This is a genomic window from Janthinobacterium sp. Bl 1 (genome assembly GCF_058215535.1).
Map to the genome: position 1 here is coordinate 3,420,127 of NZ_CM177086.1, position 55,778 is coordinate 3,475,904.

At 65.1% G+C, this 55,778-nt stretch carries 49 protein-coding genes (2 of these 49 only partly in view); 14 read left to right on the plus strand and 35 right to left on the minus strand.

The window, feature by feature from the left end:
- A protein-coding gene (locus AC4BCN_RS15185; RefSeq protein ID WP_490491103.1) for a 2-hydroxyacid dehydrogenase crosses the window boundary here: on the plus strand, positions 1 to 919 show its 3' portion. The gene continues 86 nt to the left of window position 1, outside the view; only the last 919 of its 1,005 coding nucleotides appear in the window; its start codon lies off the left edge, out of view; it ends in the stop codon at positions 917 to 919.
- Here AC4BCN_RS15185 and AC4BCN_RS15190 read toward each other — a convergent pair.
- Positions 908 to 1,270, minus strand: coding sequence for a TfoX/Sxy family protein (locus AC4BCN_RS15190; RefSeq protein WP_485882984.1), 363 nt, complete (start codon positions 1,268 to 1,270; stop codon positions 908 to 910). The genes AC4BCN_RS15185 and AC4BCN_RS15190 overlap by 12 nt on opposite strands.
- Positions 1,271 to 1,366: 96 nt before the next feature.
- Here AC4BCN_RS15190 and AC4BCN_RS15195 point away from each other — a divergent pair, with 96 nt between their 5' ends.
- From AC4BCN_RS15195 to AC4BCN_RS15205, 3 genes are all read left to right on the plus strand, one after another.
- Positions 1,367 to 1,600 carry a hypothetical protein gene (locus tag AC4BCN_RS15195; RefSeq protein WP_490491104.1) on the plus strand — a complete coding sequence of 78 codons (234 nt, stop codon included), beginning with the start codon at positions 1,367 to 1,369 and terminating at the stop codon, positions 1,598 to 1,600.
- On the plus strand, positions 1,597 to 2,082 hold the full coding sequence (locus AC4BCN_RS15200) for a MepB family protein (protein WP_490491105.1): 486 nt from the start codon (positions 1,597 to 1,599) through the stop codon (positions 2,080 to 2,082). The genes AC4BCN_RS15195 and AC4BCN_RS15200 overlap by 4 nt, the downstream gene beginning before the upstream one ends.
- Before the next feature lie 170 nt (positions 2,083 to 2,252).
- On the plus strand, positions 2,253 to 2,501 hold the full coding sequence (locus AC4BCN_RS15205) for a hypothetical protein (protein WP_139143300.1): 249 nt from the start codon (positions 2,253 to 2,255) through the stop codon (positions 2,499 to 2,501).
- 34 nt (positions 2,502 to 2,535) lie between these two features.
- On the opposite strand, the gene AC4BCN_RS15210 is transcribed toward AC4BCN_RS15205, so the two are convergent.
- The 14 genes from AC4BCN_RS15210 to AC4BCN_RS15275 all read right to left on the minus strand — a co-directional run bounded on the left by AC4BCN_RS15210 (position 2,536) and on the right by AC4BCN_RS15275 (position 20,641).
- Positions 2,536 to 3,150 carry an RES family NAD+ phosphorylase gene (locus AC4BCN_RS15210; protein WP_338678649.1) on the minus strand — a complete coding sequence of 205 codons (615 nt, stop codon included), beginning with the start codon at positions 3,148 to 3,150 and terminating at the stop codon, positions 2,536 to 2,538.
- Between the two features lies 1 nt (position 3,151).
- Positions 3,152 to 3,862, minus strand: coding sequence for an HTH domain-containing protein (locus AC4BCN_RS15215; RefSeq protein ID WP_331776673.1), 711 nt, complete (start codon positions 3,860 to 3,862; stop codon positions 3,152 to 3,154).
- A gap of 84 nt (positions 3,863 to 3,946) precedes the next feature.
- A complete protein-coding gene (locus AC4BCN_RS15220; protein WP_490491106.1) occupies positions 3,947 to 6,382 on the minus strand; it encodes a glycosyltransferase in 2,436 nt (811 codons plus the stop codon).
- On the minus strand, positions 6,379 to 7,596 hold the full coding sequence (locus AC4BCN_RS15225) for a TIGR04063 family PEP-CTERM/XrtA system glycosyltransferase (protein WP_490491107.1): 1,218 nt from the start codon (positions 7,594 to 7,596) through the stop codon (positions 6,379 to 6,381). Before AC4BCN_RS15225 ends, AC4BCN_RS15220 begins: the two co-directional genes overlap by 4 nt.
- 4 nt (positions 7,597 to 7,600) lie before the next feature.
- A complete protein-coding gene (locus tag AC4BCN_RS15230; protein WP_490491108.1) occupies positions 7,601 to 9,553 on the minus strand; it encodes an XrtA/PEP-CTERM system amidotransferase in 1,953 nt (650 codons plus the stop codon).
- 10 nt (positions 9,554 to 9,563) lie between these two features.
- The gene (locus tag AC4BCN_RS15235; RefSeq protein WP_490491109.1) at positions 9,564 to 10,766 is read right to left on the minus strand and encodes a TIGR03088 family PEP-CTERM/XrtA system glycosyltransferase; all 1,203 of its coding nucleotides are present in this window, start codon (positions 10,764 to 10,766) and stop codon (positions 9,564 to 9,566) included.
- On the minus strand, positions 10,756 to 12,336 hold the full coding sequence (xrtA, locus tag AC4BCN_RS15240) for an exosortase A (RefSeq protein WP_490491110.1): 1,581 nt from the start codon (positions 12,334 to 12,336) through the stop codon (positions 10,756 to 10,758). Before xrtA ends, AC4BCN_RS15235 begins: the two co-directional genes overlap by 11 nt.
- The gene (locus tag AC4BCN_RS15245; protein WP_490491111.1) at positions 12,333 to 13,628 is read right to left on the minus strand and encodes a TIGR03087 family PEP-CTERM/XrtA system glycosyltransferase; all 1,296 of its coding nucleotides are present in this window, start codon (positions 13,626 to 13,628) and stop codon (positions 12,333 to 12,335) included. The genes xrtA and AC4BCN_RS15245 overlap by 4 nt, the downstream gene beginning before the upstream one ends.
- Before the next feature lie 14 nt (positions 13,629 to 13,642).
- Positions 13,643 to 14,725 carry a FemAB family XrtA/PEP-CTERM system-associated protein gene (locus AC4BCN_RS15250; protein WP_490493604.1) on the minus strand — a complete coding sequence of 361 codons (1,083 nt, stop codon included), beginning with the start codon at positions 14,723 to 14,725 and terminating at the stop codon, positions 13,643 to 13,645.
- Positions 14,725 to 15,576 carry an XrtA system polysaccharide deacetylase gene (locus AC4BCN_RS15255; protein ID WP_490491112.1) on the minus strand — a complete coding sequence of 284 codons (852 nt, stop codon included), beginning with the start codon at positions 15,574 to 15,576 and terminating at the stop codon, positions 14,725 to 14,727. Before AC4BCN_RS15255 ends, AC4BCN_RS15250 begins: the two co-directional genes overlap by 1 nt.
- Complete coding sequence (gene wecB / locus AC4BCN_RS15260) at positions 15,573 to 16,733, minus strand: non-hydrolyzing UDP-N-acetylglucosamine 2-epimerase (RefSeq protein ID WP_490491113.1); 1,161 nt, start codon at positions 16,731 to 16,733, stop codon at positions 15,573 to 15,575. The genes AC4BCN_RS15255 and wecB overlap by 4 nt, the downstream gene beginning before the upstream one ends.
- A 9-nt stretch (positions 16,734 to 16,742) precedes the next feature.
- Complete coding sequence (locus AC4BCN_RS15265; protein ID WP_490491114.1) at positions 16,743 to 18,272, minus strand: TIGR03016 family PEP-CTERM system-associated outer membrane protein; 1,530 nt, start codon at positions 18,270 to 18,272, stop codon at positions 16,743 to 16,745.
- The gene (locus tag AC4BCN_RS15270; protein WP_490491115.1) at positions 18,256 to 19,095 is read right to left on the minus strand and encodes an XrtA-associated tyrosine autokinase; all 840 of its coding nucleotides are present in this window, start codon (positions 19,093 to 19,095) and stop codon (positions 18,256 to 18,258) included. The genes AC4BCN_RS15265 and AC4BCN_RS15270 overlap by 17 nt, the downstream gene beginning before the upstream one ends.
- Positions 19,096 to 19,111: 16 nt before the next feature.
- On the minus strand, positions 19,112 to 20,641 hold the full coding sequence (locus AC4BCN_RS15275) for an XrtA system polysaccharide chain length determinant (protein WP_490491116.1): 1,530 nt from the start codon (positions 20,639 to 20,641) through the stop codon (positions 19,112 to 19,114).
- Positions 20,642 to 20,895: 254 nt separating this feature from the next.
- Between AC4BCN_RS15275 and AC4BCN_RS15280 the strand changes: the two genes are divergently transcribed.
- Together AC4BCN_RS15280 and AC4BCN_RS15285 are read left to right on the plus strand one after the other, a co-directional pair.
- On the plus strand, positions 20,896 to 21,519 hold the full coding sequence (locus AC4BCN_RS15280) for an XrtA/PEP-CTERM system exopolysaccharide export protein (RefSeq protein WP_034748384.1): 624 nt from the start codon (positions 20,896 to 20,898) through the stop codon (positions 21,517 to 21,519).
- Between the two features lie 200 nt (positions 21,520 to 21,719).
- On the plus strand, positions 21,720 to 22,466 hold the full coding sequence (locus AC4BCN_RS15285; protein WP_219329118.1) for an N-acyl amino acid synthase FeeM domain-containing protein: 747 nt from the start codon (positions 21,720 to 21,722) through the stop codon (positions 22,464 to 22,466).
- A 4-nt stretch (positions 22,467 to 22,470) separates the two neighbouring features.
- Here AC4BCN_RS15285 and AC4BCN_RS15290 read toward each other — a convergent pair whose 3' ends face one another.
- Genes AC4BCN_RS15290 through prsT form a run of 3 tightly spaced genes read right to left on the minus strand, consistent with a single transcriptional unit; the run spans position 22,471 to position 28,502 of the window.
- Positions 22,471 to 23,247 (minus strand): S1 family peptidase, encoded by a 777-nt coding sequence (locus tag AC4BCN_RS15290; RefSeq protein WP_490491117.1) that lies wholly within the window; start codon positions 23,245 to 23,247, stop codon positions 22,471 to 22,473.
- Positions 23,244 to 25,715, minus strand: a complete 2,472-nt coding sequence (locus AC4BCN_RS15295; protein WP_490491118.1) for a hypothetical protein — start codon at positions 25,713 to 25,715, stop codon at positions 23,244 to 23,246. Before AC4BCN_RS15295 ends, AC4BCN_RS15290 begins: the two co-directional genes overlap by 4 nt.
- A 3-nt stretch (positions 25,716 to 25,718) precedes the next feature.
- The gene (gene prsT, locus AC4BCN_RS15300; RefSeq protein ID WP_490491119.1) at positions 25,719 to 28,502 is read right to left on the minus strand and encodes an XrtA/PEP-CTERM system TPR-repeat protein PrsT; all 2,784 of its coding nucleotides are present in this window, start codon (positions 28,500 to 28,502) and stop codon (positions 25,719 to 25,721) included.
- A gap of 241 nt (positions 28,503 to 28,743) precedes the next feature.
- Between prsT and AC4BCN_RS15305 the strand changes: the two genes are divergently transcribed.
- Positions 28,744 to 30,072, plus strand: coding sequence for a nucleotide sugar dehydrogenase (locus tag AC4BCN_RS15305; protein ID WP_490493605.1), 1,329 nt, complete (start codon positions 28,744 to 28,746; stop codon positions 30,070 to 30,072).
- Complete coding sequence (locus AC4BCN_RS15310; protein WP_490491120.1) at positions 30,072 to 31,307, plus strand: SDR family oxidoreductase; 1,236 nt, start codon at positions 30,072 to 30,074, stop codon at positions 31,305 to 31,307. The genes AC4BCN_RS15305 and AC4BCN_RS15310 overlap by 1 nt, the downstream gene beginning before the upstream one ends.
- A gap of 100 nt (positions 31,308 to 31,407) precedes the next feature.
- Here AC4BCN_RS15310 and AC4BCN_RS15315 read toward each other — a convergent pair whose 3' ends face one another.
- From AC4BCN_RS15315 to AC4BCN_RS15325, 3 genes are read right to left on the minus strand one after another with little or no spacing between them, the layout of a single operon-like run.
- Positions 31,408 to 32,898, minus strand: a complete 1,491-nt coding sequence (locus AC4BCN_RS15315; RefSeq protein ID WP_490491121.1) for a SpoVR family protein — start codon at positions 32,896 to 32,898, stop codon at positions 31,408 to 31,410.
- Positions 32,895 to 34,112, minus strand: a complete 1,218-nt coding sequence (locus AC4BCN_RS15320) for a DUF444 family protein (RefSeq protein ID WP_490491122.1) — start codon at positions 34,110 to 34,112, stop codon at positions 32,895 to 32,897. The genes AC4BCN_RS15315 and AC4BCN_RS15320 overlap by 4 nt, the downstream gene beginning before the upstream one ends.
- 2 nt (positions 34,113 to 34,114) lie before the next feature.
- On the minus strand, positions 34,115 to 36,070 hold the full coding sequence (locus AC4BCN_RS15325) for a serine protein kinase (protein WP_490491123.1): 1,956 nt from the start codon (positions 36,068 to 36,070) through the stop codon (positions 34,115 to 34,117).
- Positions 36,071 to 36,326: 256 nt separating this feature from the next.
- On the opposite strand from AC4BCN_RS15325, the gene AC4BCN_RS15330 reads away from it, so the two are divergent.
- The gene (locus tag AC4BCN_RS15330; RefSeq protein ID WP_252867223.1) at positions 36,327 to 37,508 is read left to right on the plus strand and encodes a chymotrypsin family serine protease; all 1,182 of its coding nucleotides are present in this window, start codon (positions 36,327 to 36,329) and stop codon (positions 37,506 to 37,508) included.
- A gap of 167 nt (positions 37,509 to 37,675) precedes the next feature.
- A complete protein-coding gene (locus tag AC4BCN_RS15335; RefSeq protein ID WP_139088933.1) occupies positions 37,676 to 38,008 on the plus strand; it encodes a hypothetical protein in 333 nt (110 codons plus the stop codon).
- A gap of 89 nt (positions 38,009 to 38,097) precedes the next feature.
- Here the strand turns inward: AC4BCN_RS15335 and AC4BCN_RS15340 are convergent, their stop codons facing one another.
- From AC4BCN_RS15340 to AC4BCN_RS15370, 7 genes are all read right to left on the minus strand, one after another.
- Entirely contained in the window at positions 38,098 to 39,534 is a 1,437-nt protein-coding gene (locus tag AC4BCN_RS15340) for a catalase (RefSeq protein WP_128141539.1), read from the minus strand.
- A gap of 282 nt (positions 39,535 to 39,816) precedes the next feature.
- A complete protein-coding gene (locus AC4BCN_RS15345) occupies positions 39,817 to 40,509 on the minus strand; it encodes a tetratricopeptide repeat protein (protein WP_490491124.1) in 693 nt (230 codons plus the stop codon).
- A gap of 55 nt (positions 40,510 to 40,564) precedes the next feature.
- Positions 40,565 to 42,661, minus strand: coding sequence for a bifunctional 2',3'-cyclic-nucleotide 2'-phosphodiesterase/3'-nucleotidase (locus tag AC4BCN_RS15350; protein WP_490491125.1), 2,097 nt, complete (start codon positions 42,659 to 42,661; stop codon positions 40,565 to 40,567).
- 89 nt (positions 42,662 to 42,750) lie between these two features.
- Positions 42,751 to 43,200 (minus strand): TlpA family protein disulfide reductase, encoded by a 450-nt coding sequence (locus AC4BCN_RS15355; protein WP_490491126.1) that lies wholly within the window; start codon positions 43,198 to 43,200, stop codon positions 42,751 to 42,753.
- Positions 43,197 to 43,664: a DUF3299 domain-containing protein gene (locus AC4BCN_RS15360; protein WP_139088938.1), complete on the minus strand. Its 468-nt coding sequence runs from the start codon at positions 43,662 to 43,664 to the stop codon at positions 43,197 to 43,199. The genes AC4BCN_RS15355 and AC4BCN_RS15360 overlap by 4 nt, the downstream gene beginning before the upstream one ends.
- A gap of 10 nt (positions 43,665 to 43,674) precedes the next feature.
- Entirely contained in the window at positions 43,675 to 44,853 is a 1,179-nt protein-coding gene (locus tag AC4BCN_RS15365; RefSeq protein WP_490491127.1) for an ABC transporter permease, read from the minus strand.
- Positions 44,850 to 45,512, minus strand: coding sequence for an ABC transporter ATP-binding protein (locus AC4BCN_RS15370; RefSeq protein ID WP_490491128.1), 663 nt, complete (start codon positions 45,510 to 45,512; stop codon positions 44,850 to 44,852). The genes AC4BCN_RS15365 and AC4BCN_RS15370 overlap by 4 nt, the downstream gene beginning before the upstream one ends.
- Positions 45,513 to 45,649: 137 nt before the next feature.
- Here AC4BCN_RS15370 and zigA point away from each other — a divergent pair, with 137 nt between their 5' ends.
- From zigA to AC4BCN_RS15390, 4 genes are read left to right on the plus strand one after another with little or no spacing between them, the layout of a single operon-like run.
- Positions 45,650 to 46,876, plus strand: a complete 1,227-nt coding sequence (gene zigA / locus AC4BCN_RS15375; protein ID WP_490491129.1) for a zinc metallochaperone GTPase ZigA — start codon at positions 45,650 to 45,652, stop codon at positions 46,874 to 46,876.
- A 19-nt stretch (positions 46,877 to 46,895) separates the two neighbouring features.
- Positions 46,896 to 47,894, plus strand: a complete 999-nt coding sequence (locus tag AC4BCN_RS15380; RefSeq protein WP_490491130.1) for a CobW family GTP-binding protein — start codon at positions 46,896 to 46,898, stop codon at positions 47,892 to 47,894.
- A complete protein-coding gene (locus tag AC4BCN_RS15385) occupies positions 47,891 to 48,679 on the plus strand; it encodes a HoxN/HupN/NixA family nickel/cobalt transporter (protein ID WP_490491131.1) in 789 nt (262 codons plus the stop codon). Before AC4BCN_RS15380 ends, AC4BCN_RS15385 begins: the two co-directional genes overlap by 4 nt.
- Positions 48,680 to 48,723: 44 nt before the next feature.
- Positions 48,724 to 49,242, plus strand: coding sequence for a GNAT family N-acetyltransferase (locus tag AC4BCN_RS15390; RefSeq protein WP_485882916.1), 519 nt, complete (start codon positions 48,724 to 48,726; stop codon positions 49,240 to 49,242).
- A gap of 5 nt (positions 49,243 to 49,247) precedes the next feature.
- Here AC4BCN_RS15390 and AC4BCN_RS15395 read toward each other — a convergent pair whose 3' ends face one another.
- The 7 genes from AC4BCN_RS15395 to AC4BCN_RS15425 form a co-directional block, all read right to left on the minus strand.
- On the minus strand, positions 49,248 to 49,673 hold the full coding sequence (locus AC4BCN_RS15395; RefSeq protein ID WP_034787417.1) for a Fur family transcriptional regulator: 426 nt from the start codon (positions 49,671 to 49,673) through the stop codon (positions 49,248 to 49,250).
- A gap of 103 nt (positions 49,674 to 49,776) precedes the next feature.
- Positions 49,777 to 51,117 (minus strand): alpha/beta hydrolase, encoded by a 1,341-nt coding sequence (locus tag AC4BCN_RS15400; RefSeq protein ID WP_490491132.1) that lies wholly within the window; start codon positions 51,115 to 51,117, stop codon positions 49,777 to 49,779.
- Positions 51,118 to 51,225: 108 nt separating this feature from the next.
- On the minus strand, positions 51,226 to 52,104 hold the full coding sequence (locus AC4BCN_RS15405; RefSeq protein WP_034748331.1) for a proteasome-type protease: 879 nt from the start codon (positions 52,102 to 52,104) through the stop codon (positions 51,226 to 51,228).
- Between the two features lie 91 nt (positions 52,105 to 52,195).
- The gene (locus tag AC4BCN_RS15410) at positions 52,196 to 53,005 is read right to left on the minus strand and encodes a transglutaminase family protein (RefSeq protein ID WP_490491133.1); all 810 of its coding nucleotides are present in this window, start codon (positions 53,003 to 53,005) and stop codon (positions 52,196 to 52,198) included.
- Positions 53,005 to 53,949, minus strand: a complete 945-nt coding sequence (locus AC4BCN_RS15415) for an alpha-E domain-containing protein (protein WP_034748325.1) — start codon at positions 53,947 to 53,949, stop codon at positions 53,005 to 53,007. Before AC4BCN_RS15415 ends, AC4BCN_RS15410 begins: the two co-directional genes overlap by 1 nt.
- Positions 53,943 to 55,397 (minus strand): circularly permuted type 2 ATP-grasp protein, encoded by a 1,455-nt coding sequence (locus AC4BCN_RS15420; protein WP_490491134.1) that lies wholly within the window; start codon positions 55,395 to 55,397, stop codon positions 53,943 to 53,945. Before AC4BCN_RS15420 ends, AC4BCN_RS15415 begins: the two co-directional genes overlap by 7 nt.
- A gap of 173 nt (positions 55,398 to 55,570) precedes the next feature.
- Positions 55,571 to 55,778, minus strand: partial view of a sensor histidine kinase gene (locus tag AC4BCN_RS15425; protein ID WP_490491135.1) — the 3' portion only. 920 nt of this gene lie beyond the right edge of the window; 208 of the gene's 1,128 nt are visible here — the last part of the coding sequence; its start codon lies beyond the right edge, outside the window; the stop codon is at positions 55,571 to 55,573.

Consider the following 55,778-nt stretch of genomic DNA (forward strand, 5'->3'; position numbering starts at 1 on the left):
TGAACTGGTCTACCACAGCGCCTTGCTGAGCCAGGAAACCGTGGTCCTGGCGCAAGGCGCGGATGCCGTCTGCGTTTTCGTCAACGACGTGCTCGACGCGCCCGTGCTCGAAGCCCTGCACGGCTACGGCGTGCGCGCCATCCTGCTGCGTTGCGCCGGCTACAACAACCTCGACCTGGAAGCGGCCAAGCGCCTGGGCCTGTTCGTCGCCCGCGTGCCTGCCTACTCGCCGGAAGCCGTGGCCGAATACACGCTGGCCCTCGTGCAAACCCTGAACCGCCACACGCACCGCGCCTATGCCCGCGTGCGCGAAGGCAATTTCTCGCTCGACGGCTTGCTGGGCGCCACTTTGTTCGGCAAGACGGTGGGTATCGTCGGCACGGGCAAGATCGGGCTGGCCACGGCGCGCATTTTCAAGGGGTTCGGCTGCACGGTGCTGGGCCACGACCCATATCCGGCGCCCGCGTTTGCGCAGCTGGGCACGATGGTGGAACTGCCGCGGCTGCTGGCCGAGTCCGACATCGTCTCGCTGCATTGCCCATTGATGGAAAGCACGCGCCACATGATCAGCGAAGAAACGTTACTGCTGATGAAGAAGGGCGCCATGCTGGTGAACACCTCGCGCGGCGGCCTGATCGACACGGGCGCCGTCATCGAGGCGCTCAAATCGCGCCAGCTGGGCTCTCTGGCCATCGACGTGTATGAACAGGAAAGCAATCTGTTCTTCCAGGACCGCTCGTCCGACATCATCGACGACGACATCTTCCAGCGATTGATGACGTTCCCGAACGTGCTGGTGACGGGCCACCAGGGCTTTTTTACCAGCGAAGCGCTGCGCGAAATCGCCGCCATCACGTATCACAATCTGGCGTGCTTCCGTGAAGGCAAGCAATGCGAGAACAGCGTACTAGCTGGCTGACGCCTGTTTTTTGGGCTTGGGCGGCGGCTTGGGTTTCGGCATCGGCAAGGCGTCCGCCGTGCGCCGCGCCAGCTGGCTCAACCAGTCGCGCTCGTCCCACAGCCCGCCATCGATGAGGAAATACGGCTTGGCTTGCGGGTAGGGAGGCGCTTCCTGCAGCGTGCCTTGCGCGCTGATCCAGGCGCGGCCCGCGTCCGTCGGCTTGATGAAGAGCTGGTCGTCGGCGACGATGGCGAACATCTTGCCGTCGCAATACAGGCCATACTCGCCAAACATTTTTTTCGCGCTGATGCTGCCCGCGCCCGCCATCTGGTCGAGCAAAAAATCCACCGTGCCTTGCTGTGATGCCATGTCGTCCTCCGTGTGAACGATCAGTGTAACGCACTGGCCAGGATGGTCGGGCGAGGCTACACTATGGCCATTGATTTTCTTGCACGGCTTCATCCCATGACACCCCAGCATATCATTCACCGCGGCATCACCATCACCACCCTGATGGCCGGCCAGTCCATCGACACCCATTGCGCACCGGGCCACACGGCCATCCGCGAGCAGGCCGACGGCTGGTGGCTGTATTTTGTCGACGAGGATGGCTCGGTCGATGGCTACGACAGCCCGTTCGCCAGCCACGCCGAAGCGCTGTGGGCGGCCAAGGCCGCAGCCGAGTTCAGCGCGCAATGAAGACCAGCCCCTGGGCTTTCCTGGGCTTGCCGCAAGCGCCCGTGCCGGAAGCGGAAAGCGCGCAATATGGCGCCTGCCGCGCCGAACTGGACGGCAAGCGCCTGGTCTTGCGCGTGGCCAAAAACACGCCAACGAAACCCGGCCAGTTCGTCACCATCTGGAAGCGCCCCCATCCCGACGCCGAGATCGCCCCGCTCGATGAAGCGGACCCCGTTGACGTCGTCATCATCGCCGCGGCGGATGACGACGGCGCGCAGCATGGCTTTTTCATCTTTCCGCGCAAGGTGCTGCTGGAACGGGGCGTGATGTCGCGCGCCGGCCACGGCGGCAAGCGCGCGCTGCGCGTGTATCCGCCGTGGTGTGCGCCCGAGTCCGCCCAGGCGCTGCGCACGCAGCGCTGGCAGGCGGCGTGCTTTGTGGCGCCAGGGGATCAGCAAAGGCTGGGACAGCTGTTCGGGGAGTGTCTATTCTCTTTTCCTTGAATTTATCTGTGCCTTTAGTACTGAGTTAGAACGCATTATAAAATCTATTTATTTCCATAATGACAACTTCCACTTATACTGCGACGTTCCGACCATCGGCTATAAGCTGGCTGTTGTCAGTGACAAGATAAGGTATTATCATATTTGTAAATTTAAATAGGATTTAACCCATGGAAAATAGCGGCCCCAATATTCTTGTTTCATTTCTCCCATTGATATTGATGTCATTACTGATGGCAATAGCGGCACATCTTCTGGCGAAGGAAAAGGGGCGCAATGTAACAAAATGGACGATTCTTGCGTTGATTCCGATTGTAAACTTCGCATGTATCTGGTTCTTCATCGGTGCTTCAAATTTAAAGCTCGAGCGAAAAATTGACGATTTGGCTCTGCGCGTGCAAGCTCTGAGCGATAAGTAGGCAGGTTTTTCATTTTTCCTGACGGTTGGCGATATCAAGCAGGAACGATATTAAACAGCCGCATGGCATTCGGCATTTCCGTTGCCATGATAAGTTGGATAGGTTTGCCCATTGCTGTGAGATTGGCTTTGGCGCGGTCATATACCACGATGGCTTTTTCGTTGGTGAAATGACGAGACATATACAGGAAGCCATCGACCCGGAGCGGATTGCGATACACGGCCAGCGCCCATTGTTGAGGCAAGGTGTAACTTGATGTACCTGTCAATCCCGCATGACCGCCCATCTGCTTGAGCAAATGGCCGGTCAGGTCAAATAATCTCAAATTGCCACTGAATTGATGCACCCATCGGCGATCAATTTCGGACTTAGCGATAGGAAAGGCGCCCTTTATAGGCACTGCATCATGTAACAGGGACTCGGCAAGCGCGACATCAAAGCTCGGACCCAGATAGCAGGTACTGTATTCGGGATTGCCTGTCTTGCAGCCGGGTGCATCAAAGCGATTCCCGCCGCTGCAGCCGAAATAGGGTTCGCCAGCCGCATGGCCCGAGATGCGGTACAGACCGGGCATTGGCAGCCCGACGACGGGAAGCGTCGCGCTCGTTGCCAGCACTTTTGGAGGCGGCTTCAGCCGGGTCGCTGCCACATCACGTCTCCCTGAACGCTGTCGCTGCGGCAATGACGTCGGCGAATTTTCCTTTCCGTAAGGCATTGATCGGGCTGATGCCGTTGAGCGACATGCGTGGATGGGTGAAGAACTGCCACTTGCTGGAACCGGCCAGGTGACCCAGTTCCTTGTTCACTTTGCCGAGCTGGCGACGGTTCAGGGTGGGATCGGCGAAGAAGGCAGGGTAAAGTTTCTTGCCGGCTGCGCTGTCCAAGGAAAACATCCGCTGCTCCGTCACCGCCTTGCTGATCGCCTGCCGCGTCACTCCCATTTGCTCGGCCAGCGTCTGTGAGGTGAGCAGTTCGCCTTTCTTTTCAAGGCTCGCGTATTTTTCCAGTTCCTGATGGGCAAACTGATCAAGGAATGCCTGGTTCGCTGGCGGAACCGTGCTTGCCGCACCTTGTATTGCTTGTATATGCTGGTATCGCTGGATCAACTCCTGGAGGTCGGCATTGGAAACGACAGGCACTCCCGGCAGCTGTTGCGGTACAAACGCCACTTCCTCCCCGCGCGCATGCTGGGCTGCCCGCTTGGTGCGTCGTATCTTGACCAATACGTAGCCATCGCCAAGGTCGATTCCTCTCGCCCCGATTTTCCGGATCGAATCACCCAAGGCCTTGCTCGGGTCAGGTACCGCCATTCGATGCGTGCTCTTCGCTTTCTCCGGCTTTGAAACTTCCAACTTTGCCATGACACCCTCCAGTTGCGATACCAAATTCTACTCCAGAACCTGATATTGACAACCAAAACAACTTTTTGTCGTAACGTATCGGCGTCAAGCCACCTTGCTCACTACATAGCGGTACTTTCCCGACGCTTCCGCCGCGATCTCCTCGACTTCCTCGACGGCGATGTCGACCTGCGCGCCCAGCCTGGCCTGGAAGCCGGCCACGATGGCGCTACGCGTGCTGTCGTCCAGGCTTGGCAGGCAGACGAGCAGCACGCGCGTGCGCAGCAGGCTTTCCTGGATGATTTTAAAACTGCGCACTTGCGGCAGTTCGCGCACGATGTAGACGAGGGCCAGGCCGTGCATGACGGTGCCATCGGCCGCCGTGAGGAAATCCGTGCTGCGCCCTTCGATTTTCTGCAGCAGGGGCAGGCCGCGTCCGCAGGCGCACGGTTCGGTGTCCAGCGCGCCCACGTCGCCCGTGGCGTAGCGGATGAACGGGTAGTCTTGCGTGGCCAGGTGGGTGACGACGATTTCGCCCGTGGCCCCTGGGGGCAATGGCTGGCCTTGGCCATCGACGATTTCCACGATGATGTCTTCGGCCGTGATGTGCATGCCGCCTTCCGGGCATTCGTGGGCGATGAAGCCCGCGTCGCGCCCGCCGTAGCCGTTGGCCACGGGGCAGGCGAACGCGGTGGCGATCTGTGCGCGCTGCTCGTCGTACAGGCGCTCGGCCGTGACGAACGCCACTTTCACGCCCAGGCCGTCGAGCGGCACGTCGCGTGCCGCGGCATGGCTGGCGATGCGGCACAGGGCCGACGGGTAGCCGAACAGCATGCGCGGGCGCCAGCGGCGCAATTGCTGCACGTAGCCGTCCAGGCGCGCGGGCGACATGGCGAACGCGGGCAGCAGGGTGGTGCGCAGCAGCGCGTCGCGCAGGCGGCGCACGCGGTCTTGCGCATGCAACTCGATGGGCGAACCCCACAGCACGGCTTCGCGGTCGCCGATGTCGACGCCCCACCAGCGCGTGGCGCGCCACTTGGCGGCGATGTCGTGGCTGATCCTGCGCCTCCCGAGGAAAAACTGCAGCGGCTCGCCGCTGGAGCCGCCCGTGGCGAACGGGCGCAGGCCCACGGCGCGGGTCGACTTGAAGCTGTCGCGCGCAGCCGCGATATCGGGCTTCCTCAGCAGCGGCAGGCGCGACAAGTCGGCCAGTTGCCGCACCTGTTCCGGGTCGAAACCGCTGCGATCGAACAGGGCGCGGTAGTAGGGCACGTGATCGGCCGCATGGCGCAGCAGCGCGCGCAATCGCGCCAGCTGCCACTCTTGCAGTTGCTGCGCACTCCACCATTGCGAGCGTTCCATCCGGCGCAGCAGGCGCGTGCTGTGGTGGCCCTTGCACCATTCATGCAGGGGAAACAGCCAGCGGGCGACGAGGCGCGTATAGGCGCCGGGGCGCGGCGCGGCGCGGATGCGGCGGTAATGGGCGGCCAGCCTGGGCGCGATGTCGGGCCAGCCGAAGGTGGCGGCGTGCGCCAGGCCCGCCTGCACTTGCTGCCGCGTGCGCGGCGGGTCGCGCAGCAGCGCCAGGATGGCGTGCGCCATGGCGGCAGGGTCGCCGGGCTGCACGAGCAGCGCCGTCACGCCGTCCTGCAGCAGGGCGGGGATGCCGCCCACGTTGGTACTGACGACCGGCACGCCGCAGGCCAGTGCTTCGAGCACGGAATTGGGCATGTTGTCGGCCAGGCTGGGATTGAGGACGATGTCGCTGGCCTGGTACAGGGCCGGCATGGCGGCGTTGTCGACGGGGCCGGTAAAACGCACGGCGTCGGTCACGCCAAGGGACCTGGCCAGGCGCGCCAGCGTCGCGCGCTCGGGTCCGCCGCCGGCCAGCACCAGGCGCGCTGCGGGAAACGCTTCGCGCACGATGGCGAAGGCGCGCACGGCGCTGGCGTTGTCGTACAGGCTTTCCAGGTGCCGCGCCACGAGGATGCACGGGGCATCTGCGGCTGCTGTGCGTGGCGCGGCCGGCCTGAATCGCTGCAAGTCGACCATGTTCGGCACGATGTGGGCCGTATGGCCGTACTGCTCGAAGACGCCGGCCAGATAGGCCGACGGCACGACGATGGCACTGGCGTGGCGCAGGCTGAACGCCACCAGGCGCGGCGAGCGGGCAAAAAAAACGGCCGCTTCGCCGCCCCGGTAGTTGAGCAAGGCAGGCTTGCCTTTCAGGCTGGCGATCCACAGCGCGGGCGCGGCCTGCAGATGCCAGGACCAGCCGGAATTGGCCATGATGTGGAAAAGGTCGACCGTGTTGGCCGTGCGCCACAAGCGCCACAGCAGCAGGGGTAGGCGCAGCACGGCGCGCAGGTAGCGGATGCGCGCCAGCCACGGCGGCAGATGCGGACCGTTGACGGCCAGCAGCTGCACTTGTGCGCCGTCCTCGCGCAGCTTGTGCGCCAGTTGCGCCGTTTGATTCGCCATGCCGCCGGCCGGCGGCGGCAGCGGGCCGACCAGCGCGATGCGCAGGCCCGTAAAGATCATGGCGCCGCTCCCGCCGCTCCCGCCGACACCCGCGCATACACGGGCGCATAGCGGCCCACGCTGGCGCCCCAGCTGCGCTCCGTCTCGACAAACGCGCGCGCCTGGCGCCGCAGTGCCGGCCAGCTGGCCGGCGCCTGCAGCAGAGCCAGTATGGCTTGCGCCAGCGCCTCGGCATCGCCGGCGCGAAACAGCATGCCCGTCTTGCCATGGTCGATCAGTTCGCGGTGGCCGCCCACGTCGGACGCCACCACGAGGCGGCCCTGCGCCATCGCCTCTAACGGTTTCAATGGCGTCACCAATTCCGTCAGGCGCATCGGCAGGCGCGGATACACGCAGATGTCGACCAGCTGATAATAGGCGGCCACCTGCGCGTGCGGCACTCTGCCCGCGAACACCACGGCGTCGGCTATGCCCAGCTGCGCCGCCAGCGCCCGCAGCGCCGCGTCCTGCGGACCGCCGCCGGCCAGCAGCAGCCGCAATGCCGGCTGCGCCGCCAGCAGACGCGGCATGGCGCGCAGCAGCTGGGCCAGTCCCTCGTAGGCGTAGAACGAGCCGATGAAGCCGATGACAGGATGACCATCCAAACCCAGCGTGTGGGCCAGTGCTGGATTATCAGAGACATTGAAATCGCCCGCATCGACGGCATTCGGAATCACGGTGATTTTATGCGCAGGCACGCCGCGCGCGCACAGCTCGCGCCGCAAGCCGTCGCAGATGGTGGTGACGGCGTCGGCGCGGCGCAGCGCATAGGTTTCCAGCGCGCGCGTGAGCCGGTAGCGCAGGCCGCCGGGCCGGCTGCTGCCATGGTCGGCGGCCGCGTCTTCCCAGAAGGCGCGCACTTCATACACGACGGGGATGCCCAGCGCGCGTCCCGCGTTGAGGGCGGCGATGGCGTTCAGCACGGGCGAATGCGCATGCAGGATGTCGGGTTTGAGGCGTTGCGCCAGCCGGCGCAAGCGCATGGCCAGGCCGATGATGACGGCAACTTGCCGCAGCACGGGCAGGCGCGCCCACCAGCGCGCATCGGGCGCCGTGCGGTAGAAATGCCAGCCGTCGACCAGCTGCTGCGCGCCATCGGACGGTCCCTGCTTGGCACTCGTGAGCTGCGACGTGTGCCAGCCCAGCGCGCGCTGCTGCCGCAGGATGGCCAGGGTGCGAAACGTGTAGCCGCTGTGCAGGGGCAGCGAGTGGTCGAGGATGTGCAGGATGCGCATGGATCTACTCCATGGCCATGGCCGGCGCCGGCACCGGCACGTGGCGGCCATCGACGGGCAGCACCTGGCGTAAAAACGCTTCAAACATCAGCAGCGACCATAACGGCGCGCTGTAGTCGCGCCGCCCGCTCGCGTGCTGATCGAGCAGCAGGCGCACGTAATCCATGTCGAACAGGCCGCACTGCGCCAGGGTGGGACCCAGCAGCCGCTGTTGCAGGCGCTGGCGCAACGGGCCGCGCAGCCAGTCGGCCAGCGGCACGGAAAAGCCCATCTTCTGGCGGTACAGCAGGGTATCGGGCAGCAGCGGGCGCAGGGCTCTTTTCAGCAGGTATTTGCCTTCGCCGCGCCGCAGCTTGAATTGCGGCGGCAGGCCCGACATCCACGCCACCAGTTCATGGTCGAGCAGTGGCGAACGCACTTCCAGCGCATGCGCCATGCTGGCCCGGTCGACTTTGGTGAGGATGTCGCCGGGCAGATAGGTTTTCAGGTCCAGGTACTGCACCTGCGACAGGGGATCTTGCGCGGGACTGGCCAGCGCGTGGCGGCGCAGCACTTCCACGGCGCGGTAGCCTTGCAGGCTGCGCCGCAGTTCGGGGCTGAACAGGCGCGCGCGCATGGCGTCGCCCAGCAGGCTGACGCCGTGAAAATACGCGTCCGTCGTGTCGCGCGCCAGGCCTTCGAACGTCGTCTTGGCGCGCAGGAAGCGGGGCGCCCAGTCGGCCTTTGGATACAGCCGACCTAAGGTGCCGAACAGCGACTGGCGCAAGCCGGCCGGCAGCAGCGGGTCCATCGCCTTGCGCACTTTTTCCTCGCGCGTGTGCAGGCGGTAGCGCCGGTAGCCGGCCAGGCTTTCATCGCCGCCGTCGCCCGACAGGGCCACCGTGACCCGCTGGCGCGCCAGCTGGCAGACGCGGTAGGTGGGCATGGCGGAACTGTCGGCGAACGGTTCGTCGTACAGATTGGCCAGCAGGTCGATCAGCTCGAAGTCGTCCTGCTCGACCTGGCGCGCGTGGTGCGCCGTGCCGTAGCGGCGCGCCACGAGGTCGGCGTAGCGCGCCTCGTTATATGCGGGGTCGCCGAACGAGATGGAACAGGTGTTGACGGGCGTGCTGCTGACGCCGGCCATCAGCGCCACGACGGCGCTCGAATCGACGCCGCCGGACAGGAATGCCCCCAGCGGCACTTCGGCCACCATGCGTATGCGCACGGCTTCGCGCAGGCGCGCCAGCAGTTCGTCGGCCGCCTGCGCCTCGCTGGCGGGGGGATTCGGCGCGAAGGGAATGTCCCAGTACGATTGCGGCGCGGGCAGCGGCTGGCCCGCGCGGATGGACAGGGTATGCCCGGGCGGCAGCTTGCGCGCGTGCTGGAAGATGCTGCGCGGCTCGGGCACGTAGCCGTAGGCGAAATACTCTTCCACGGCCAGCGGGTCGAGCGCGCGCGGCATGGCCGGATGCGCGAGCAGGGCTTTGAGTTCGGAGCCGAACAGCAGGGTGCCGTCCTGCGCCTCGCCGTAGTACAGCGGTTTGACGCCGAGGCGGTCGCGCGCCAGGAACAGCAGGTGGCGGCGGCGGTCCCACAGGGCGAAGGCGAACATGCCGCGCAGGCGCTGCACGCATTGTTCGCCCCATTGTTCCCAGGCGTGGACGATGACTTCCGTGTCGCTGCTGGTGCGGAACTGGTGGCCGAACTGGCGCAGTTCCGCCATCAGGTTGCGATAGTTATAGATTTCGCCATTGAAGACGATGGCGATGCTGCGGTCGGCGTTGAACAGCGGCTGCTGGCCGCTGGCCAGGTCGATCACGGACAGGCGCCGGTGCGCCAGGCCGAGGCCCGGCTCGCGGTGCAATCCCCCTTCATCCGGCCCCCGGTGGCGCAGGCTGTGGTTCATGCGCGCCAGCAGCAGCACGTCGATGTCGCGCTGGCCCTGCAAATCAAAGATGCCGCTGATGCCGCACATGGAAGGCCTTTCAGGGAGTGGTGGACAGGGGAGAAGGCTGGCGCGCGCCCGTCAGGCGGTCGTACACGGCAAGGTAGGCGCCGGCCATGGCGGGCAGGCTGTGCTCGGCCAGCACCTGGCGCCGCCCGCGTGCGCCGTGACGCGGACCCAGTTCGGGCATGCTGTAGTAATCGAGCATCGCGTCGGCCAGCATCTCGGGCGAACCGGGCGGCACCAGGGTGCCGCTCCAGCCCGACTGCACCAGTTCCGCGTTGCCGCCCACCTGCGTGGCGACGATGGGCAGCCCCGTCGCCATCGCTTCGAGGATGGTGTTCGAGCTGCCTTCGGCCAGCGAGGGCAGCACGAACAGGTCCATCGTGCGCAGCAGTTGCGCCACGTCGTCGCGCGCGCCGGGCAACCAGGCAAGGTGCGCCACGCCGGCTTGCTGCAGCAGCTCCAGGCAAGCCTGGCGGCACGGCCCGTCGCCGACGATGATCAGGCGCAGGCGCGCGCGGGCGCCCGGCTGCGCCAACAACAGCAAGAACGCGCGCACCAGCGAGGCATGGTCCTTGACGGCCGCCATGCGGCCCACGCTGCCGATGACGAAGGCGCCGTTGCACAGGAAGCCGGGCGGGCCCACGGCAGCCGGCGGCCCCAGGCGGGGGTGGAATTGCACGCTGTCGACGCCGTTGCCGATGTGCGACACCTGCGCGGGCGCCGCGCCGATGGCGTCCACCAGCCAGTGGCCCAGGTCGGCGCTGACGGCAATGAAGTGCTGCACCAGCGGCAGCATCAATTTGCGCAGCAGCCGGTATTTGCGGCGGGTGCCGTGCAAGTCGCTCATGTCGCGCCCGTGTTCGCCATGCACGCGCAGGCGCACGCCGGCCAGGCAGGCCAGCAGCTGCGCCTCGAGGCAGCCCAGGTTACGCGTGTGCACCACTGCCGGCCGCAGCTGTTTCAGCACGCGGTACAGGTGCACGTAGTGGCGCCAGTCCTTGCCTTCGCGCTTGTCCAGGCTGATCACATCGACACCGGGCGTGGTCAGGCGCAGGCGAAACGCGGTGGCGTTCTTCATGCAGACGATGGCGTGCCGGTAGCGTTCCGGCGGCAAATGGTTGATCAGGTTGACGAGGCCGTTTTCCAGCCCGCCCACGTCGAGCTGGTGGATCACGTGGACGATCAGGGGGGCGACGCTGGCCGCTTCCGTGGCGCCGGTATCGAAGTCAAGGGCCATGCGGCAGCTCCTGCAAGCGTTGTTCGATGACGGGCAGCGCCGCCTGCAGGAACGCTTGCAGGCGCGCGCGCGGCGGCGGCGCCAGCTCGTCGTAGGCGGCAAAGACGATGATGTCGGCGCCATCCTGGCGCCTGCCCAGCAGCTTGGCTTGCGCCAGCAGCAGTTTCACCAGCATGGGTCTGGCCGTGACGATGCCGCCCTGGCGGTAGACGCGCCACACGAGCAGCCGTTCGCCGCCATACGCCAGCACGCTTTCGCGCACGGCCAGCGCGCCGCTGGCCAGCTTGACGTGCCGCACGCGCTGCGCCAGTGGCATCCAGCGGGGGCCATACGGCAAGGCCTGGTGCGTCAGCAGCTCGGCGTCGCGCGCCTGGCGCGCATACCAGTGCAGTTGCAACCCCACGGGCGCGTCGTCGCCGTCCTGGCGCGCATACGTGGCGGCAAACCGAGCGGGCGCGCCCGCATACGGCGCCTGCCACGCGGCTACCGCGTCGTGCAAGCGGTGCCAGGCGGGCGGATCGGGCAATGTCAGTACCATGGCAGGCAGCGTGGCGCCATCATCGCGCTGGCTGGCCAGCGCCAGTGCCGGCCACAGGGCCGCCAGCAGCAGGCAGGCGACGCCGGCGCGCACGACGGCGCGCGGGCTGGCCGCGCCGGCGCTCAGGCGCACGGGGCGAGCTGACGGCACGCCCCGTGGTGGTGGCAATTCGCGCCAGCGCGCGGCCAGCCAGAACAGCAGCAGCGCCACCAGGCCGAAGAACAGCCAGCCATAGATCAGGTGGTCGACACCGACTGCCAGGCGCATGTCGCTCAGGTGGCCCAGCATCACGATCAGGTAGGCACGCACGCCATTGGCGAGGATGGGCACGAGCAGGGCGGCGGCCATGACGGCCACGCGCCGCCGCGTGCTGTGGCAGTTGACATGGGCGAACAGGGCGCCCAGGGCCAGCGCGGCGATCAGATAGCGCAAGCCGCTGCACGCCTCGACCACCGACCAGTTGCCGGTGGGCAGAGAAAAATTGCTGCCATCGCGAAACACGGGCACGCCTGACCATTGCAGCGCGGTGACGGTGAAGGCGGCCGTGAAGTCGATCAGCGGTTCGATGAATACTTCGCCAAACGGCACGGCGAGAAACAGATAGGCCAGCGGAAAGGCCAGCAGGCGCACGGCCGGCCAGCCGAGGATGGCCAGCACGCAGGCGGGCAGCATGGCCGTGGCCGCATATTGTTCCACCACGGGCACGTTGGCGGCGTCGGCCAGCAGCCAGGCCAGGCCCAGCGCACCGAGCAGCAGCAAGCCCTGGCGCGACGGCCGGGGCGCCAGCGCGGCCAGGCGGGCACGCTGGCGCCAGGCCAGCCAGCAACTGATGGGCACGATCAGGAAACCGTGCGCGAACGTCTGCGAGCGGGCCCACAGTTCCGCCATCGACCAGAAAGTGGCGTGGTACAGCAGCACGACGGCGGCCAGGGACAGCAGCAGCGCCGCCAGCGCGGCCTGGCGCCGCGGATGACCGTGCGGCAAGACGGCCGCATCCGGCAAGCGGGCCAGCTGGTCGAGCTGCAAGCTCATGTGGACGGCTCCCGCACGGGCTGCAAAGGCGGGGCGGCGCCGCTGGAGGCCGCCTCGGAATTGGCTTCGGCTGGCAGGCCCAGCATGGCGCCCAGGCCGCGCAGATTGCGTTCCCAGTCGTAATCCTGCAAGACCAGCTGGCGCGCCGCCGCGCCGATGGCCGCGCCGCTCCCCTCGGCCGCGCCACTTTGCGCATTGCGCAGCACGCGCGCCGCATGGTGGATGAATTCGGCGTCGTCGCGCGCCAGCAGCAATTCCAGGCCCGGCTGCGCGGCGATGCCTTCGAGCGCCTGCGGCGTGGCCAGCACGATCTTGCCCATCGCCATCGCTTCGAGCACCTTGTTTTGCACGCCGCGGGCGATGCGCAGGGGCGCCACGGCCAGCGCCGCGCCGGCCAGGTAGGGCCGGATATCGGGCACCTTGCCCGTCACCACCACGCCAGCCACCCTGGCCAGCGCCGTCACGGCGGGCACGGGCGCGCTGCCGACGATATAGAACTGCAGTTGGGGAAACTGGCGCCGCAGGGCGGGCCAGACGTGGCGCACGAACCATTGCACGGCGTCGACGTTCGGCCAGTAATCCATGGCGCCCGTAAACACCAGCGCCTGCACGCCCGGCGGATACACGCCAGGCTGGGCCGGCATGGGCGTGAAATACGCCGTGTCGACGCCGTTGTTGAAGTAGCCCGTCTTGCGCCGCGCCATCGGGGCGCACTGGCGGAACAGGGCCGCCTCGGCCGGCGAGACGAAGCTGGAGGCCGTGAACTGCTGGGCGATATGGCGCTCGTACTGCAGCAGCAGCTGCGCTTCGCGCCGGTACAGCTGTGACATGGGCCAGGGCTTGCTGTCGCCGTACTGGCGCCACTTGTCGGAATCGACGTCGACGAAATCGATCACGCGGTGCAGGTGCCGGCCCGCGCTGCCGTCGATGTATTGCGCCATGGGCCCGGAAAAGGCCAGCGCATGGCGCACCTTGCCGCCGGACAGCAAGCCGTCGACCCATTGCAGCAGGCGCGCATCGCGGTAGTACTGCACGCTCATGGCCTGGCGCGACAGCAGCGCCTGCATGGCGCGCCAGCGGGCCGGGCCGCGCCGCAAGTCGATGAAGCGCGTGCTGGCGCACAGGGCGGCCACGGTTTTCGCGTGCTGCCAGTCGTCGTCATCGTCGATGAAACAGCCCATGTGCACGCGGAAATGCCGGCTCAGGTATTGCAGCATGTGCCACGAGCGTATCTTGTCGCCCTTGTTGGGCGGATATGGCAGGCGGTGGGCGAGGAAGAGCAGTTCGCGCATGGAGGATCCTTTGCTTAGCCCAGTTGCCGCACGATGTGCGGCCCCAGCAGGTTGGCCAGCGGCAGCGGCAGGCGGCGCCAGGCGCGGATGAACAGCGCGTATTTCGGATTCAGGGGATTGACTTCCGGCAAGGCTCTGGCGCGCACGAGCTTGTAGGCATATGGCAGCGGCTGCGGCGCAAAGCCCCAGTTCTTCTTGAAGTCGTAGGCCCCGGTTCCCAGCTTGCTGCGGCCGAAATCGAACAGGCGGTAGCCGCGCGCGCAGGCGCGGCGCATCGCTTCCCAGTACATGAAATCGTTGGCGCCCGTGCTGCGCGCCAGCACGCTGCCGCCGCCGTAATACGGCAGCACTTCATCGCGGAAATAGAACAGCAGCACGCTCGCTTGCGCCTGCTGGCCGTGGTAGACGGTGAGGATGTCGCAGGCGTCACCAAACACCGTGCGCAGCAGGGAAAAATGGCGGCGCGCGAAGACGGGCGTGCCCAGCCGGTGCACGCTGGATGCGTAGATCGGGTAGAAACGGCTGATGTCATAGTCGATGGCGCTGTGCAGGCCGGCCGCCATGGCCTTGCGCACGACGGCGCGCTGCTTGCGGGGAATGGCCAGCAGATTCTGCTCCGCGTCGGGGAGCAAGGGGCGGCGGAAGGTCGCGTACAGGGGTTTCTGCAGCCAGGAGGCGTCCAAGGTTTCCTCCGGCACTTCGCGCCAGCGGTATTCCAGGTGGCCCACGCCGAGACGCCGGGCCAGTGCCAGCGCGGCGCTGTCGAGCGCCTGGCGCACGGCCGCGCTGCCGCCGGCGATGCCGCCGTACACGCAAAAGGGCAGCGAGACGAGGGCGGAGCCGAACACGCGGCTGCGCAGATGCGCCAGCGGCAGCACGCCGGCGATGCGGCCATCCTGTTCCGCGTACAGGAAATAGCTGTCGTGTTTGAAACCTTGCTCCATGATGGTTTGCCAGCCGGCCCGGTGAAAGAAGGTCGCTTCCGGACACGTGTCGACAAAGGCGTCCCAGCGCGCATGCTCGTGCGGCTGCAGAGGCAGCACGGCGATGGCGGCGGTGGACTGTGTCGGGTCGGGAGCAAGGCTGGCCTCGTGCATCATGTGCTTTCCAGAAAAATACGGTCCATGCGGTCCCAGGCGAAGTCGCCCGTCAAACGCGCCAGCCGTGCTTCCATGCGCCCCAGGTTCAGGTAGTGGCGAAAGCGCGTCCTGGCGTCGAGGCCCGGCGGGCGCGGCTGGCCGGGATCGAGTTCCCAGGGATGAAAATAGAATATGCCAGCTTGCCCGTCGCGCGAATTGATGCGTCGCAAAAGCCAGCGCGACAGTGCATACGGCATCAATCTGAAGTAGCCTCCGCCGCCGGCCGGCAAGTTGCGCCCGCGCAGGCGCACGGTGCTGACGGGCAATTCCAGCACGCCGTGCGGGCCCCGCGGTCGCCAGGCGAAGCGGGGAGCATCGGGCATGCCGTAGTGGTCGTGGCGGATCGGGTAGATGCTGGAACTGTAGCGGTAGCCCGCTTCCTGCAGCACGTCGAAAGCCCACAGGTTGGCCGCGCCGATGGAAAAGCTGGGCGCCCGGTAGCCGCGCACGGCCAGTCCCGTCAATTGCTCGAGGATGCTCTTGCTGCGGCGCACGTCGTCGGCGAACTGCGCGGCCGACTGGTCGCTGGCGCGCAGGTGCGCATAGCCGTGGCTGGCCACTTCGTGCCCGGCGTCGGCCACGCGGCGCAGCATGGCCGGATAGCGCTCGGCGATCCAGCCCAGGGTAAAGAAGGTGGCGTGGATGCGCCGGCTGTCGAGCAGCAGCAGGATGCGCTCGATATTCGCCTCGACCCGGCATTCCAGGCGGGGCCAGTCGGCGCGCGCGATGTGCGGCGCGAAGGCGGACACCTGAAAGTAATCTTCCACGTCGATGGTGAGCGCGTTGCGCAAAATCACCGGCGGTGTCATGGCGTGCCCCGGCGCGCCGCCAGCCAGGGCGCGATGACGGCGGCGATGCGCGTGGCCGCGTGGCCGTCCCACAGCGGCGGAATGCGGCCCTGCTTGCCGCCAGTCTCCAGGATGTCCCGCGCCAGCGCCAAAATGGCGGCCGGGTCCGTGCCCGCCAGCGTATTCGTGCCTTCGGTCACGGTGACGGGCCGCTCCGTATTGTCGCGCAGGGTCAAGCAGGGCACGCCCAGGGCCGTGCTTTCTTCCTGCACGCCGCCCGAATCCGTCAGCACCAGGCGCGCGTCCTGCATCAGGCCCAGCATTTCTAGGTAGCCCAGCGGCGGCAGGCGGACGATGGCATGGCGCGCCAGCAGCGGCTCCAGGCCCGCCAGGCGCAAGCCGGCCAGGGTGCGCGGGTGGATGGGAAACAGCAGCGGCAGTTGCTGCGACAATTGCCCCAGCGCCCCCAGCAGCGCTTCCAGTTGCGCCGGCGCATCCACGTTCGATGGCCGGTGCAGGGTCAGCAGGCCATACGCGGGCGGGCAGGCGTGGCCGTGGGCGCGCAGGGTGGCGGCGGGCGGCACGGCGCGCGGCCGTTGCCGCCGCAGGCTGTCGATCATGACGTTGCCCGTGAAATGGATGCGTTCGGGGGCGATGCCTTCACGCAGCAGGTTGGCGCGCGCGCTTTCCTCGCTGGTCAGCAGCAGGCTGGATAACTGATCCGTCAGCACGCGGTTGATTTCCTCGGGCATGCGCCGGTCGCCGCTGCGCAAGCCCGCCTCGACATGGATCACGGGCATGCCGCGCTTGGCCGCCACCAGCGCGCAAGCCAAGGTGGAATTGACGTCGCCCACCACCAGCACGCCATCGGGCGCCAGCGGCGGATGCGCGTCGAGCACGGCGTCGAAGCGGCGCATGATCTCGGCCGTCTGCTGCGCGTGGTTGCCCGAGCCCACGTCGAGGCAGATGTCGGGCGGGCGCAGGTCCAGGTCGGCAAACAGCTGGCCATTCATGGCCGTGTCGTAATGCTGTCCCGTATGCAGCAAGGTGACGCGCACGGCGGGCGCCTGGCGGGCCAGGGCGGCCAGGATGGGCGCCATCTTCATCAGGTTGGGGCGCGCGGCCACCACGCACAGCAGGTGCGCCGGCGCGGCGGACGCAAGAGAGGGGGCGGACATGCGGGCTCCTTAGAATTGCATGGTGAGCGTGGCGCTGACGCCGTTTTCGCGGTAGTCGCCGCCGCGGTTGCTGGCGTGCCGCGTATGGCGCACGTCGATGCTGGCCGTCATGTTCTGCTGCAGGATGCGCGTGTAGCCGGCCGTCATGGTGATGTTGTTGTCGCGCCGGGGCACGCTCAGCGAGCGCACGCTGGCGTAGCCGGCATTGACATTCACGCTGGTGCGCGAACTGGCTTGCCAGCTCCAGCCCACATTGCCGCCGATCTGGCGCGTGCGGTCTTCGCTGCCGAATTCCACGCCGGGCAGCAAGCCGCTGTCGATGCCGCTGGCCGTTTGCGCCGTGCGGTCGACGGCCGTGATGCCGGCGATCATCGTGCTTTTCGCCGTGGCGCGCGCCATCGTCAGCTTCAGCTGCTTTTGCAGGAAATAGCGGTGGCTGAAGTAATTGATGGCGCCCCGTTCCGGCCCCAGGCTGTTGGCGTAGCGCAGGAAGGCATCGATGCGCAGGCGCCGGTCGCGCGCATTGGGAAAGATGCCGCGCCACAATTGATCGAGCAACTGGCCCGCGTCGCGGTTGCCCAGGCGCGAAAACTGCGTGGGCATGGTGGTGATGTTTTCGCTGTAGTTCAGCTGCCAGTTGGTATGGCGCTGCAGGAAGGTGGCGTCCAGGCTGTAGGTGGTGCCAAAGAAGCGCTTGCCCGTGCTGAAGGCGACGCTGGTGCGCGGCGACGGCGTCCACACGCCGCCCAGCGACCAGAAGCGGCCCTCGGGCGCCTTGCCGCTGGCCGAGATATAACCTTCCTTTTCCATGCCGCCGCTGGCCGTGGCCGACCATTTGCTGCTGAACGGATAGCGCAGGCCCACGCTGCTGCGCTGCATGCGCACGGGCGCCAGCTTGCTGTCCTGCGTGCGGCGCACGTCGTGGCTGGCGTTCCAGGTCCAGCCGGAGCCGCGCGGCTCGCCGCTGAGCAGCAATTCCATTTCATCGCTGTGCACGGACAGCAAGTCGCCGCCGCTGTCGACCGTGTTGCGCGTGTAGCGCAGCTCGGCCGTGGCCAGGTCGCGGAAACGGTGGCGCAAATACGGGCTGATGCCCGTGGTGCGCACGGTGCTGGCATTTTCCGTGTCGGGCAGGTCGTCGATCAATTGGGGGCCGAACGGCGAGATGTTGCGCCGGCTTACGCTGGCGTTGGCATCGATAAAGAACCAGTCCTTGACCAGCTCGGCGTCGGCCGAGGCCTGCAGTTCGTGGTTATCGGTATCGGCCCGTTGTCCGGACAGGTATTTATGCCAGCTGTAATCGAGGTGCACGCGCAGGCGGGGGCCCGTGCCGATGAGGGCGATGGCGGGCGCGATTTCCGTGATGAAGTCCGATTGCGCCTTGCCGGGCGGCGCGCGCAAGGCATTGTCCGTATAGCTTTCGCGCAGGCGCAGCGACGGTTTTGCCAGCCAGTCGATGGCACTGGCCGGCACGGGCAGCAGAAGGGACAGCAAGGGCAGCAGCGGCAGCGAGCCCCGGCGGCTAATCGTAATGGCCATAGCCGTAGTAATCGTTGCCGGGGAACGATTTGGTCTTGTTGTAGATCAAATGAATGTGTTCGCACGACTCGATCTGGCGCAGCGCCTCCTTGACGGCGTGCTGGGTTGTCGTCTCCGCCTCGACCACCATCACCACTTGGCCCATTTGCCCCACCAGCGCGTGCGCTTCGCTGGTGATCAGCAGGGGCGGCGAATCGAAGACGACGATGCGGTCGCCATAGCGGCTGGCGATCTCGGCCAGCAAGCGGCTCATGGCGCGGCTGGCCAGCAATTCCGTCGCGTGCTTGTTGCTGCGCCCGGCGGGCAGGATGCTCAGGTTGGCCACGTTGGTTTTCAGGATCACGTCGGCCATGGCCAGTTGCGGGTCGAGCAGCACGTCCATCAGTCCCGGCTCCGGTGGCAGGCCCAGCACTTTCAGCACGGACGGGCGCGCCACGTCGGCATCGACCAGCAGCACCGTGATATCGAGTTCCATGGCGATGCTCATGGCCAGGTTGACGGCGCAGTAGGTCTTGCCTTCACCGGGCATGGCGCTGGTGACGACGATCAGGTTGCCGTGGCGGATGGTGTCGCTGCCGCTGCCGCTGGCGCGCGCCTGGCGCAGCAGCGGCCGCTTGATGATGCGGAAATCCTCGGCCACGGCGCTGCGCCCGCCATCGTGCGTGAGCATGCCTTGCTCGGCCAGGCGGGCCAGGTTCAGGGCGCGGTAGCGGGGCGACCGGCTTGCTTCCGCGCCATCCGTACCGTTCACTATATATGGTACGCTGGCCTCGGCCACGCCGAGGATCGTGGGTTCGTGCTTGCCGCTGTCCTTGCTGCTCATCGTCGCTCCCTTGGATCTAGAATTTCAGCAGCGCGGCCGTCATGACCCCGCCGTACAGGACGAACAGGCTGCCCAGGCAGGCGCTGAAGCCATAGCGGGCGCGGCGGCGGCGTACCTGCTGCAGCGGCGTCCAGTTCATCGATACCGTGCCCAGCACGTTCATGCCCGTGGCATCGCGCAGTTCGGAGGGGCTGAGGAAGGTGGGGCGCACCTGGCTGATGAGCAATGCCGTGGCGATGCCGGCCACCAGGGCCGCGCCCAGCGCCGCACTGAACAGCAGCGGGCGGTTCGGGCCGACGGGCGCATATTGCACCGTGGGCGGGTCGATGATCTTGAAGGCCATCATGTCGGTGGTGGAACTGAGTTCGCCCGACAGCTTGGCCGCTTCGCGCCGGCCGATCAGCTTTTCATAGTTTTCCTTGTTGATGATGTAGTCGCGGTTGAGCTGGGCCAGCTGCGATTCCACCTCGGGCACGGCATTGCTTTGCGCCAGCAGCCGCTCGTTGCGCGCGCTGTATTCCTGTACGCGGGCGCGGATGGCGGCCACCTTGGCGTCCGCATCCGTCAGCGCCACCTTCAGCTGCTGCAGCATGGGGCTGTAGTTCTTGCCCGGGTCGCCGGACGCCGCTTTCAGCTTGTTTTCCTCGATCTTGCGTTCTTCCAGCTGGGTCACGAGGCGTTTCGAGGCGATGATGTCGGGATGCAGTTCCGTAAATTGCATGCGCAGGCTGTCGAGGTTCTTGTTGATCGAGGCGATGCGCTCGTCGAGTTCGGGATTCGTGATGGCTGACGCGCTTGGCTCCAGGTCGAGCACGGGCTCGTCGCCCTCGATCTGGCTCTGGATGGCCTTGCGCGATTGTTCCGCCTCGATCAGTTCCAGCTTGGCATTGTTCAGGCTATCGGACGACATCAGCAGCTGGCTGCCATAGTCGATGCCCTGGCGCGGCAGCAGCAGGTTGTTGCGGATCTTGAATTCCTTCACCAGGTTTTCCGCCGCGCTCAGCTTGTCTTCGTAATTCTTGATCTGCTCGTCGATGAACTGCACCGCCTTCTGCGAATCGCCCTTTTTACCCTGGAAACTGCCTTCGACAAAGATGGTCAGCAGGCTTTGCACGACGTCGCGCACGAGCTTTGGGTCGCGCCCGCTGTAGCTGATGGTGTAGATGTCATACGCGCTGGTGCCCGTGATCTTGATGCGGCTCATCAAGTTATCCAGCTGGGCTTCGTGCTCGCGCACGGTCTTCGAGTCCAGGTCGAGGTCGACCATCCGCATGACGCGCTCCACGTTCGGGCGGCTGAGCAGGGTGCGGCTCATGATGGCCACCTGCTGTTCCGTGTTCGGCACGCTGGTCATGCCGGCCATCAGCGGCTTGAGGATGGTTTGCGTATCGACAAACACGCGCGCCGACGTCTGGTAGTCGTCGGGCAGGGTGATCACCTTGATGAAGCCGCCGATGGCCACCAGCCACGCCACCAGCACCGCATGCCAGCGGTACTTCCAGATGCCTTTCAAGCCGGAAAGCAGTTGCTGTATCAATTCTTCCATGTCGCTTCCTTCAGGTGACGATGCTGCTCGGTAGATGGGTTGGCGGCGCGGACAACGACGGCGTCTTGCAAGAAATACTTGCTTGTTGAGTAAGCAAAGTATAGGGCGGCTGTGGAGCAAGATTTCCCAAGATGATCGCTTCTTGATACGCCTCAAGGTTCACTTGCCGGGTTTTAATAATCATAGGAAGTTCGCGGCCCAGGCTGGTTCTGCGGGGCCGGCCATGGACGCGCATCGACTCGAAGAGGCTCCGCATGAATCCATTTCGCCGTGCATTTGTCTGCAACACGCTGGTCCTGGCGGGCGCCGCCAGCCTGCTGGGCGCCTGCCGCACGCGCCATCCGCTGGCGCCGTCCGACGACAGCGCCCCCATGCACGATTACCTGATCGGCCCGGGCGACTCCGTCAACATTATCGTCTGGCGCAATCCGGAAGTGTCGCTGACGGTGGCCGTGCGGCCGGACGGCAAGATCACCACGCCGCTGGTCGAGGATTTGCCCGCCAGCGGCAAGACGTCGACCCAGCTGGCGCGCGACATCGAGCAAGCCTTGAGCAAGTTCATCCAGCAGCCCGTGGTGACGGTGATCGTCACCAATTTCTCGGGGCCGTATGGCGAGCAGATCCGCGTCATCGGCGAGGCGGCCAAGCCGCAGGCGCTGCCGTACCGGCTGGGCATGTCGCTGATGGACGTGCTCATCGCCGTGGGCGGCATCACCGATTTCGCGGCCGGCAACAAGGCCAGCATCATTCGCGTGCGCGAAGGCAACCAGCAGCAGCTGAGGGTGCGGCTCGACGATTTGCTGAAGGAAGGCGATATTTCCGCCAACGTCATGATGCGGCCGGGCGATGTGTTATTGATACCGGAAAGCTTTTTTTAACAGCAAGCTCGGCAATATCAAAACAGCAATTATATTTGCCATTTTGTACTTATAGACAAATTTCATCGTGTTATTTTGCTATCCCAAGGTAAATTTCTTCTGTTTTTTTAGCTATTGCTGGGAACTTCTCCAGTTTTTCTCTTGTCACAAGGCATTGGCTTCAGTCCGTCTCGACGGCTGCCGATGAACGTGAGGACAAGATGAGCTTTGAAGATGAACCCATAATTTCCTTCGACACGCCAGGCAACTTCAGTGACCTGGTAGTGGGCGAGGGGCAGATCGACCCGGCCATGGAGCATGAGCTCGACCTGCAGCGCTTTCATATCCGCATGGCCAATTCGCGTGGCCGGCGCGAAGCGGCCAGTTTGCTGATCCGCAAGATGTACGGCTGGCGCGGCTATGCCGTCGATCCCTGCACGGCGCATGCGCTGAATAAAATCACGCTGTTTGCGGAAACGGCCGGCACCACCGTCGGCACCATGACCTTGTGCCTCGATAACGACGAGACGGGCTTGCCCGCCGATGAAAACTTCCGCGACAAGCTCGACGTCCTGCGCGCGCAGGGCCGGCGCCTGTGCGAACCGTCGCGCCTGGCCATCGACAAGGGCGTGAGCAAGCGCGTGTTTGCGGCGCTGATTCATATTTCTTATATCTATGCCCACAATATTCACGGCTTTACGGATTACGTGATTGAAGTCAACCCGCGCCATGTGGTGTTTTACAAGCGCATGCTGGGTTTCCAGGACTTCGGCGGCGAGCGCGAGTGCACGCGCGTGGGGGCGCCGGCCGTGCTGCTACGGCTGGACCTCGATTACATGGGGGCTCAGATCCGTAAATTCGGTGGCCTGATGGAACAGCATGGGGGTGAACGGTCGTTTTACCCCTTTTTTTTTCCGACATGGGATGAGCCCGGCATTACCGGCCGGCTGAGGCAGGGGCGCAACTGAGCAGTCATTTATTCTTCAGCAAGATCGCCTGCATGTGGCTGCCTGGAATCGCGTAAGTGATGCCGCTGGGCGCGCTGATGGCTGCCTCTTTGAGGCCCTTGACGTACACCATGTTGACGATGCCGTAGACGAGACCGGTCTCGGGATCGAACAAGGGACTGCCGCTGCTGCCCGGATACGCGGTCGCGTCCAGCTGGAACACGGTGTACGGCGCCTTTTGCAGCTGCGCCAGGCGCCGGACGTCGAGGCGCTGGGCGTTTTCGCTGGGCATGACCACGGGTGTCAGCGATGACACGGTGGCGCGGTGCGTCACGTGGCGCAGCCCGAGCAAGGTACCCAGCGGAAATCCCGTAAAGGCCATGGCCTGGCCTTCGCGCACCGTGGCCGCGTCACCCAGCGCCAGGGCGGGCAGGGGCGCACCCACCAGGCGCAGCAAGGCCAGGTCGTGTTCCGTGTCCAGCGCCTGGACCTTGGCGGGGCGAAATTGCGTTACGTCGCCCTGGCCCGTGAGTATGCCGATGACCTCGTTCGGATTGGCGTCGAGCAGTTTCTGGATCACATGGGCGCAAGTGAGCACGCTCAGGCCGTCACCGGTCACGAAACCCGTGCCGATGAAATTCATCGGCGGCGTGCGCGTTTTTTGCAGGTTGCCCACGCCGACGATCGATGGTTTGATGCGCGCGATGGTTTGCGCCAGCGGCGCATCGGCGCGGCACGGCGCGCTGGCCAAGGCCAGGCAAAACACGAGGGCGGACAAGCATGTAAACGGCAGGGCTTTCATGGCGGCGCACTTTCAACGTGAGGAGGTGGCACAGGCTGCAGCAGCGCGCACAGCAGCATCAGGTAGCACAGCATGGCGATGCGCGGCACGTCGAGCAGGCTGTCGAACAGGCCGACGACGAGAAAACCCAGCAGGGCGGCGGCGCACGTCAGCGCGCCTGCATCGCCGCGCGCGGCCTGGCGCAGCAGGCGCCGGCCGGCCAGAACCAGCAGGGCCAGCATGGACAGGGCGCCGCACCAGCCCGTTTCTATCAGTAAATGCAAGGCCATGCTCTTGATATGCCATGGCAAGTGGTGGTGGTCGCTGCTGAAAAACCAGTAATTGTTGGCTTGCGTAAAGCTCCCGTTGGCGATCAGTTCCTCGCCGCCCGGCGCGCGCAAGCTCAGATTGTCGACTTCGAGCACCGACGAGGTGGCCGTGCCGCTGGCCGCCAGTTCCAGCTGCACGGGCGGACGCAGCAGCCAGGCACCGGCGCCCAGCCAGGCGCTGTCGAACGGCACTTCATAGTGTTGCCAACCGCCGGGCTGCGTGCCAGGCGGCACAGGCCGCAGGCGCAGCGGAACGTTCACGCAGCCCTGGGCGTACAGCAATTGCCGCTGGCACAGGCGCACCAGCAGCACGGGCATGGGTCCCGTGCGCCGCACGTCGAGCGCCAAAGTGTAGTGCGTGGCGGGCTGCACGGGCAGCCGCTGCAGCAGCCGCAGCAATTCGCCATAGCCGGCGCTGTAGCCGGGACTGGCCAGGCGCACATACCGGTTTTCCCCGTCTTCCGCATACGCGATGCTGGCCGGCACCTCGCGCTGCGGATTGTGCCAGTAATACGTGGCGGGAAAGCTGCCGCTACCCATGCCGAACAGGCGGTCGCCCCAGTCGGACGGCTGCATGGCCAGCGCCTGCCGCCAATGGCGCAAGCGGCCTTGCATGTCGAAGGCCGTGGTGGCGAAACGTTCGGTGGCGTAGTAGCTGGCCGACACGGGTATGGCCAGCAGCAGCAGGATGCCGGCCGCGCCCACGATGCTGAGGCTGGCGCGGTCCAGCCGCCACAACGGCGGGCGCAGGCGTCCATTGCACAGCATCAGCATGGCCAGCAGCACGACCAGGCCGGCCGGCAGCAGGGCTGGCGGTCCCGCCCAGTGCCAGCCTATCCAGGCAAGATTGCATGCCAGCATGGTCCACGCCATCATCGCCAGCCCCAGCCTGGCGGGTCCCTTGCCAGCCGCGCCGCTGGCACTAGGGGGCCGCAGCGCGATCGCCAGCAGCACGGCCGCCAGCAGGAACAGGAAATACGGGCCTTTCAGCCAGCCGGCCGTTTGCTGGCCGGACGGTTCCGGCCACCAGGCGGCCAGCAAGCCTTGCAGGCACAGCGCGCACAGCACGCTGGCAGGCGCCAGGCGCCACGGCAAGGGCCGCGCCGCCAGCACGAAGCTGGCCGCGAACAGGACGACGGCGGCCAGCAAGCCCCGGTAGCCGGCCAGGCTGAACATGTACACGAGCAGGACGGTGCCCAGGCCCGCCAGCAGCAGCCTCAGCAGCACTCCGCGCAATGGCGAATGGGAAGGCGCGCGCCGCGCCGCGCCGGGCGCCGTCCGCAGGGTTTGCCAGAATCCCAGCAGCATGGCCGCGGCCAGGGCCGCGTACAAGCCCCGCGAAAAGGTCGTGAACGCCGCGTGCAGGGCCAGGGCCAGCAGCAGCATGGCCAGCACCGCCTGCCAGCGGCTGCTGGCGCGCGCCAGCCACAGTGCGGCAAACGGCAGGCTCAGGGCCAGGTAGCCGTCCAGTGCGGCGCCACCCGTGTGCATGGCGGAAAACGGCGCCGTGATGCGGTAGTCGCTGGACAAGTTCGACAGACCGGGAAACACGGCCCGTTCCCACAGGGCGAACAGCGACACCATGGCCAGCCCGGCGAGCATGCCCGGCAGCGCGTAGCGGCGCAAGGCGGCAGGGTCCGCGTCGCGCAGCAGCAGCGGCAACAGCAGCATGCTCCAGGCCCAGGCCTTGCCCAGCCGCAAGCTGTTGTAGGGGCTCAGGTAGTTATCCCAGGCATTCAGGTCGAGCGGCGCCAGCGGCAGGACGCCGCGCAGCAGCGCCGCCAGCCAGGCCAGGCTGCACAGCAGCAAACAGGCGCGGGCGGCGGGCGAGAGCCGCGCCGCTGCCGCTTGGGCCGGTCCGCCCAGGCGCCAATAGCCGCAGGCCACGGTCAGCAACAGCAGCACGTCGATTTCTTCGAGGAAGAACCAGCCCGTCCACGGTGCCAGGTCCAGCACGGGCAGCAGGGCGGGCACGCTGAACAGCCAGCAGGCGGGACGCCAGCACAGCAGCAGGAAATACGCGGGCAGCAGGGCGGCAAACAGCAGGCCGGGCCAGCCGTGGCCCAGCGGATAGTGGCGCAAGGCCAGCATGCAGGCCGCGCCCGCCAGCAGGGCCAGCGGCCGCGCTGCCAGGCCAGGCATGGCAGCGTGCACAGCCATGGCCTACAGCTGGGTCAGCAAGGCCTGCGCCTCGGCCCGCTGCGGAAAGTCCTTGTTGGCGGCCAGCAGTTGTTCCAGCTGCTTGCGCGCGCCGCCCTTGTCGCCCGATTTCGCCAAGGCCGCGCCCAGGTGGTACTGCACTTCGGGCGACTTCGGCGCCAGGTCCGCCGCCTTGCGCAGCAGGGCCGTGGCGCGCTTGACGTCGCCTTGCTGCAACACGATCCAGCCCAGGGTGTCGAGCACGGCGGGATTGCCGGGGGCCAGCTTCAGTGCCTGCTCGGCCGTGGCCTGCGCGCGCGGATCTTTTTCCTGCTGATACGCCCACGCCAGGTCGTTCAGCGCCACCACGTTATCCGTGTCCTTGGCAACGACATACTGGAAGTGCTCGATGGCGGCGCGGTATTGCTTGGCCGCCAGCCGGGTGCCCGCCAGGTAGGTGCGCGTCGGCAAGTCTTCCGGATGCTCCTTCAGCCAGGTGGCCATGCGCGCATCGGCTTCGCGCTCTTGCCCGGAAGCCTGCAAGGCGCGGTACAGTTGCACCTGCAACGGGCCGATGGGGCTGATGCCGAAGGCGTGCTGGTACAGCTTGACGGCTTGCTGCGGCAGCTTTTGCTCCATCAGCACGTCGCCCTCGAGCTTGTAGCCGGCCGCCAGCTTCGGCTGCTGTTCCTGCACTTGCCGCGCCACGGCCAGCGCCTCGCGCTGGCGGTTCAGGTTCAGCAGCAGTGCCACTTCGACGACGCGCGCTTCGAGCAGGGTCGGGTCAATCACTTGCGCCCGCTTGACGGCTTGCAGCGCATTCTGGTGGTCGCCCAGCGCCAGATGCAGGCTGGCGATGCGCATCTGCAAGGGCGCGGACGTGGTCTGTATGCTGGCCAGCTTGTTGTAGCTGTCGAGCGCTGCCGGCGCCAGGCCGGCGCTGTATTCCACCTGGGCGCGCAGGGCCAGCGCATCGGCGTCGCCCGGGTGGCCTGTTTGCAAGGTGCGCGCCAGTTCCAGCGCCTTGTCGGGCGCGCCCGTCTTCAGGTAAAAGTTACTGAGCAGCAGGGCTGGCGCGACGGCATCGGGATTGTCGCGGTGGCCCCGTTCGAGCCAGCGCCGCGCCTCTTCCGTCTTGCCCTGCGACGCGGCCAGCTTGGCCAGCGCGGCGCACAGGTCGGCATTTTTCGGCGCCTTCGCCAGCGCCTTCTCGAAGCGCTGTTTTGCCTGCTCCGGCTTTTTCTCGGCCAGGTCGATCTGCGCCAGGTTGTTCAAGGCGGGCAGGTAGACGGGGTCCATGCTCAGCGCTTGCTCGAAACTGGCGCGCGCGGCAGGCAAGTCGCGCAAGGCCAGGTAGACGCCGCCTTTCAGGTTCAGCAGCAAGGGATTCGTGCCCTTCTGCTGCTCTTCCATCATCTTGACGCTGGCCAGGGCCTTGTCGTTCTGCTTGTTGCGCAGCAAGGTCATCACCAGCATGGTGCCCGCTTGCGGCGTGCTCTTGTCGAGCATGCTGGCGCGTTCCAGTTCATTGATGGCGCGGCTGTTTTCGCCCATGCCCAGGCGGCTGATGCCCAGGGCCGCATGCAGCCTGGCCGTGTCCGGCGCCAAAGTACTCGCCTGTTCGAAATACGCGGTTGCCTTGTCGTACTGGCGTGCGCGCAAGTGGGCTTCGCCGGCCAGCGACAGCAATTCCACGTCTTCCGGGAAGGCGGCCAGCATCGGTTGCAGCAAGTCGATGGCGGCGTCGGTCTTGCCACGCATCAATTCGATCGACGCCATCATCTTGACGGCATACAAATGCCTGGGATACACGGCCAGGAAGCGCCGCAGATAGTTTTCCGCCTGCGGCGGCGAGCCGAGCGCCAGCTGCACGGCGCCGGCCAGCAGGATGGACGGCATGTGGTCGGGCGCCGCCTTGAGCACCAGCTGCAAGGCTTGCAAGGCCGTCTTGTTCTTGCCCTGGCGAAAATCGAGCAGGGCCTGGGCTTGCAGCAGGCCCAGGCTGTTGGGCGCCATCTTGCGCGCCGTGGCCAGCTGGGCCGACGCTTCCGCGTAGCGGTTTTCCACGATATCGAGGTTGGCCAGGTCGATGTGCGCCTGGGTATTGTCCGGTTTTATCTTGAGTATCTGCATGTAGGCGAGCCGCGCCGGGCCGTTCTTGCCTTGCAGGCGCAGCAGGTCGCCCTGCAGGCGCAAGGCGTCGAGGTTGGCGGGTGCGGTTTTCAAGGCTTGCGCCAGCAGCAGCTCGGCCGCCGGCACCTGGTGGTCGAGCGCCGACAGACGCGCCAGGCCCAGCAAGGCTTCGACCTGGTCGGGATGGGCTTCGAGCAGGCGCGAGTACAGGGCGTGCGCCTCGTCCTGGCGGCCCAGGGCCAGCAAGGCATCGCCGCGCAGGGCCAGCACGCTGGCGGGCTGCGCCGCATCGTCGGCGATCTCGGCCAGCACCTTGTCGAACTGGCCCAGCATCAGCCAGGCCTTGCCCAGCAGGGGCATCACTTGCTGCGGCGCCAGGCCCAGCGACTTTGCCTTGCGCAATTCCTTCTCGGCAGACAGCGCTTCGCCCGTGTCGATATAGATGCTGCCCAGCAGCAAGCGCGCGGCCGCGTTGTCCGGTTCCTTTTGCAGCAGGTTCTTCAACTGGATGATGGCGGCCCGTGCCTCGCCTTTCTGCCGGTACTGCTGCGCGTCGGCCAGCAGGGATGCACTGCTCTGCGTGCCGTGGCAAGCCGTCAGCAGGGGCAGCAGCAGGGTACAGCACAGTGCGGCGGCCGGCAGGCCAGGGAAAGGGCGGGGCAGGGAACGGGCCATGTAAGTCTCCGGTAGCGGCGTGCGTGGACGATTAGCCGATTCGCGATGGGCGATGGGCATGGCCTAGCTTAAAAAGATGGCCGCCGGACTCCTTGATTGCGCTCAACAAGCGGCTGATTGTCCGCGTGCATGCCGGCCGCCGGCCCGTGTTTCTTGTTCCCGCTCAAGAATGACCCGATTGGCAACCGTAGAATTTCCCGGACGGCGATGCTCGTGCCGCAACCATTCGGAGCACATGCATATGGATAGCAAGGTGGAGAGCAATGTGAATAGCAAGGCGATTGGCAAGGGCGGCGTGGTGGCCGTGGTGGGGCTCGGCTATGTGGGCTTGCAGCTGGCCGTGGCGTTTGGCATGCGCCAGCGCACGATCGGCTTTGACTTGTCGGCACGCAAGGTGGAAAGCTACCGCAGCCATGTCGATCCGACCGGTGAAGTGAGCACGGAACAGCTGCGCGCGGCGCAATGGCTGAGCGTCGGCTGCGATCCGGCCGAGCTGGAACTGGCCGATTTCATCGTCGTGGCCGTGCCCACGCCCGTCGACAGCGCGCACAATCCCGATTTCTCGGCCCTGGCCGGCGCCAGCGCGGCCGTCGGACGGCACATGCGGCGCGGCGCCATCGTCATCTACGAGTCCACCGTGTACCCGGGCGCGACCGAGGAAATCTGCATCCCCATCCTCGAACAGCATTCGGGCCTGCGCTGGAAGGAAGACTTTCATGTGGGTTTTTCGCCCGAACGCATCAATCCCGGCGACAAGGACCACACCCTGCACAGCATCCGCAAGGTGGTCTCGGGCGACGACGACGCCACGTTGGACAAGGTGGCCGCCCTGTATGAAGGCGTGGTCGAGGCGGGCGTGCACCGGGCGTCGAGCATCAAGGTGGCCGAGGCGGCCAAGGTGATCGAAAACACGCAGCGCGACCTGAACATCGCGCTGATGAACGAGCTGGCAATCATCTTCGACCGCATCGGCATCGACACCCTGGAAGTGCTGCAGGCGGCGGGCACGAAATGGAATTTCCTGCCGTTCCGGCCCGGCCTGGTGGGCGGCCACTGCATCGGCGTCGACCCATACTATTTGACGCACAAGGCGGAAATGCTCGGCTACCACCCGCACGTGATCCTGGCCGGGCGCCGCATCAACGACGGCATGGCCAAGTTCGTGGCGGAAAAAACCATCAAGGAAATGGTGCGTGCCGGCTTCAAATTGAAAGGCTCGCACGTGAACGTGCTGGGCCTGACCTTCAAGGAAAATTGCCCGGACCTGCGCAACTCGAAAGTGGTCGACATGATCCACGAACTGCAATCGTACGGCGTGCAGGTGCACGTGCACGACCCCGTCGCCGATGGCCGCGAAGCGCTGGAAGAATACGGTTTATTGCTGGAAAGCTGGGAACAGCTGCCGCAGGCCGAGGCCATCATCAGCGCCGTCTCGCACCAGGCCTTGCTGGCCCGTCCGCTGGCCGACTTCCAGGCCAAGGTGCTGGAAAACGGCTGTTTCATCGATATCAAATCGCATTTCGACCCCCGCCCGCTGGAAGACGGCGGCCTGCACGTGTGGCGGCTGTGATGGCGGCCGACACCTTTGATCGGGCCGCAAACGCGGCGCGAAACGCCACCGCTGGCGATCCGGCTGCCGGCGCCTATGCGCAAGCCTGCGCACAGCTGGCCAAGGAACCTCGGCGCTGGCTGGTGACGGGCGTGGCCGGCTTCATCGGTTCGCACCTGCTGGAAACCCTGCTGAAGCTGGGACAGGAAGTGCGCGGCCTCGACAATTTCATGACAGGCCACCGGCATAACCTGGAACAGGTGCGCGCCAGCGTGGGCGAGCAGGCGTGGCGCCGCTTCACCTTCATCGAAGGCGATATCCGCGATCCGCAAACGTGCGCGCGTGCGTGTGGCGCGCCCGCACCGCAGCAGGCCGCCAGCGCCGGCGAGGGCGATGCGGCCGATGGTGCAGCGACGAGCGACAGCGACAGCGGCAGCAACGGCAGCTTGGGCGAGCGCGGCCGTGCCGGTGCGGGCGGCCCCGTCGCCGCGGTCGATTTTGTGCTGCACCAGGCGGCGCTCGGTTCCGTCTCGCGTTCGCTGGAAGACCCGCTGCTGTGCCACGCCGTCAATGTCAGCGGCTTCCTGAACATGCTGGCTGCGGCCCGCAACGCGGGCGTGCGGCGCTTCGTATATGCGGCCTCGAGCGCCACGTATGGCGACCATCCGGCCTTGCCGAAAGTGGAACAGCACATCGGCGCGCCGCTGTCGCCATATGCCTTGAGCAAATATGTCAACGAACTGTATGCGCAAGTGTACGCGCGCTGCTACGCCATGCAGACGGTGGGGCTGCGCTATTTCAATGTCTTCGGTCCGCGCCAGGACCCGCTGGGCGCCTACGCGGCCGTCATTCCCCGCTGGATCGCCGCCATGCTGGACAAGCAGGCCGTGCACATCCATGGCGACGGCGCCACCAGCCGCGACTTCTGCTTCGTGCACAACGCCGTGCAAGCCAATATCCTCGCCGCCACGCGCGCCGACCCGGCAGCCGTCAACCAGGTCTACAACGTGGCCGTCAACGCCCGCACCAGCCTGACGCAGCTGCACGCCACCATGCAGCAGATGCTGCTGGCCGCCCGCCCGCAGCACGTGCCGCTGGCGCCGCACTATGGCGAATTTCGCGCCGGCGACGTGCGCCATTCGCAGGCGGACATCGCCAAGGCGGGACGCCTGCTCGGTTATGTCCCCACGCACAACCTGGCGCAAGGCTTGCGGCAGACCATCGCCTGGTATGTGGAGCAGGCTGAACGGGCTTGAATGGCAAGCTTGCCACGCGCGAGGCATATGCTGGCCAGGTACACCCCGATATCCGCCCGACCGCCCGATCGCCTGCCGTTCAGTGTTCAGCGTTCAGCGTTCAGTGTTGCGCAGGCGGCGCTGCCGGCATGGTTGACGCAGGCGACGCGGGCGGTTCCGGTACGCCATCGATCTTGCTGCGCAGAACCCGGGGCGTGCCGCGGAAATCGGCCGTATGCAGGGTGACGGGACGGCGCCAGACGCGGGCGATGTAGGCCAGCACCTGTTCCGCCCGCTCCAAGTCGAGGCCGCGCCCGTCGCGCTGGTGATCGTGGCGCAGTACCAGGCTGCCGTCGTCGTTGAGCAGGGTGGCGGCGATGCATGGCGCGCCATAGTTGTATTTGGGCGCCAGGATGGCTTCGCGGATGGCCAGCAAGTCGCGGCTGGCCAGGCGCGCTTCGCCGTCGCGGTGGCTTTCATGCACGAACAGGCCCAGGCGGTCAGCCAGTTCCCCATCCAGATAGTTGCGAATGAAGCTGCAGTCGTCATCGTCGCGGCAAATCTGGCGCGCCTGCGCCAGTCCTTGGTGCTCGATGATGTGTTCCCACATGCAAAAACCCAGGTGATAGGGGTTGACGGCCAGCGCCTGCTGGTGCTCGCCCGCGTAAGGGCGGACCACATCCGAGTGCGACTTGATGGCGGACAGGTACAGGGCCGGCGGCAGGAAGTCGGCTTCGCGCAGCAGCCGCGCATGCCAGTATGAGGCCCAGCCTTCGTTCATGATCTGGCAGGCGTACACGGGATAAAAGTAAAACGACTCTTCGCGCACGGCCAGGAAAATGTCGCGTTCCCAGTCGGCCAGTTCCGGCCCATATTGCGCAATGAACCACAGCAAATCGTATTCAGGCTGCGGCGGCACGAGGGGGCGCTGTGCCAGCCGTGCCCGCGCCGCCTCGTGCGCCGCCAGCGCTGCCGCTTCACCGGGCAAGCGCTGGTAACGCCGCGTAAAAGGATCCGCAAAAGGATCGTTTGCGCCAGCCCCGTCTTGCGTGCCGGCCACACCGGCGGGACCGGATGGCGCGGCATAGGGCGGGCGGTGCAGTTCGGCGTGGATGTCCACATGTTGCTCCAGCGCCAGTGCCGCGTCGAGCACGGCTTCCACCTGCTCCTGTCCATGCCGCTGCAGCGCCATTTCGAGACGCTGCGCCCGCGCCGCGCTTTGTTCCAGGATGTGCTGGCCCGCCATGGCGCCGAAACGCAGAAACAGGGCATTGCGGCTGGCGAAGTCGGCGTGGCCCAGCACGTGGGCCGTGACGAGGGTGTTTTCCGCCACGGAATTGTGCTCGGCCATGTATGCATGGCAAGGGTCGCCGGGAAACATGACTTCGAACATATGCGAGTTGCCCATCTTTTGATGCACGAGCTGGTGGATGTAGCGCACGCCGAACGACCAGTGGCGCATGCGCACGGGCAAGCCATAGATGGCGATCTCGGCCATGAAGCTGTCCGGTACCAGCTCGAACTCGACGGGCGCAAACTCCAGTCCCATTTCCCGCGCCAGCGCTTCGATGCGCGCCGCGTAGCCGTCCAGGTTGGCTGTATCAGGCGTCATGCCGCGTCCTCCGTATCGGCCGCCTCGTGCTGGAAAAAGGTGCGGATGGCCGCCCAGATATCGTCATTCCTGCTGAGGATGCTGCTGTGCAAGGGCAAGCCGCGCCGTTCCTGCTCGGCAAACAAGCTGTGCATTTCCGTTTCCAGGCTGCGCGGCATGCCGGGCACGGTTTCCACATAGCCCATATAGTTGAGCAAGGCGGCCAGTTCGCCCAGGGCCAGGCTGGTCGCCCCCCGGTCTTCGCTGAAATTCTCGCCATCGGATGCATAGAACAGATAGGCGTTGTAGCGGCCCGGCGCATAGTGTTCCTGCAGCAGCTCGCGGCTCAGACGAAAGGCGGTGGAAGCCATGGTACCGCCCATGCCATTGACTTGGAAGAACTCGGCCTCGGAAAATTCCCAGGCCCGCGTCGTATGGGCGATGAAGCGCGTTTCCACGCGCGCATACCTGCGGCGCAAGCCCTGCAAGGCAAAGAAAAAGAAGGATTTGGCCAGCTTGCGCTCGGTCTGCGCCATGCTGGCCGACACGTCGAGCACGAAAAACACGACGGCATTCGTGCTGGGCCGGGGCAGTGGCTGCACCTGGCGGTAGCGCAAGTCGTCATTGGTGAAAGGCACGGGTTGCGCTTGCAGGGCGCGCCGCTTGATCGCTTCCTTGACGGTGCGCCGCCGGTCCAGCCGCGAACGGGCGCCATGTCGGTCCAGGCCGCTACGCACGAGCCGTACGTCGTCGATAGCGCCCAGGTGGCGCGGTTTCAGGTGCGGCAGCTCGAAAGCGTCCCATAGCCAGTCGAGTATGTCGTCAATGGCAAACTCGAGCAGCAGGCGCACGGCTCCCTCGCCATCGCCGCCTTCGCCTTGCGTTCCGGCCTCGCCCGTGGTGGCGGGACGGGCCGCGCGCAGGATATCGCCGGGCTGGCCGCCACCCTGGCCCGCGCCCACGCTGTTGCGCGCTGGCGCCAGGCGGAAACGCGCATGTTCGAGCAGGTGCATGGGTACTTGCACCATGCGCTGCTGCGGGCCGCCGATCAGGTCAGGCGTGGCGATCAGCTCGGGCAAGTACGCCTGCACGGCGTCGCGCACTTTCTGGTTGTGGCGCAGCCAGTCGCGCGCGCCGCGCGAGAACAGCCCGTACCAGGGTTGGGCCAGGGCCGGCGCGGACGATCCCACTGGGTTATTGTGCTTGCCGCTGCCTGGCGAGGTCGTGGCGGCCATGGTTATTCCTGCGCCAGCAAGGTGGTCACGTAATTGAGCGCTTCGCGTGCGCTATGGGCGTCATAACCATATTCGTCGACCAGGCGCTGTTCGACGGCGGAGATCCTGGCCCGCACGTCGTCATCGGGCCGCTTGGCCGAGCCCACCAGGCGCAGCACGTCGCGCCGCTGTTCGAACAGATATTGCTGGACGGCGTCGTGCAATTGCGCATGGCTGCCCAGGCCAAACGCTTCGCCCCGCTTGAAGGCGCTCATGGCCTTGCGTACCACTTCTTGGCGGAACGATTGCTTGCCCGAGTCGCTGATGTGGATTTTCTCTTCCACGGCGCGCAGGAAGCGCTCGTCGGGACGGCGTTCTTCGCTGGTGATGGGGTCGCGGATCTGGCGATTGTCGAGCATGGCTTCGACTTCATCGAGATATTTGTTCAGCAAGTCTTGCGCTTCCTGCTCGAACGACACGAACAGGGCCTTGTGCACGTCGGCCTTGACCCAGCGGTTATAAAAATCCTTGCGCGTGAGCACCAGGTAATCGACCCACTTGCGCTTGCGCCGCGGTTCGATGCGCGCATCGCTTTCGATGCCATCTTTCAGGGCCAGCAGCACGTCCATGGTGGACAGGCTGTTGCGCTGGGCGGAAATGATGGCGTGCGACAGGGCATTGATGACGAAACGGGGCGACACGCCCGACAGGCCTTCGTCGGGCGCCTTGTCGCGCTCGCGCACGCGGCGGATATCGGCATGCTGCAAGTCGTCGACGTCTTCGTCGGCATACACGCGCAGTTTCTTGACCAGCTCGGCCTCCTTGTCTTCGCCCTCGGGCAAGCGGCTGAGGATGGCAAACACGGCCGCCGCATGCAGCACGTGCGGATCGAGGTGCACATCGCGGAAGGCGGGCGCGGCCGCCTGGATCAGCTTGCGGTAAATGCGCGCTTCTTCGCGGTAATTGAGCGTGTACGGCACTTGCACGATGACCATGCGGTCGAGCAAGGCCTCGTTTTCGCTTTCTTGCAGGAATTTGCGAAATTCGGCCAGGTTCGTGTGCGCGAGGATGGTCTCGTCGAGGTAAATCAGGGGAAAGCGCGACACCTTGACATTCTTTTCCTGCGTCAGGGTTAGTAGTAAATAGAGGAATTCCCGCTTGACCTTGAGGATCTCGATCATTTCCAGCATGCCGCGGCTGGCCGCATACACGGCGCCGGACCACGACCAGGCGCGCGGATCGCCTTCGTCGCCGTACTGCGCCACTTTCGACAGGTCGACGGAACCGACGAGGTCGGCCAAGTCGGCCGTGGTGGGATCGTGCGGCGCATACGTGCCGATGCCGCAGCGGCCCGCCTCGGACAGGTGGATGCGCTCGACGGGCATGCGCAGGAAATCGCCCGCGTACTGTTCTTCCAGGCGTGCGCGGCAATGGGGACACAGTTCGCCGTGCAGCTCGGCACCATAGCTGGCGCGAAAGTCGGCGCGCATGCTGTGCGGCACCAGATGCAGCGGCGATTCGTGCACGGGGCAGCCGGCGATGCCGTACAGCGCGCCTTCGCTGCTGTGGCTGTATTCTTCCAGCCCCCGCTTGAGCAGGATCACCATGGTCGACTTGCCGCCCGACGGCGGGCCCAGCAACAGCAGCATGCGCCGGCCCACTTCCGAGCCGGCGGCGGCCGCCTTGAAATAGGCGGCGACCCGGTCGATCGCCTCGTCGATGCCGAACAGCTCGTCGTCGAACAGGCGGCAGCGGAAACGTCCGGCATCGTCCGTCTGGCCGTTCCAGCGCATCATGTCCCACAGGTACTGGTGCGCGCTGCGTGTCAACAGGGCCGCGCGGCCGGGCAGGATCTGCTCGATGAAGTCGGCAAAACTGCCGCGCCAGGGACTGATGCGGTGTTTTTCCGCCCAGGCCGCCATGCCGTGCATAAAACCGGCATGTTGGTCCGCAGGCGCGTCGTCGGATTGGCGTGTCATACCAGGGCTCGTCATTGTTCCCCCATCCATACCGTTGCTGCCGTGGAGCAGGCCCAATTCCAGCCTGCCAGCCAAGTATACGGCGCCGCCTCTGCCCGCACGCCTGATCTCGCTCAACCTTGACGAGGGAACTATTTTTATCCTTGCTGCCCCCGTTGGGCCAAGGCAGCCGCGTGTCAGCGCGATTCAATCCAGATCAATACCGGCCTGCGCAGCCAGCCCACACTGGTGTTTCGGAACGACCCACGAGGAGAGCATGATGATCGGCAACGAGAATGGTTTCAGCGCCCCGCCTGGCGGCAGCGGCAGGGGACAAAGCGCGGACGATGAAGAGGCCGTCGGCCAATTTGCCGTCCCCGGCGAAGACGACAATACGATCGAGAGCGCGTCCGTCTCGGACATGCCCGACGCCTTGAGCGGCGTCAGCATGGAATTGCTGGAAATCAAGCGCAGCATCGAAGACGGCATGCGCCAGTCCATCTCCCAGGCGGCCGGCGTGCGCGCGGCCGATGCCTTCAGCGACGGCGGCAATATCCAGGGCGTGTCCATCGGCCTGGGCGAGGGCGCCAGCGACAGCTCGTCCGGCGAGCCGGGCTTGCCGGCCCTGACCCTGTACGTGGCCGAACCCACTTCCGTCGACCGCGCCAAGGCCGCCATCGTGGGCGCCATGGGCGTGCGCGCCGTGTCCAGCGACAGGGTGCCCGTCAATATCGTCGTCACGGGCGTGATCGACGCTCAGCCGCACCGTTTCCGCTTGCGCCCGGCGCCGGGCGGCGTGTCGGTCGGGCATTTCCGCATCACGGCCGGCACCATCGGCTGCCTGGCCGTCGGGCGCAGCGCGCCGCGCAACAGCCGCTTGATGATTCTTAGCAATAATCACGTGCTGGCCAATTCCAACGGCGGCGTGTTCAACGACTGCATCGTGCAGCCTGGCCCCATCGACGGCGGCCGCTGCCCGCAAGACCAGGTGGCCGTGCTCGAACGTTTCGTGCCCATCAATTTCAGCGGCGGCGTCAATTTCGTCGATTGCGCCACCGGCTGGGCCTGGCCAGACAGGGTGCGTCCCGAACTGGTCTATCTGAGCGGCGGCGTGCCTGCGTACTTCCGCATCAGCAATGCGCTGGTGGCGCCCGCGCTGGGCATGATGGTCGGCAAGTCGGGCCGCACGACGCAATTGACGCAAGGCCGCATCACGGGCCTGGGCGCCACCATCAACGTCAATTACGGCGGAGGCAGGATCGCGCTGTTCCAGGACCAGATCGCCATCACGGGCGTGAGCGGGGCGTTCAGCGCGGGCGGCGATTCCGGCTCGTCCATCTGGACCTGGAACCAGCAGCGCAATCCCGTCGGCCTGCTGTTTGCTGGCGGCAATAACATCACCTTTGCCAACCAGATGCGGCGGGTGGTGGTGGCGCTCGACATCAATTTGTACACTTGAACGCTCGAGGGGACGGCGCGGCGCTGGTGTTGCGCCGCCTCGTCCTTGTATAAGGCTGTTTTTTGCACGATGATGATGGTATGAGCGGCAGCCGCCATGTGCCCGGCGAACGGCGCTGCGGCGCCCGATGGCCGGGTGTATCATGGAAGGCATCAGGAGGGTGTGCCATGTCAAACAGTAAATTCGCACAATCGCCGTATGGCGTCTTCGAGGACGCCGCCATGCCGTATTTGCCGGATGAGACGCCTGGACAGGGCATGGGGCAATATGCTCCTGCCGCGCCCCAGGGCCGGCTGGAAGCGGCAAAGCGGCGCAACGAGCGGGCGCTGATGGCCATCGACGGCGTGGAAGGCGTCAGCGTGGGGCAGACAGCCGTGGGCAAGGATGCGCTCGTCGTGTATCTGCGCGACTCGTCCGTCAAGCGGCGCGTGCCGTCGCAGGTCGAGGGTTATCCGGTGGAAACGAGCATCACGGGCCAGATCGATATCCAGCGCTGGTAGACAGCAAGTGGGCCTCGGCACCTTGCCGTGGCGGATCGCTGCGGCGGAAGGCCTGTTGCCAGGTCTTCCATGCAGTCTTTCAGCTTGCCTTACTTGCTCAGGCGGCCGATCGCTTCGGCCACGCCCGCGCCATAGGCGGGGTCGCACAGGGTGCAGTTGCCGATGTGGCGTTGTTTGACTTGCTCCGACGCGCCCGAGATGGCGCGCGCCGTGTTGTCGAACAAGGCTTGCTGCTGCGCCGCGGTCATCAGGCGGAACAGGGCGCGCGGCTGCGAATAGTAATCCTCGTCAACGCGGTGGTTCCAATGGTCGGCCGCGCCTTCGATGCTCAATGGCGGCTCGCGGAAGTCGGGCTGCTCGGCCCATTCCTGCTCGCTGTTCGGTTCATAGCCCAGGGTGCCGCCCATGTTGCCGTCGACGCGCATCTGGCCGTCGCGATGGTAGCTGTGGAACGGGCATTTAGGCGCGTTGACAGGGATATGGCTGTGATTGACGCCAAGGCGGTAGCGTTGCGCGTCGCCATACGAGAACAAGCGGCCTTGCAGCATCTTGTCCGGCGAAAAGCTGATGCCAGGCACCACGTTGGCCGGGTTGAAGGCCGCCTGTTCCACTTCCGCAAAGTGGTTGTCGGCATTGCGGTTCAGTTCCAGCACGCCCACTTCGATCAGCGGATAGTCGCCATGCGGCCATACTTTCGACAGGTCGAACGGATTGAGGTGATACGTGCCTGCCTCTTTTTCCGGCATGATCTGCACGTACAGGGTCCAGCGGGGGAAATCCTTGTTTTCGATGCTTTCGTACAGGTCGCGGTGCGAGCTTTCGCGGTCCTTGCCGACCAGTTCTTCCGCTTCCGCATCCGTCAGGTTTTGAATCCCTTGTTGGGTTTTCAAGGTGAACTTGACCCAGAAACGCTCGTTTTGCGCATTCAGGAAGCTGAAAGTATGGCTGCCGAAGCCGTGCATGTGGCGGAAGCTGCGCGGCAAGCCACGGTCGCTCATCACGACCGTGACCTGATGCAGAGCTTCGGGCAGCGAAGTCCAGAAGTCCCAGTTGCTGTTGGCGCTGCGCAAGCCAGTGCGTGGGTCACGCTTGATGGCGTGATTCAGATCGGGAAATTTCAAGGGGTCGCGCATGAAGAAGACGGGCGTGTTGTTGCCGACCAGGTCCCAGTTGCCTTCTTCCGTGTAGAACTTCAGGGCGAATCCGCGGATATCGCGTTCCGCGTCCGCCGCGCCCCGTTCGCCGGCCACCGTGGAAAAGCGCGCGAACATCGGCGTTTTCTTGCCCACTTCGCCAAAGATTTTTGCCCGCGTGTAGCGCGTGATGTCGTGCGTGACGGTAAACGTGCCGTACGCGCCGGAACCCTTGGCATGCATGCGGCGCTCGGGGATGACTTCGCGGTCGAAGTGGGCCAGCTTTTCCAGGAACCACACATCTTGCAGCAGGGCGGGGCCGCGCGGACCGGCCGTCTGGATGTTCTGGTTGTCGACGACAGGCGCGCCAAAGGCGGTGGTCAGCTTTTTCATTGGACTCTTTCTTTCATGGCTAGGCAGAGCAATGGACGCACCGGCGCTACTCAAACACTGGCTGGGTTGAATGAACACTCACCGGGGCTGGTCCAGAGTAAAATTTCTAAAATGCAAACCAGTGTAAACTTTTTTATGCGGGATGGCTTGCCGCGCCGCCCGAGCAAGCTCAGGCGGGGTCCTTGCATCATAAGCGCTGAATAGCCGCCGCTCCCGCACGCTTGCAAGTTGCAAGTATATAAAGGCAGGTTACGATCACGCCACTGGCCTTTTGCCCAGTTTTTAAAACTTGTTCCAGTTGTTATGCCGGTGCTCCGTCGCTTCCTTCATCAGGTGGCCGGCGCGCAGCGCGTCGTCCGCCTGCACCGTCATGGCCAGTTCCTGGATGGCGGGCGGATATTCGTGGTGGGCCGCTTCTTCCAGCAGCGCATGGCCCTTGGCCAGGTCGCGCGGTACGCCGCGGCCTTCGCGGTAGGCGTTGTACAGCAAAAACATGGCGTGCGGATTGCCCAGCTCGCTTGACCTGGCCAGCCAGTGGGCGGCTTCACGAGGATCTTTGGGCACGCCTTCGCCATTCGCCGCCAGCAAGCCCAGCATCAGGGCCGCCTTCGCATGGCCTTGCTGGGCCGCTTGCCGGTACCACAGCCACGCCTGGCCGGGGGTAGCCGCGCGCAGCATCTGGCCCAGCTCGAAGGCCGCTTCCGTGTCGCCCGCGCGGGCCGCCTGTTCGAACAGGCTCAAGGCATCGGCGCGGCGCTCGGGCCGGGCCTGGTAAATCAGCGCCAGTTCGCGCTCGGCGACGGGCATGTCCTTGCTGGCCCAGCTGCGTACACGGCGTTCGGCCTGGTGGTCGCCCGCCTGGCGCGCATGCATGGCGACGGCTTCGATTTCGGCCGCCGTGGGCGGTGGCGACGACTGGCAGGCGGCCAAGAACGTGGCCAGCACGACGGCGGGCAGGGAGAGTGCGTGTTTCATCTGGATCAGCTTTCATCAAGACAGGCCGGAACCACCGCAGTCCCGGCCATGGACCTTATTTGCTCAGGTCGATACGGTACTTGGCGAAACCGCTGGCGTCGAGTCCGCCTTCGGCCGCCACGTTGGTGATGCCGCTGCCTTGCGCCAGCGCCAGATGGCCCGGCGCCGAGCGCAGGATCACGGGACCTGCCGTGGCCGTCTTGACGAAGCTCCAGCTACGCGCGCTGCCATTCGCCGCCAGGGTCACCTTGCCGCCCTTGGTGCTCAGCGACGCCAGGTAGTTGCTGACCACGGCCTGGTTCGCATCGGGCGACTTGATGATGGTCTTGCTGCCGTCGATGCCGGGCACGGCGCCGCCGCCACCGGCGCGGTAGTCGTTGGTGGCAACGATGAAGTCATCGCCGTCGGCCACGGGCGCACCCTTGTACGTGAGGTTGACGATGCGGCTGCCCGGCTTTTTCGTCACGTCGATCTGGTACGTCAGCGCATTGTTTTCCGCGTAGAACACGTCATAGTTATAGATCGTGCCATACGTCGGCACCAGGTCCTGCTCGGCCGTGGTGCTTGGGTCGATCTGGGCAAATTGCTTGGCCGACGTTTCCAGCCAGGCCTTCAAGTCCGATCCCTTGATTTTGACGGCTTGCAGATTGTTATTGCTATACAAATACAAGTCGCCCGGATTGCGCACCTGCAAGCCGACCGGTGCGGCCGGCGTCGCGCCCGCGGCCACGTCCGTGAAGTCGGACGGTCCGTTGCGGCCCGCCTTGAACGGCGCGCTGCACGAGATGACGGGAATATTCTTGTAGCTGGCCAAGGTGGCATCCGTGCTGGTGGCGATGAAGTTCTTCACGTAGTCGAGCTGCGCCTGGTTCACCAGCTGGATGGCGCTCACGTCGCCCACCAGCGCGAAGTAGGCGGACATCTCGAAATCCGTGCTGATACCCAGCGGCTGCTTGGCGTAGGCGATGGTGGCCGCGTGCTCGGTGGCCACGAGCGGCGCGATGGCCGGGTCGGCTTTCACGAGAGTCGTGCCATCCGTGTACTTGAAGCCGCGCGATTCCACCGTCGTCTTGGCGGGCTGCACTACCCACTTGCCGCTTTGATACACCATCGTCAGCTTGATGATGCCCAGGCGGCGGCCCCAGCTTTGCGCCATGACGGTCGGTACGCCGTTCACAAAGCCGTTGACGGCGTCGATCTTGGCGCTGGCCGGGAAGGCGGCAAACGAGGCGTCCAGCGCGGCCGCGCCCACTTCCTTGCCTTTCGGGAAGATCAGGTGCGAATGGCCAATCATCAGCGCATCGATGCCCGTGGTGGTCAAATGATAGCTGCCGTTTTCCATCTTCGGGCTGTAGGCGCTCGTGTCCAGGCCGCCATGCGACAGTGCCACGACGAGGTCGGCGCCCTTGCTGCGCAATTCCGGCACGTACTGTTTCGCCGCTTCCTGCACGCCCGTCACGCTGACCTTGCCAGCGAGCACTTTCTGATCCCATTCGAGGATTTGCGGCGGTACAAAGCTCAGTACGCCCACATTGATTTTCACGCTCAGCTTGCTGCCATCGGGCGCCGTGGCGGTGAAATCGCGCGGCAGCACTGTGTAGGGTTGGAAGATGGGCTTGCCGCTGGCCACGCCGACGACATTGCTCAGCACGGAAGGGAAGGCGGGCGCACCGCACGTGCCCGTCGGCTTGGCCACGCCGGGAATGCCGAAATCCGTGTTGGTGATCTGGCTCAGGTATGGCAAACCATAGTTGAACTCGTGGTTGCCCATGCCGCCCGCGTCGTATTTCAGCGCGTTCATGGCCTTGTGCACGGCCAGCGTGCCGGAGCAGGGCACGGGTGCGGCCACGGCCTGCAGGTCGGCCAGCAAGGTGCCCTGGATGACGTCGCCATCGTCGAGCAGCACATTGTTCGGATTTTCCGCGCGCGCCGCCTGGATCAGGGTCGACGTCCGTTCCAGGCCCAGGCTCGTGTCTTCGGCCAGCGCATAGTAGTTATAGCTCAACACGTTCGAGTGGATATCGGTGGTTTCCAGCAATGCCACGGTGACCGTCGTGCCTTCGGGAATGGCCGGCGCCGTGTTTGAACTGCCGTTGCAAGCAACGAGACCCGCACTTGCCAGCGCCGCCAGCATGACCCTATTTGTTTTCATTACCGCCCTCGCAGAGATTCAAAGGACGCGACTGTAACGCCACCATGTGACGCGGCGATGACAGTCGTGCAAGGCGCATGGATACAGGCTTACGCGCAGGCGGCCACGGCCTTGGCCAGCCAGGCCGCATCGACGGGCCCCAGGCGCCGCGTGCAGATCCGATGTTGAGAAGTTAGAATGACTGTGTACGGCAAGCCCTTGATTTTATTGCCAAAGATGGGCAGCAAGGCGGGTGAAGCCAGGGCTTGGGGATAGCTGGCCCGGTGCTGCCGCAGGAACACTTGCGCGGCCGCCCGCGTGTCGATGGCGATGCCGATGAAGGGAAGTTTCGGCTGCTTGGCGGCGTGGGCATGCAATATCGGCAGCTCCCGGATGCACGGCAGGCAGTTGCTGGCCCAGAAGTTCAGCACCACTGGCTGGTTCTGGAACTGGCCGAGCTCCAGCCGGCCTTCGCCATCGAGCCGGCTCAAGTCGAAGGATAGCGGCGCGGCAGCCGCATGGCCGGCAAGCAACAGCAATAGCGCCGGCCAGCGCGTCATTGCGGCACCACGGCCGCGTCCGTCATGCGGTAATACAAGCCCATGGGATCGCTGGCCAGCACTTTCAGCTTGCCCTGCACGATGAACGGCGCATAGCTGAATTTCACGGGCGTCCTGCTCTTGATCTCCACCACGCCTTCCGGACCGGCTGGCAGGCAGAAGGGACAACTGGCCGAGGTGACGGTCAGCAGGAAGTGTTTCTGCTTTTGCCCCGGTTCCAAGGGCATCATGAAGCCTTGCACTTTCACGTCCGTATTGTCGAGCGCACTGATTTCCGAGGTGTATTTCGGCACCATGCGGCCTTTTTTCGCCTTGACCGTGGTGGCCTTGCCCAGCAGTTTCCACGACACGACGCCGGGCAAGTCCGTCAAGGGCGCGAAGAACGACGGCGGTTCGTCGGCGGGGGCCGCACAGGCACTGCCGGCCAACAGCAGTCCAACGCTCAATAGCATGATTTTCAGCATGTTTTTCCTTTCAGGGACGCGCCAGGGTGGCGGCAATATCGGTGCGGTAGGCGCGAATGGCGGGCAGGGCGGCGGCCAGCAAGCCCACCGCCACGGCAATGACAGGCAGCCACGCCTCGCCGGGCGCGATGCGCCACGCTTGCAGATTCAGTTGCTGCATCGATTCCAGCACGCCAACACCGGCATGGCCCAGCAGCCAGCCCAGCGCCGCACCCGTCAATGACAACAGCAAGCCTTGCGCCAGCAGCAAACGCAGCAGTTTGCCGGGCGAGGCGCCCAGGGTGCGCAGGATGGCCAGGTCTGTCTTGCGCTCTTCCAGCGCGCCATACAGGGCCACGAACAGCGACAGCGCCGCCACCAGCAGCACGCCGGCGGCAATCGCCCGCAGCACGGCGATGCCCACGCCCAGCAAATTGAATAGCCGTGCCGATTCGAAAGCGGGCTGGGCCGCCTGCAGGCGCGGCTGGCTATTGACCCAGCGCGGCAGGCTGATGGCGGCCAGGGGCGATGCGTATTGCACCAGCACGGCCGTCAGTTCGCGCTGGGGCGCAGTTGCCGCTGGTTCGTCGGGGTCCGTTTCGTGCACTTGCCACACGGAAGCGACGGGCGTGATGATCAAGCGGTCGAGTACGGTGCCCGTGGGCGCCAGAATGCCCGCCACCGTGTAGGGCGCATGGTCGTGCACTTCGCCGCCGGCCGCCAGACCGTGCGAGCCGGCAAAGCGGGCGCCGAGGGTGGCGCCTGTTTCGCGCGCCGCCTGGGCGCCGAACACGGCTTGCATCGGCAGCGTGAACAGTTTTCCTTGCGCCAGGCGCGCGCCGTAATGGTCGAGCAGTGCCGCGGTGCTGCCGACGATGCGCACACCGTGGAAATTGTCGCCCAGCGCGAGCGGGATCGCCGATTGCACCAGCGGCTGCGCGGCCAGCGCCGACAGCGCGCTGTCGGGAATATTGCCGGTCGGAATATCGGCGTGATACACGGACGACAGGATCAGCTGCAGCGGTGAACCCTTGGCGCCCACCACCAGGTCGATGCCCTGGGCATCGCGTTCGGCGTGCTCTTCCAGCTGGCTTGAGACGCCGAGAATGAACGTCATCATGGCGATGCCGATGGCCACCAGCAGCAGATTCAGGCTGGACGCCAGCGGCTTGTGGCGCAGGGCGCGCCAGGCCAGGGTGGCCGCGTTCATGCCGCCACTCTGGAGCTGGAGCGTGGCAGGCGCAGCACGAGCGCATCGGGCAAGGCGGCCAGCACCCTCGCGTCGTGGCTGGCAATCACCAGCGAGGCGCCAACTTGCGCAGCCTGGCTGGCCATCAGGTGCACGACGGCGGCACAGGCGTCGTCGTCGAGGTTGTCCGTCGGCTCGTCGGCCAGGATCAGCCGCGGGCGCATGACGACGGCGCGCGCGATGGCGGCCCGTTGCCGTTCGCCGCCACTCAAGGCATGCGGGTAAGCGTCGAGCTTGTTGGCCAGGCCCAACTGGCCCAGCAAGCTGGCCGCGCGGACCGGATCGGCGCGCTGGCCACTGGCGTAGGCGGGCAGCAAGACATTGTCGAGTACGTTCAAGCTGGGCACCAGCGCCAGTTGCTGGGGCAGCAAGCCGATGGTGCGGCCGCGCCAACTGTCGCGCTGGCGCGGCGTGAGGCCGGGCAGGGACCGGCCCGCCACTTCAAGGCGGCCCGCCTGGGGCGCCAGGATGCCCGCCAGCAAATGCAACAAAGTCGATTTGCCGGAGCCGGACGGCCCCAGCAGCAGTGCGTGCTGCCCGGCGGGCAAGTCAAAGGCGTCGATATCGAGCACGGGGCTGGCATGGTCATAGCCATAAGTCAAAGAGGCGAGGTGGAGCATGGAATTCTTTCGGAAGTCAGGCCGGCAAAGATTGCCGCACAAATGCAACTGAGCTGCATTATAATTCAAACGCAATAGACTTGCATTTAAAATCCAAGGTCCATTGCCTCCCTTAATTGCCCATCTGAAAGATACCCATGACCCAGCGCAAACTCCCCGTCACCGTCCTTTCCGGCTTTCTCGGCGCCGGCAAGACCACCTTGCTCAACCACATACTGCGCAACCGCGAAGGCAAGCGCGTGGCTGTCATCGTCAACGACATGAGCGAAGTCAATATCGATGCCTCGCTCGTGAAAGACAGCGCCGAAGCGGCCGGCGCGGCCCTGTCGCGCACGGAAGAAAAACTCGTGGAAATGTCGAACGGCTGCATCTGCTGCACCCTGCGCGACGATCTGTTGCTGGAAGTGCGGCGCCTGGCCGCGGAAGACCGCTTCGATTACCTGTTGATCGAATCGACGGGCGTGGGCGAGCCGATGCCCGTCGCCGCCACCTTCGACTTCGAGGACGAGCACGGCGACAGCCTGAACGACGTGGCGCGCATCGACTGCATGGTCACCGTCGTCGACTGCGCCAACCTGCTCAACGATTTCCACAGTGAAGACAGCCTCGAGCAGCGCGGCGAGATCGCGGGCGAGGGCGACGACCGCCAGCTGGCCAACTTGCTGACGGAACAGATCGAATTTGCCAATGTCATCGTCCTCAACAAGGTCGACATGGTCGATGCGGCCGAGCGCCTGCGCGTGCTGGCTGTCATCAAGGCGTTGAATCCCGGCGCGCGCATCATCGAAACCAACCAGTCCGTCGTGCCGCTCGATGCCATCCTGGGCACGAATCTGTTCAACCTGAAGCAGGCGGCCAGCATGCCGGGCTGGGCGCAGGAGCTGGCCGGCATCCACACGCCGGAAACGGACACCTATGGCATCAGCAGTTTCGTCTACCGGGCGAAGGAACCGTTCCACGCGCAGCGCCTGCACGACTACATTGCCCAGCCGATCAAGGGCGTGGTGCGTAGCAAGGGATATTTCTGGCTGGCCAGCCGTCCCGAATGGGTGGCCAGCCTGTCCGGCGCGGGCAAGCTGATGAATATCGAACCCGTGGGCCTGTGGTGGGCCTCCGTGCCCAAGGAGCGCTGGCCAACGGATACGGCCTCGCTGGCGGAAGTTAAAGCGGGCTGGAGCGAAACGTATGGCGACCGCTACCAGGAGCTCGTCTTCATCGGCCAGGACATGGACCAGGCCGCCATCGAGGCGGACTTGAAGAAATGTCAACTCAACTACACGGAAACGCGCCAGGGCATGGCCGCCTGGCGCAAGCTGCCCGACCCGTTCCCGCAATGGCAGCGCATGGAAGAACTCGAAGATTAACCACCGACAGGAAAGCAATATGACAGAACTGATCCCCGTTACCATCATCACGGGTTTTCTCGGCAGCGGGAAAACCACCTTGCTCAAGCGCATATTGCAGGGCGATCACGGCGTGCGCATCGCCGTGATCGAAAACGAATTCGCCGCCGAAAGCATCGACCACGGCTTGCTCGTGCAAGATAGCGACGAGCAGATCGTGGAAATGAACAATGGCTGCATCTGCTGCAGCGTGCGCGGCGACTTGATCCGCATCCTCGGTGAACTGCAGGCCAGGCGCGCGGCGGGAACCATTGCCTTCGACCACGTGATCATCGAAACGACGGGCCTGGCCGCGCCCGGCCCCGTGGCGCAAACCTTCTTTGCGGAGCCCTCCGTCAGCGAGTACTACATGCTCGACGCCATCCTGACGGTGGTCGACGCGCGCCACGCGCAGCAGCAATTGACGGCGCACAAGGAAGCGCAGGAGCAGGTGGGCTTTGCCGACCGCATCCTGTTGTCGAAGACGGACCTGGTCAGCAAGGAAGAGCTGGCCGCGCTGCGCCAGCGCCTGGTCGCCATCAATGGCCGCGCCAGCATACAGAAAGTGCGCTTTGGCAATGTGCCGCTGCGCGACATCCTGAATATTCGCGGCTTCAACTTGAACGCCATCGTCGAGCTGGAGCCGGATTTCCTGGGAGAACTGGGACACCGCCATGGCGACGGCGTGCAATCGTTCGTCTATCACCAGTCCCAGCCCCTCGATCTGCTGCAGGTGGAAAATTTTCTCGATGCCGTGGTGCAGCTGTTCGGTACCCAGCTGATGCGCTACAAGGGCATTTTGTACGTGGCCGACCTGGATTGCCGCGCCGTGTTCCAGGGCGTGCACATGCTGATGGGCTCGGAGCTGGGCGCGCCGTGGCGCGACGGCGAGACGCGCGCCAGCAAGATCATCTTTATCGGCCGCGACTTGCCGCAGGATATGCTGATCCGGGGCCTGGACCGTTGCGTGGCGGCCAGCGTAAGCGAGGTGGCGGCATGAGCGTGGAAGCGGGCTTGCCCGCCCTGGCGTTGATCTTTCTCCTCGGCATGCGGCATGGGCTGGAACCCGATCATCTGGCCGCCGTCGATGGATTGACCTTGCGCAGCCAGGCCGCCGCGCCGCGCTGGGCGCCATGGATGGGCGCGCTGTTTGCGCTGGGGCATGGCGTCACCGTGCTGGCCATCGTCGCTGTCGCCGCTGTCGCGTCGCAGCAATTTACACCGTCGGAGGCCGTGTTCGGCTGGCTGGAATGGCTGCCCATCGCCTTGCTGCTGTTGATCGCCGGCATGAATGCGCGCAGCTTGCTGGCCGGCGCGCAACTGGCCGAGGTGCGCGGCCGGCTGCTGCCGCGGGCGCTGCGGGGCGCTTCGGGGCCGCTCGCCGCCATCCTCGTCGGCATGCTGTTCGCGCTCGTCTTCGACACGGCCCTGCAGGCAGCCGCCTGGGGCTACGCGGCCGTCGCGCTGGGCGGCATGCAGCCGGCCTTGCTTACGGGCATGGTGTTTGCCGTCGGCATGGGCGTGACGGATACCTTCGATGGCTGGGTCACGGCAAAGGTCATGCGCACCGGCAAGATGGACATCGTGCGCGCCTTCCGGCGCCGCCTGGGCTGGCCCATCGTCGCCGTCTGCGTGGTCATGGCTGGATACATGGCGGCCGGCAAGTTTGACGCCGCGTGGTCGCTGCCGGAAAGCTGGACGGCGGCCCTGGGCGCGGCCATGGTGCTGCTGATGGCGGCCCTGTACGGCTGGACTTTGCTGGGCTTGCGCCGCGTGCGTGCCTGAGGCGGGGGCGTGGGTATAATGGAAAAAAACTGCCGGATTCCAACATGCCCGCACCCGATATCGTCATCCGCCTGCTGACGCCAGCCGACACCCCTGCCTTTTGCGCGCTGCGCCTGCGCGCCATCCTCGATTCGCCCAGCTCGTTTTCTTCGTCGCGTGAAGACGAGCTGGCGCGTACGCCGGAAGAACATGCGCAGCGCATTGCCGGCGGCGCCTTTCAGCGCGGCTTTGGCGCCTTCGATGGCGATCGTCTCGTCGGTTTTGCCGGATTGCAGCGCGAAACGATGCGCCAGTTGTCGCACAAGGCCTTGCTGTGGGGCGTGTTTGTCGACGTGACGCAGCGGGGCAAGGGCGTGGCGCGGCGCCTCGTCAACGCCTGCATCGAACAGGCCGAACGCGACCCTGCCATCATGCAAGTGCATTTGAGCGTGAATGCGGAAAACAATGCCGCCTTGGGCCTGTATGAATCGCTGGGATTTATCGCGTATGGCACGGAGCCGCGCTCGATGCACGTCGGTGAGCTGTTCTATGACGAGCACCACCTGGCCTTGCTGCTGAAGTGACTCCGCTATTTGCAGCGCGGGCACAGGCCCTTGATCAGGTAATCGACTTCGCCGCCGCTGAAGCCTTCCGGCAACAGCACGGGCGGCGGCAGCTTGACTTCGTTGAAGCAGGTGACGTTCGCGCATTTGGTGCACTGGAAATGCGCGTGCTCGTGCGCCTGATGGCCGGCGCCCGCGCTGAAGCGCCACACCTGGTCGGCGCCCGCGATGCGGTGCACGAGTTCATTTTCCGTCAGCCATTCCAGCACCCGGTACAGGGTGACGGAATCGATATCGCTGTCCTGCGACAGCGCCTGCTGGATTTCATGGTGGGTCAGCGAACGGCTTTGCGCCATTAAAAAGTCGAGCACCTTCACGCGCGTCTTGGTGACGCGGGCATTGGTGTTGCGGATCAGCGATTCGGCTTGTGGTGTAGAAGATGATGTCAACATGATAGGCCTGCTTGCGGGGGATCGGCTGGCGGCGTCATCGCCGTGCCCGTTGCCACCCTCTGGGCCGTATCTTAGCATGCGTGCCGCTCCGGATGGAACGGCGTCACGGTTTGAACGTCCAATAGCGGCCGGCCACCGTGTCGACGGGGTCGAGAAAGCGCTGGTCGGCGCGCGCATGGTTGCGTATCAGATAAAACATGTCGGACAGGGCGGAGCGCTTTTCCGCGAAATATGTGTGTTTCATGAAACTCGTGTCGACTCCGCTGGCGTCGATGGTTTCCACGCCCGCCACGATCAGCATGCCGGCGCCGCTGTCGCCGGCGCGCGCGTAGCCGTGCACGGCTTTCGAGGCGGCCAGGGCCAGGTCTTGCGATGAGGCGTACAAGGTGACGGGGTTGCGCGCGCCGGCCAGTTTCGGCGCGATGTCGTGCTTGAAGATGGCCGCGTCGATATCGGGTGCGGACAAGATGATTTCCGTGATCTTTTGCGCCAGCTGCGGCTGCGCGGCCAGCAAGTCGGCCACGGCCCGCGCCAGGCCACGGCTGCCCATGCTGTGGCCCACCAGATAGACTTGCGCCGCTTCCGTGCTGGCGAGAAAGTCGGCCAGGAAGGCCGTGATGTGGGGCGTGCTCCATTCGATATTGTTTTCATCGATGGTGTAGCCGGCCACGCCGCCGCGCGACGGCCAGCTGTAGAACACGGGCGCGCCGTCGAAACCGAGGTCGTAGGCCATCTGTCCCGTGCGCCGCGCCGCATCCTCGAAACTCACGTTATAGCCGTGCACGAAGACAAAGGCGCTTTTATCGGCCGAGGCGCGGATCTGGGTTTTGAGTGCGGCAAAGAAGTTGTCGCGGTCCTGCACCTCGGCAGACAGCACCACCACGTGCTTGGCCGGGTCGTCGCGGAATTCCAGGCGCCACAGCGATGGCGATTCCAGCTGGCCCATGCGGTGGTCGCGGGGGATGCTGATGTCGCAGCTGCCATAGCTGAGCGGGCCATTTCCTCCCAGGATGTTGCGTTCGCCGCTGAAGCGCTGGGCCGGCGGCTTGCCCACGTCGCGCTGCCGGTCCGTGGCGAAATATACTTTGACCACCGCATAGTTCGACACGACGGCGCTTTTATCGGCCGGGGCGGGTACGGCTTCCACGTCGGGTGCCTGGGGCAAAGGCCGCTGCACCGCGTCGAGCAAGCCTTGCGCGGCAAACAGGGTTTCCATGTCGTCCGGTACTTTGGCGCTGGACAGGGCGGCCGACAGGGCCAGTTGCAGCTCGGTATTAACAGGCTCGGCTTCCAGTGCCGCGATGGCGGCCAGGATGGCGGCGGCGCTGTCGAACTTGGCGATGGCCTGCTTGAGCCGCTCATAGTGGCTGGCGACGGCTTCGGGCGCATGGCCGGGCGCGCCATGCCCGATGGCCGCCACGACGGCGGAAGTGATCAAGTCCATGCGCCACCTGCCTTTCAGGTCAATCTGGATTAAATATCAACCCATATTGCCATAAAAGCACGCGAAAAGCGACTTGTCCAGCACCGCGCGCAGCCGGTGCGCGGCAGATCAATGCTGCTTGTCGTCGCTGAACTGCTGCGCCAACGATTGCAGCGGCGCCACGGTCAGGCCGCCGCGGCTCACGTGCTCGGGGATGGCCACGCGCACGGGCTTGCTGTGCATATTGGCGGACGACAGCACGTTCGTCGTCGTCTCGGGCGCCGCGTTCCACACGGGATCGACGATGCCTTCGAACACCTGTTTCAATTGTTCGCCCCAGGTGTCGCGGATCATGCGGAAATACTGGTTCTTTTCATCGATGGTGACGAAGCGCGTGACGGCCAGGCTGCCCGTCTCATAGACGAGCAGGTCGAGCGGCAAGCCGACGGAAATGTTCGAGCGCAAGGTGGAATCCATGGAGATCAGCGCGCACTTGGCCGCCTCGTCCAGGCGCGTGAACGGGTTGACGACGCGGTCGATGATGGGCTTGCCATATTTCGCTTCGCCGATCTGGAAATACGTGTTTTCATCGTGCGATTCGATGAAATTGCCGGCCGAATACACCTGGAACAATCGGCAGCGCTCGGCGCCGATCTGTCCGCCCAGAATGATGCTGACGTTGAAATCGATGCCGCAGTCGGCCAGGGCCTTCGCTTCGCGCAGGTGCACGGTGCGCACGGCTTCGCCCACGATACGGGCCGCATCGTACATGCTGGCCACGTTCCAGATGCTGCGTCCGTCCGCATCGACGTGTTCGGAAACGATCTGGCGGATCGCCTGCGAGATCGACAAATTGCCGGCCGTCATCAGGACCAGCATGCGGTCGCCCGGGTTTTCAAACACGCTCATCTTGCGGAAGGTGCCCACCTGGTCCACGCCGGCGTTGGTGCGGGAGTCGGACAGGAAGACCAGGCCTTCGTTCAGGCGCATGCCTATGCAATAAGTCATCGTCGTAAATCAAATCAAAAGGGGAAGCATTTTACACCAGCCGGGCCCGGCATACCGCTGGCAAGGCCCGGCCAGCCTCATTCCTGGCTGTTTACGCAGGCACGATCTGCACATCGACTCTTAAGGTTTCCGTGCCGCCACCCTGGCGCACGCCGCGCACGGGAGCCGCCGAATCGTAGTCGCGCCCTATGGCCAGGCGGCAATACGCATCCGTCATCAGCCGCGCATGCGTGACGTCGATGCTGACCCAGCCCGCGAAATCCGTGTCTTCGGCCCAGGCGTCGACCCAGGCGTGGCTGGCCGCATGGCCCGTCGTGCCCGGATCGATATAGCCGGATACATAGCGGGCGGGGATGCCCCAGGCGTGGCAGCAGGCCAGGAACAGGTGGGCGTGGTCCTGGCACACGCCGCGTCCCAGGGCCAGCGCGTCGCCGGCCGTCGTGGTGACCATGGTGGCGCCGCTTTCATACGCGACCTTGCCGACGATGTGCTCGGCCAGGCGCAGCAGATGGCCCGTGCCCGCCGTCACGCTCCGGTCCGGCAGGCTGGCGGCCGCCAGGTCGAGAATGGCGGGATCGGCCTGCGTCAGCGGCGTCGGCATGGTAAACAACAGGGGCGACAAGGTGTCAATCAGGTTCAGCCGTCCCTTGTGCGGGTAGATGGTTTCCACCACGCCATGCGCCACCAGGCTCAGGGAGTGATGGCTGCCGTTGATCGTCAGCATATGCGACAAGTTGCCGTAGGCATCCGTGTAGGCGTGGCACTGGCCCGGCGTCGTGATTTGCCAGGACAGGGCCCGCTGCTGCGGCTCGATACGCGGCGTCAGGTGCAGCTGCTGGATGGTGTAGGCCAGCGGCGCACTGTAGGCGTAATGGGTTTCGTGGCGGATGGTGAGCTGCATCAGGCCGCCAAGGGAACGAGGAAATCGCGGCTGACCCGGTTGCCCAGGTCGTAGATGTTTTCCAGAAACTCCGTCAAAGTCAGGTGCAAGCCCGCCTTCATGATGTCGTCGATATGGCCGAATTTCAATTCCGCGTGCAATTTGCCGGCAAACCGTTCCGTATCGGCCGACACATCGTTGCGGATGTGCTTGAGGTTTTCCACCACGTCATCCATGCAGGCAAGCAGGGACCTGGGCATGTCGCCGCGCAGCATCAGCAATTCCGCCACCCGTGCCGGGGTGATCACGTCGCGGTAGACCTTGCGGTAGATCTCGAAGCCGGAGACGGAGCGCAGCAGGGCCGCCCAGTAGTAAAAATCGCGCTGGGTGATATCTTTCGACGTGTCGCGCGCGCCGTGGAATTTTACGTCCAGGATGCGCGCCGTGTTGTCGGCCCGCTCGAGGAAGGTGCCGAGGCGGATGAAATGGATGGCCTCGTCCTTGAGCATGGTGCCTAAAGTGACGCCGCGCGACAGGTGCGAGCGGTACTTGACCCATTCGAAGAACTGGCTGGGGTCCGTTTCCAGCAGATTGCTCTTCAAGCGCTTCTGCATGTCGAGCCAGGTGGCGTTCTGGATTTCCCACACTTCCGTCGTCAAGGTACCGCGCACGGCGCGGGCGTTTTCGCGCGCACCCGTCAGGCAGGCCAGGATGGACGATGGGTTGTTCGGGTCGCGCACCATGAAGTCGAGCACGTCGCGTGTATGAAAACGGCCATATTTGTGGTCGTACGCGCTTTGCAGCTCGGAAATCCCCAGCGTGGCGCGCCAGCCTTGCTCCGCGTCCTGTTCGGACTGGGGCAGCATCGAGGTCTGCATGTTGACGTCGAGCATGCGCGCCGTGTTTTCCGCCCGCTCCGTGTAGCGGGCCATCCAGAACAAATGATCTGCGGTGCGGCTCAGCATGTTTTCTCTCCTGCAAAAGCGGATGTGGCTTCCAGTACCCAGGTATCCTTGGTGCCGCCCCCTTGCGAGGAGTTGACCACGAGCGAACCTTCGCCGAGTGCGACGCGGGTCAGGCCGCCGGGTACCATGGAAATCGTCTTGCCGGACAGCACAAACGGACGCAAATCGATGTGGCGCGGCGCGATGCCGGCCTCGACATACGTGGGGCAGGCGGACAGGGCCAGTGTCGGCTGGGCGATGTAGCCGCCCGGATTGGCCAGCAGGCGCAGGCGGAAGTCCTCGATCTGCGCGGCGCTCGAGGCCGGCCCCACCAGCATGCCGTAGCCGCCCGCGCCATGCACTTCCTTGACGACGAGTTTCGCCAGGTTCGCCAGCACGTAGGACAAATCGGCGCTCTTGCGGCACTGGTACGTCGGTACGTTGTTGAGTATTGGTTCTTGCGACAGGTAAAACTTGATCATGTCGGGCACAAACGGGTAGATCGACTTGTCGTCGGCCACGCCCGTGCCGATGGCGTTCGCCAGGGTCACCCGGCCGGCGCGGTAGACGGACAGCAGGCCGGGCACGCCCAGCGACGAGTCCGAGCGGAAAGCCAGCGGGTCGAGGAAATCGTCGTCCACGCGGCGGTAGATCACGTCGACTCGCTTGGGGCCGCGCGTGGTGCGCATGTACACCGAGTTGTCGTTGACGAACAGATCCTTGCCTTCGACCAGTTCCACACCCATCTGCTGGGCCAGGAACGCGTGTTCGAAATAGGCGGAGTTGTACATGCCTGGCGTCATGACGACGACCGTGGGGTCATCGACGCCCATGGGCGCGACGGAGCGCAGGTTGTCGAGCAGCATGTCGGGGTAATGGTCGACGGGGGCGATGCGGTTGCGGGCGAACAGTTCCGGGAACAGCCGCATCATCATCTTGCGGTCTTCCAGCATGTAGGACACGCCGGAGGGCACGCGCAGATTGTCTTCCAGTACATAGAATTCGCCCTGGCCCGCGCGCACGATGTCGACGCCGGCGATGTGGGCGTAAATGTCGGAGGCGACGGAAATGCCCTGCATTTCCGGACGGTACTGGGCATTCTTGTAGATTTGCTCGGCGGGAATGATGCCCGCCTTGATGATGTTTTGCTCATGATAAATATCATGGATGAACATGTTCAAGGCTTGCACGCGCTGCACCAGGCCCGTTTGCATCTGCGCCCATTCGGCGGCGGGGATGATGCGGGGGATGGTGTCGAACGGAATCAGGCGTTCCGTGCCGGCATCGTCGCCATAGACGGCAAACGTGATGCCGACCCGGCGGAACGTCAGGTCGGCTTCGGCCCGCTTGCGGGCGATGGTCTCGGGGGATTGCTGCTCCAGCCAGTTGCTGAATTCACGATAGTGTTCACGTACCTTGCTGTCCGCACCCACTTCATTTGCAGTCATTTCATTGAAAAAATTTGCCATGTTGTGATTTCCCTTGAGCCGTGTCTGACTATAGCTCAGCAGAAATCGTGCCAGTGCGGCGCACCCGAAAGTATGTAAAAAATGACCATTTTTGTGGCGTAAAACCGTCATCCGCACCGTATTGGTGCGTTACTGCGCGGAAGATGCCGGTGTTGGGGCAGGTGGCGGCGAGGTCAGGCGTCCGGCGTGACGAAGGGCCGGCAGTCGATGGGCAGGTCGATGGTAAACGTGGTGCCCGTTTCCGGCGCGCTGTCGACCAGCGCGCTGCCGCCGTGGCTTTCCGCCACGTTTTGCACGAAGGGCAGGCCGATGCCCCAGCCGGGCGCGCTGCCCTGGTGTTCGCGGCGCAGATATTCGAAGATGCGCTCGGTCTGCTCCGGG

Excerpts from the sequence above, each read along its gene's own strand:
- AC4BCN_RS15190 (WP_485882984.1), bottom strand. The coding sequence starts at position 1,270 with ATGGCATCACAGCAAGGCACGGTGGATTTTTTGCTCGACCAGATGGCG.
- AC4BCN_RS15195 (WP_490491104.1), top strand. The coding sequence starts at position 1,367 with ATGACACCCCAGCATATCATTCACCGCGGCATCACCATCACCACCCTG.
- AC4BCN_RS15200 (WP_490491105.1), top strand. The coding sequence starts at position 1,597 with ATGAAGACCAGCCCCTGGGCTTTCCTGGGCTTGCCGCAAGCGCCCGTG.
- AC4BCN_RS15205 (WP_139143300.1), top strand. The coding sequence starts at position 2,253 with ATGGAAAATAGCGGCCCCAATATTCTTGTTTCATTTCTCCCATTGATA.
- AC4BCN_RS15215 (WP_331776673.1), bottom strand. The coding sequence starts at position 3,862 with ATGGCAAAGTTGGAAGTTTCAAAGCCGGAGAAAGCGAAGAGCACGCAT.
- AC4BCN_RS15220 (WP_490491106.1), bottom strand. The coding sequence starts at position 6,382 with ATGATCTTTACGGGCCTGCGCATCGCGCTGGTCGGCCCGCTGCCGCCG.
- AC4BCN_RS15225 (WP_490491107.1), bottom strand. The coding sequence starts at position 7,596 with ATGCGCATCCTGCACATCCTCGACCACTCGCTGCCCCTGCACAGCGGC.
- AC4BCN_RS15230 (WP_490491108.1), bottom strand. The coding sequence starts at position 9,553 with ATGTGCGGCATCAGCGGCATCTTTGATTTGCAGGGCCAGCGCGACATC.
- AC4BCN_RS15235 (WP_490491109.1), bottom strand. The coding sequence starts at position 10,766 with ATGGCCCTTGACTTCGATACCGGCGCCACGGAAGCGGCCAGCGTCGCC.
- xrtA (WP_490491110.1), bottom strand. The coding sequence starts at position 12,336 with ATGAGCTTGCAGCTCGACCAGCTGGCCCGCTTGCCGGATGCGGCCGTC.
- AC4BCN_RS15245 (WP_490491111.1), bottom strand. The coding sequence starts at position 13,628 with ATGCGCGAACTGCTCTTCCTCGCCCACCGCCTGCCATATCCGCCCAAC.
- AC4BCN_RS15250 (WP_490493604.1), bottom strand. The coding sequence starts at position 14,725 with ATGCACGAGGCCAGCCTTGCTCCCGACCCGACACAGTCCACCGCCGCC.
- AC4BCN_RS15255 (WP_490491112.1), bottom strand. The coding sequence starts at position 15,576 with ATGACACCGCCGGTGATTTTGCGCAACGCGCTCACCATCGACGTGGAA.
- wecB (WP_490491113.1), bottom strand. The coding sequence starts at position 16,733 with ATGTCCGCCCCCTCTCTTGCGTCCGCCGCGCCGGCGCACCTGCTGTGC.
- AC4BCN_RS15265 (WP_490491114.1), bottom strand. The coding sequence starts at position 18,272 with ATGGCCATTACGATTAGCCGCCGGGGCTCGCTGCCGCTGCTGCCCTTG.
- AC4BCN_RS15270 (WP_490491115.1), bottom strand. The coding sequence starts at position 19,095 with ATGAGCAGCAAGGACAGCGGCAAGCACGAACCCACGATCCTCGGCGTG.
- AC4BCN_RS15275 (WP_490491116.1), bottom strand. The coding sequence starts at position 20,641 with ATGGAAGAATTGATACAGCAACTGCTTTCCGGCTTGAAAGGCATCTGG.
- AC4BCN_RS15280 (WP_034748384.1), top strand. The coding sequence starts at position 20,896 with ATGAATCCATTTCGCCGTGCATTTGTCTGCAACACGCTGGTCCTGGCG.
- AC4BCN_RS15285 (WP_219329118.1), top strand. The coding sequence starts at position 21,720 with ATGAGCTTTGAAGATGAACCCATAATTTCCTTCGACACGCCAGGCAAC.
- AC4BCN_RS15290 (WP_490491117.1), bottom strand. The coding sequence starts at position 23,247 with ATGAAAGCCCTGCCGTTTACATGCTTGTCCGCCCTCGTGTTTTGCCTG.
- AC4BCN_RS15295 (WP_490491118.1), bottom strand. The coding sequence starts at position 25,715 with ATGGCTGTGCACGCTGCCATGCCTGGCCTGGCAGCGCGGCCGCTGGCC.
- prsT (WP_490491119.1), bottom strand. The coding sequence starts at position 28,502 with ATGGCCCGTTCCCTGCCCCGCCCTTTCCCTGGCCTGCCGGCCGCCGCA.
- AC4BCN_RS15305 (WP_490493605.1), top strand. The coding sequence starts at position 28,744 with ATGGATAGCAAGGTGGAGAGCAATGTGAATAGCAAGGCGATTGGCAAG.
- AC4BCN_RS15310 (WP_490491120.1), top strand. The coding sequence starts at position 30,072 with ATGGCGGCCGACACCTTTGATCGGGCCGCAAACGCGGCGCGAAACGCC.
- AC4BCN_RS15315 (WP_490491121.1), bottom strand. The coding sequence starts at position 32,898 with ATGACGCCTGATACAGCCAACCTGGACGGCTACGCGGCGCGCATCGAA.
- AC4BCN_RS15320 (WP_490491122.1), bottom strand. The coding sequence starts at position 34,112 with ATGGCCGCCACGACCTCGCCAGGCAGCGGCAAGCACAATAACCCAGTG.
- AC4BCN_RS15325 (WP_490491123.1), bottom strand. The coding sequence starts at position 36,070 with ATGACACGCCAATCCGACGACGCGCCTGCGGACCAACATGCCGGTTTT.
- AC4BCN_RS15330 (WP_252867223.1), top strand. The coding sequence starts at position 36,327 with ATGATGATCGGCAACGAGAATGGTTTCAGCGCCCCGCCTGGCGGCAGC.
- AC4BCN_RS15335 (WP_139088933.1), top strand. The coding sequence starts at position 37,676 with ATGTCAAACAGTAAATTCGCACAATCGCCGTATGGCGTCTTCGAGGAC.
- AC4BCN_RS15340 (WP_128141539.1), bottom strand. The coding sequence starts at position 39,534 with ATGAAAAAGCTGACCACCGCCTTTGGCGCGCCTGTCGTCGACAACCAG.
- AC4BCN_RS15345 (WP_490491124.1), bottom strand. The coding sequence starts at position 40,509 with ATGAAACACGCACTCTCCCTGCCCGCCGTCGTGCTGGCCACGTTCTTG.
- AC4BCN_RS15350 (WP_490491125.1), bottom strand. The coding sequence starts at position 42,661 with ATGAAAACAAATAGGGTCATGCTGGCGGCGCTGGCAAGTGCGGGTCTC.
- AC4BCN_RS15355 (WP_490491126.1), bottom strand. The coding sequence starts at position 43,200 with ATGACGCGCTGGCCGGCGCTATTGCTGTTGCTTGCCGGCCATGCGGCT.
- AC4BCN_RS15360 (WP_139088938.1), bottom strand. The coding sequence starts at position 43,664 with ATGCTGAAAATCATGCTATTGAGCGTTGGACTGCTGTTGGCCGGCAGT.
- AC4BCN_RS15365 (WP_490491127.1), bottom strand. The coding sequence starts at position 44,853 with ATGAACGCGGCCACCCTGGCCTGGCGCGCCCTGCGCCACAAGCCGCTG.
- AC4BCN_RS15370 (WP_490491128.1), bottom strand. The coding sequence starts at position 45,512 with ATGCTCCACCTCGCCTCTTTGACTTATGGCTATGACCATGCCAGCCCC.
- zigA (WP_490491129.1), top strand. The coding sequence starts at position 45,650 with ATGACCCAGCGCAAACTCCCCGTCACCGTCCTTTCCGGCTTTCTCGGC.
- AC4BCN_RS15380 (WP_490491130.1), top strand. The coding sequence starts at position 46,896 with ATGACAGAACTGATCCCCGTTACCATCATCACGGGTTTTCTCGGCAGC.
- AC4BCN_RS15385 (WP_490491131.1), top strand. The coding sequence starts at position 47,891 with ATGAGCGTGGAAGCGGGCTTGCCCGCCCTGGCGTTGATCTTTCTCCTC.
- AC4BCN_RS15390 (WP_485882916.1), top strand. The coding sequence starts at position 48,724 with ATGCCCGCACCCGATATCGTCATCCGCCTGCTGACGCCAGCCGACACC.
- AC4BCN_RS15395 (WP_034787417.1), bottom strand. The coding sequence starts at position 49,673 with ATGTTGACATCATCTTCTACACCACAAGCCGAATCGCTGATCCGCAAC.
- AC4BCN_RS15400 (WP_490491132.1), bottom strand. The coding sequence starts at position 51,117 with ATGGACTTGATCACTTCCGCCGTCGTGGCGGCCATCGGGCATGGCGCG.
- AC4BCN_RS15405 (WP_034748331.1), bottom strand. The coding sequence starts at position 52,104 with ATGACTTATTGCATAGGCATGCGCCTGAACGAAGGCCTGGTCTTCCTG.
- AC4BCN_RS15410 (WP_490491133.1), bottom strand. The coding sequence starts at position 53,005 with ATGCAGCTCACCATCCGCCACGAAACCCATTACGCCTACAGTGCGCCG.
- AC4BCN_RS15415 (WP_034748325.1), bottom strand. The coding sequence starts at position 53,949 with ATGCTGAGCCGCACCGCAGATCATTTGTTCTGGATGGCCCGCTACACG.
- AC4BCN_RS15420 (WP_490491134.1), bottom strand. The coding sequence starts at position 55,397 with ATGGCAAATTTTTTCAATGAAATGACTGCAAATGAAGTGGGTGCGGAC.